The 56,548-nt window shown below is 72.3% G+C and carries 53 protein-coding genes and 2 pseudogenes (2 of these 55 only partly in view); 19 read left to right on the top strand and 36 right to left on the bottom strand.

All coding sequences use genetic code 11. The features are described from left to right. From IF89_RS0110290 to IF89_RS0110240, 12 genes and pseudogenes are all read right to left on the bottom strand, one after another. Positions 1–306, bottom strand: partial view of a Uma2 family endonuclease gene (locus IF89_RS0110290; protein ID WP_030764378.1) — the 5' portion only. It extends 288 nt beyond the left edge of the window; only the first 306 of its 594 coding nucleotides appear in the window; it begins with the start codon at positions 304–306; the stop codon falls past the left edge of the window. Between the two features lie 96 nt (positions 307–402). Further along, positions 403–1,680, bottom strand: a complete 1,278-nt coding sequence (locus tag IF89_RS0110285; protein ID WP_030764377.1) for a thymidine phosphorylase — start codon at positions 1,678–1,680, stop codon at positions 403–405. A gap of 100 nt (positions 1,681–1,780) precedes the next feature. Further along, complete coding sequence (locus IF89_RS0110280; protein ID WP_030764376.1) at positions 1,781–2,179, bottom strand: cytidine deaminase; 399 nt, start codon at positions 2,177–2,179, stop codon at positions 1,781–1,783. Continuing rightward, positions 2,176–3,438, bottom strand: a complete 1,263-nt coding sequence (locus tag IF89_RS0110275) for an ABC transporter permease (protein ID WP_030764375.1) — start codon at positions 3,436–3,438, stop codon at positions 2,176–2,178. The genes IF89_RS0110280 and IF89_RS0110275 overlap by 4 nt, the downstream gene beginning before the upstream one ends. After that, positions 3,435–4,550, bottom strand: a complete 1,116-nt coding sequence (locus IF89_RS0110270) for an ABC transporter permease (protein ID WP_030764373.1) — start codon at positions 4,548–4,550, stop codon at positions 3,435–3,437. Before IF89_RS0110270 ends, IF89_RS0110275 begins: the two co-directional genes overlap by 4 nt. Beyond that, positions 4,547–6,226: an ABC transporter ATP-binding protein gene (locus tag IF89_RS0110265; protein ID WP_051806941.1), complete on the bottom strand. Its 1,680-nt coding sequence runs from the start codon at positions 6,224–6,226 to the stop codon at positions 4,547–4,549. Before IF89_RS0110265 ends, IF89_RS0110270 begins: the two co-directional genes overlap by 4 nt. Before the next feature lie 210 nt (positions 6,227–6,436). Then, positions 6,437–7,495 carry a BMP family lipoprotein gene (locus IF89_RS0110260; protein ID WP_030764369.1) on the bottom strand — a complete coding sequence of 353 codons (1,059 nt, stop codon included), beginning with the start codon at positions 7,493–7,495 and terminating at the stop codon, positions 6,437–6,439. A gap of 229 nt (positions 7,496–7,724) precedes the next feature. Beyond that, on the bottom strand, positions 7,725–8,969 hold the full coding sequence (locus IF89_RS0110255; protein WP_030764368.1) for an amidohydrolase: 1,245 nt from the start codon (positions 8,967–8,969) through the stop codon (positions 7,725–7,727). A 137-nt stretch (positions 8,970–9,106) separates the two neighbouring features. After that, the gene (locus tag IF89_RS0110250; RefSeq protein WP_030764367.1) at positions 9,107–10,282 is read right to left on the bottom strand and encodes a hypothetical protein; all 1,176 of its coding nucleotides are present in this window, start codon (positions 10,280–10,282) and stop codon (positions 9,107–9,109) included. Positions 10,283–10,329: 47 nt separating this feature from the next. After that, positions 10,330–11,238 (bottom strand): N-acetylneuraminate synthase family protein, encoded by a 909-nt coding sequence (locus tag IF89_RS47570; RefSeq protein WP_030764365.1) that lies wholly within the window; start codon positions 11,236–11,238, stop codon positions 10,330–10,332. A 414-nt stretch (positions 11,239–11,652) separates the two neighbouring features. After that, positions 11,653–12,012, bottom strand: a pseudogene (locus tag IF89_RS47565) (cytidylyltransferase domain-containing protein); the annotation flags it as partial. Beyond that, a complete protein-coding gene (locus IF89_RS0110240) occupies positions 12,009–13,403 on the bottom strand; it encodes a DUF6716 putative glycosyltransferase (protein WP_030764363.1) in 1,395 nt (464 codons plus the stop codon). The pseudogene IF89_RS47565 and the gene IF89_RS0110240, both read right to left, overlap by 4 nt. Positions 13,404–13,579: 176 nt before the next feature. Here IF89_RS0110240 and IF89_RS0110235 point away from each other — a divergent pair, with 176 nt between their 5' ends. Further along, positions 13,580–14,566: a glycosyltransferase family 2 protein gene (locus tag IF89_RS0110235; protein WP_030764360.1), complete on the top strand. Its 987-nt coding sequence runs from the start codon at positions 13,580–13,582 to the stop codon at positions 14,564–14,566. Next, the gene (locus tag IF89_RS0110230; protein WP_030764358.1) at positions 14,566–15,921 is read left to right on the top strand and encodes a polysialyltransferase family glycosyltransferase; all 1,356 of its coding nucleotides are present in this window, start codon (positions 14,566–14,568) and stop codon (positions 15,919–15,921) included. The genes IF89_RS0110235 and IF89_RS0110230 overlap by 1 nt, the downstream gene beginning before the upstream one ends. Positions 15,922–15,931: 10 nt before the next feature. Here IF89_RS0110230 and leuE read toward each other — a convergent pair whose 3' ends face one another. Next, complete coding sequence (gene leuE, locus IF89_RS0110225; RefSeq protein ID WP_030764352.1) at positions 15,932–16,582, bottom strand: leucine efflux protein LeuE; 651 nt, start codon at positions 16,580–16,582, stop codon at positions 15,932–15,934. Between the two features lie 45 nt (positions 16,583–16,627). After that, on the bottom strand, positions 16,628–18,208 hold the full coding sequence (locus IF89_RS0110220) for an acyl-CoA mutase large subunit family protein (RefSeq protein ID WP_030764350.1): 1,581 nt from the start codon (positions 18,206–18,208) through the stop codon (positions 16,628–16,630). Between the two features lie 179 nt (positions 18,209–18,387). Here IF89_RS0110220 and IF89_RS0110210 point away from each other — a divergent pair, with 179 nt between their 5' ends. Beyond that, positions 18,388–19,260: a L,D-transpeptidase family protein gene (locus tag IF89_RS0110210; protein WP_078628203.1), complete on the top strand. Its 873-nt coding sequence runs from the start codon at positions 18,388–18,390 to the stop codon at positions 19,258–19,260. 382 nt (positions 19,261–19,642) lie between these two features. Here IF89_RS0110210 and IF89_RS0110205 read toward each other — a convergent pair whose 3' ends face one another. Both IF89_RS0110205 and IF89_RS0110200 read right to left on the bottom strand, forming a co-directional pair. Then, on the bottom strand, positions 19,643–20,668 hold the full coding sequence (locus IF89_RS0110205) for a hypothetical protein (RefSeq protein WP_030764345.1): 1,026 nt from the start codon (positions 20,666–20,668) through the stop codon (positions 19,643–19,645). Beyond that, positions 20,668–21,420 carry an RNA polymerase sigma factor gene (locus IF89_RS0110200; protein ID WP_030764343.1) on the bottom strand — a complete coding sequence of 251 codons (753 nt, stop codon included), beginning with the start codon at positions 21,418–21,420 and terminating at the stop codon, positions 20,668–20,670. The genes IF89_RS0110205 and IF89_RS0110200 overlap by 1 nt, the downstream gene beginning before the upstream one ends. Before the next feature lie 207 nt (positions 21,421–21,627). Here IF89_RS0110200 and IF89_RS0110195 point away from each other — a divergent pair, with 207 nt between their 5' ends. The 9 genes from IF89_RS0110195 to IF89_RS0110155 all read left to right on the top strand — a co-directional run bounded on the left by IF89_RS0110195 (position 21,628) and on the right by IF89_RS0110155 (position 28,421). Further along, positions 21,628–22,365, top strand: a complete 738-nt coding sequence (locus tag IF89_RS0110195; protein WP_420706901.1) for a 2-oxo-4-hydroxy-4-carboxy-5-ureidoimidazoline decarboxylase — start codon at positions 21,628–21,630, stop codon at positions 22,363–22,365. 152 nt (positions 22,366–22,517) lie between these two features. After that, positions 22,518–22,898, top strand: coding sequence for a succinate dehydrogenase, cytochrome b556 subunit (gene sdhC, locus IF89_RS0110190; protein WP_078628202.1), 381 nt, complete (start codon positions 22,518–22,520; stop codon positions 22,896–22,898). Between the two features lie 5 nt (positions 22,899–22,903). After that, positions 22,904–23,386: a succinate dehydrogenase hydrophobic membrane anchor subunit gene (locus tag IF89_RS0110185; protein WP_030027687.1), complete on the top strand. Its 483-nt coding sequence runs from the start codon at positions 22,904–22,906 to the stop codon at positions 23,384–23,386. Positions 23,387–23,409: 23 nt separating this feature from the next. Then, positions 23,410–25,164 (top strand): succinate dehydrogenase flavoprotein subunit, encoded by a 1,755-nt coding sequence (gene sdhA / locus IF89_RS0110180; protein WP_030764338.1) that lies wholly within the window; start codon positions 23,410–23,412, stop codon positions 25,162–25,164. Continuing rightward, positions 25,164–25,922: a succinate dehydrogenase iron-sulfur subunit gene (locus tag IF89_RS0110175; RefSeq protein WP_030764336.1), complete on the top strand. Its 759-nt coding sequence runs from the start codon at positions 25,164–25,166 to the stop codon at positions 25,920–25,922. The genes sdhA and IF89_RS0110175 overlap by 1 nt, the downstream gene beginning before the upstream one ends. A gap of 197 nt (positions 25,923–26,119) precedes the next feature. Beyond that, complete coding sequence (locus IF89_RS0110170) at positions 26,120–26,668, top strand: hypothetical protein (RefSeq protein ID WP_030764334.1); 549 nt, start codon at positions 26,120–26,122, stop codon at positions 26,666–26,668. A gap of 158 nt (positions 26,669–26,826) precedes the next feature. Then, complete coding sequence (locus tag IF89_RS0110165) at positions 26,827–27,231, top strand: hypothetical protein (protein WP_030764332.1); 405 nt, start codon at positions 26,827–26,829, stop codon at positions 27,229–27,231. Between the two features lie 3 nt (positions 27,232–27,234). Beyond that, on the top strand, positions 27,235–27,660 hold the full coding sequence (locus IF89_RS0110160) for a thiol-disulfide oxidoreductase DCC family protein (RefSeq protein WP_030764330.1): 426 nt from the start codon (positions 27,235–27,237) through the stop codon (positions 27,658–27,660). Positions 27,661–27,671: 11 nt separating this feature from the next. Continuing rightward, positions 27,672–28,421, top strand: a complete 750-nt coding sequence (locus IF89_RS0110155) for a TetR/AcrR family transcriptional regulator (protein WP_030764328.1) — start codon at positions 27,672–27,674, stop codon at positions 28,419–28,421. Positions 28,422–28,484: 63 nt separating this feature from the next. Here IF89_RS0110155 and IF89_RS0110150 read toward each other — a convergent pair whose 3' ends face one another. Further along, on the bottom strand, positions 28,485–29,819 hold the full coding sequence (locus IF89_RS0110150; RefSeq protein WP_030764326.1) for a metallophosphoesterase: 1,335 nt from the start codon (positions 29,817–29,819) through the stop codon (positions 28,485–28,487). Further along, entirely contained in the window at positions 29,816–30,085 is a 270-nt protein-coding gene (locus IF89_RS0110145; RefSeq protein WP_030764324.1) for an SCO4848 family membrane protein, read from the bottom strand. The genes IF89_RS0110150 and IF89_RS0110145 overlap by 4 nt, the downstream gene beginning before the upstream one ends. 121 nt (positions 30,086–30,206) lie before the next feature. On the opposite strand from IF89_RS0110145, the gene IF89_RS0110140 reads away from it, so the two are divergent. Continuing rightward, positions 30,207–31,454 carry a D-alanyl-D-alanine carboxypeptidase family protein gene (locus tag IF89_RS0110140; protein ID WP_030764322.1) on the top strand — a complete coding sequence of 416 codons (1,248 nt, stop codon included), beginning with the start codon at positions 30,207–30,209 and terminating at the stop codon, positions 31,452–31,454. A gap of 30 nt (positions 31,455–31,484) precedes the next feature. On the opposite strand, the gene IF89_RS0110135 is transcribed toward IF89_RS0110140, so the two are convergent. The 4 genes from IF89_RS0110135 to glyA all read right to left on the bottom strand — a co-directional run bounded on the left by IF89_RS0110135 (position 31,485) and on the right by glyA (position 35,784). Further along, a complete protein-coding gene (locus tag IF89_RS0110135; protein WP_043193590.1) occupies positions 31,485–32,396 on the bottom strand; it encodes a YihY/virulence factor BrkB family protein in 912 nt (303 codons plus the stop codon). Between the two features lie 178 nt (positions 32,397–32,574). Continuing rightward, a complete protein-coding gene (locus tag IF89_RS0110130) occupies positions 32,575–33,180 on the bottom strand; it encodes a 2'-5' RNA ligase family protein (RefSeq protein WP_030764318.1) in 606 nt (201 codons plus the stop codon). Between the two features lie 101 nt (positions 33,181–33,281). Next, entirely contained in the window at positions 33,282–34,295 is a 1,014-nt protein-coding gene (gene trpS / locus IF89_RS0110125) for a tryptophan--tRNA ligase (RefSeq protein ID WP_030764316.1), read from the bottom strand. 220 nt (positions 34,296–34,515) lie between these two features. Next, positions 34,516–35,784 carry a serine hydroxymethyltransferase gene (gene glyA, locus IF89_RS0110120; RefSeq protein ID WP_030764314.1) on the bottom strand — a complete coding sequence of 423 codons (1,269 nt, stop codon included), beginning with the start codon at positions 35,782–35,784 and terminating at the stop codon, positions 34,516–34,518. Positions 35,785–36,026: 242 nt separating this feature from the next. Here glyA and rocD point away from each other — a divergent pair, with 242 nt between their 5' ends. Continuing rightward, positions 36,027–37,232, top strand: a complete 1,206-nt coding sequence (gene rocD / locus IF89_RS0110115; protein ID WP_030764312.1) for an ornithine--oxo-acid transaminase — start codon at positions 36,027–36,029, stop codon at positions 37,230–37,232. 18 nt (positions 37,233–37,250) lie between these two features. Here the strand turns inward: rocD and IF89_RS0110110 are convergent, their stop codons facing one another. Together IF89_RS0110110 and IF89_RS0110105 are read right to left on the bottom strand one after the other, a co-directional pair. Continuing rightward, positions 37,251–38,453, bottom strand: a complete 1,203-nt coding sequence (locus IF89_RS0110110) for a glutathionylspermidine synthase family protein (protein WP_030764310.1) — start codon at positions 38,451–38,453, stop codon at positions 37,251–37,253. Positions 38,454–38,460: 7 nt separating this feature from the next. Further along, a complete protein-coding gene (locus IF89_RS0110105; RefSeq protein WP_030764308.1) occupies positions 38,461–38,757 on the bottom strand; it encodes a hypothetical protein in 297 nt (98 codons plus the stop codon). Positions 38,758–38,861: 104 nt separating this feature from the next. Here IF89_RS0110105 and IF89_RS0110100 point away from each other — a divergent pair, with 104 nt between their 5' ends. Beyond that, positions 38,862–39,710 (top strand): hypothetical protein, encoded by an 849-nt coding sequence (locus tag IF89_RS0110100; protein WP_234327715.1) that lies wholly within the window; start codon positions 38,862–38,864, stop codon positions 39,708–39,710. A gap of 157 nt (positions 39,711–39,867) precedes the next feature. Here IF89_RS0110100 and IF89_RS37855 read toward each other — a convergent pair. Continuing rightward, a pseudogene (locus IF89_RS37855) lies at positions 39,868–41,264 on the bottom strand (PLP-dependent aminotransferase family protein). A 47-nt stretch (positions 41,265–41,311) separates the two neighbouring features. On the opposite strand from IF89_RS37855, the gene IF89_RS0110090 reads away from it, so the two are divergent. Further along, the gene (locus tag IF89_RS0110090; RefSeq protein ID WP_030764304.1) at positions 41,312–41,836 is read left to right on the top strand and encodes a carboxymuconolactone decarboxylase family protein; all 525 of its coding nucleotides are present in this window, start codon (positions 41,312–41,314) and stop codon (positions 41,834–41,836) included. Between the two features lie 56 nt (positions 41,837–41,892). On the opposite strand, the gene IF89_RS45900 is transcribed toward IF89_RS0110090, so the two are convergent. The 6 genes from IF89_RS45900 to IF89_RS0110060 form a co-directional block, all read right to left on the bottom strand. Next, positions 41,893–42,807 (bottom strand): hypothetical protein, encoded by a 915-nt coding sequence (locus tag IF89_RS45900; protein ID WP_051806939.1) that lies wholly within the window; start codon positions 42,805–42,807, stop codon positions 41,893–41,895. Between the two features lie 3 nt (positions 42,808–42,810). Then, on the bottom strand, positions 42,811–43,158 hold the full coding sequence (locus IF89_RS0110080) for a hypothetical protein (protein ID WP_051806938.1): 348 nt from the start codon (positions 43,156–43,158) through the stop codon (positions 42,811–42,813). A gap of 22 nt (positions 43,159–43,180) precedes the next feature. Continuing rightward, positions 43,181–44,902: a hypothetical protein gene (locus IF89_RS0110075; protein ID WP_043193578.1), complete on the bottom strand. Its 1,722-nt coding sequence runs from the start codon at positions 44,900–44,902 to the stop codon at positions 43,181–43,183. A 143-nt stretch (positions 44,903–45,045) separates the two neighbouring features. Then, positions 45,046–46,035 carry a malate dehydrogenase gene (locus tag IF89_RS0110070; RefSeq protein WP_030764296.1) on the bottom strand — a complete coding sequence of 330 codons (990 nt, stop codon included), beginning with the start codon at positions 46,033–46,035 and terminating at the stop codon, positions 45,046–45,048. A 325-nt stretch (positions 46,036–46,360) separates the two neighbouring features. Beyond that, positions 46,361–46,792: a DUF3017 domain-containing protein gene (locus IF89_RS0110065; RefSeq protein ID WP_051806937.1), complete on the bottom strand. Its 432-nt coding sequence runs from the start codon at positions 46,790–46,792 to the stop codon at positions 46,361–46,363. Continuing rightward, entirely contained in the window at positions 46,782–47,642 is an 861-nt protein-coding gene (locus IF89_RS0110060) for a bifunctional methylenetetrahydrofolate dehydrogenase/methenyltetrahydrofolate cyclohydrolase (protein WP_030764291.1), read from the bottom strand. Before IF89_RS0110060 ends, IF89_RS0110065 begins: the two co-directional genes overlap by 11 nt. A gap of 247 nt (positions 47,643–47,889) precedes the next feature. On the opposite strand from IF89_RS0110060, the gene IF89_RS0110055 reads away from it, so the two are divergent. After that, positions 47,890–48,558 carry a hypothetical protein gene (locus IF89_RS0110055; protein ID WP_030764289.1) on the top strand — a complete coding sequence of 223 codons (669 nt, stop codon included), beginning with the start codon at positions 47,890–47,892 and terminating at the stop codon, positions 48,556–48,558. Positions 48,559–48,633: 75 nt separating this feature from the next. Here IF89_RS0110055 and purH read toward each other — a convergent pair whose 3' ends face one another. Next, on the bottom strand, positions 48,634–50,229 hold the full coding sequence (purH, locus tag IF89_RS0110050) for a bifunctional phosphoribosylaminoimidazolecarboxamide formyltransferase/IMP cyclohydrolase (protein ID WP_030764287.1): 1,596 nt from the start codon (positions 50,227–50,229) through the stop codon (positions 48,634–48,636). After that, on the bottom strand, positions 50,226–50,849 hold the full coding sequence (gene purN, locus IF89_RS0110045) for a phosphoribosylglycinamide formyltransferase (protein ID WP_030764285.1): 624 nt from the start codon (positions 50,847–50,849) through the stop codon (positions 50,226–50,228). The genes purH and purN overlap by 4 nt, the downstream gene beginning before the upstream one ends. A gap of 244 nt (positions 50,850–51,093) precedes the next feature. Between purN and IF89_RS0110040 the strand changes: the two genes are divergently transcribed. After that, positions 51,094–51,678 carry a hypothetical protein gene (locus tag IF89_RS0110040; protein ID WP_030764282.1) on the top strand — a complete coding sequence of 195 codons (585 nt, stop codon included), beginning with the start codon at positions 51,094–51,096 and terminating at the stop codon, positions 51,676–51,678. Positions 51,679–51,856: 178 nt separating this feature from the next. Here the strand turns inward: IF89_RS0110040 and IF89_RS0110035 are convergent, their stop codons facing one another. Beyond that, positions 51,857–53,530, bottom strand: coding sequence for a DUF6350 family protein (locus IF89_RS0110035; protein ID WP_158717834.1), 1,674 nt, complete (start codon positions 53,528–53,530; stop codon positions 51,857–51,859). 119 nt (positions 53,531–53,649) lie between these two features. Between IF89_RS0110035 and IF89_RS49015 the strand changes: the two genes are divergently transcribed. After that, positions 53,650–55,050: a helix-turn-helix domain-containing protein gene (locus IF89_RS49015; RefSeq protein ID WP_030764279.1), complete on the top strand. Its 1,401-nt coding sequence runs from the start codon at positions 53,650–53,652 to the stop codon at positions 55,048–55,050. Positions 55,051–55,126: 76 nt separating this feature from the next. Here the strand turns inward: IF89_RS49015 and sucD are convergent, their stop codons facing one another. Next, on the bottom strand, positions 55,127–56,017 hold the full coding sequence (gene sucD / locus IF89_RS0110025) for a succinate--CoA ligase subunit alpha (protein ID WP_030764277.1): 891 nt from the start codon (positions 56,015–56,017) through the stop codon (positions 55,127–55,129). Positions 56,018–56,038: 21 nt separating this feature from the next. Then, positions 56,039–56,548 carry the final stretch of an ADP-forming succinate--CoA ligase subunit beta gene (sucC, locus tag IF89_RS0110020; protein ID WP_030764275.1) on the bottom strand. The gene runs 669 nt beyond the window's last position, so the window shows 510 of its 1,179 coding nt (coding positions 670–1,179); its start codon lies off the right edge, out of view; its stop codon occupies positions 56,039–56,041.

The raw sequence follows: 56,548 nt of genomic DNA, 5'->3' as shown, positions 1-56,548 counted from the left end.
CTCCAGGACCACGTCGTCGGGGGCGACGACGAGGTCCGGGACGAACAGCCCGCTACGAGAGGGGACGGCGACGTTCAGGGTCTGGTAGATCCCGAAATCGTCCTGAACGACGGCCAACAGTGCACGATGCACCTGGTGGGCAATGTAGTTGTGGTGGTTCACGGGCGGTGGTGCCACGGTGATGATCCCGTCGATGATCTCCACCTTGCAGCCCTCGGGCCAGTCCGTCTCCTCCCAGAGGCGGACGAGGCCCTCCCAGCTGTCGCCGCCCTGCGGCGGCTCCTGCTGGACGGTGAGTGCGCTCATGGTGTGCTCCTCAATCGGTTCGTCACCGGTCCCAGCATGCCGAACGGGACCGGCGGGGGTCCACCGGTCCCGTTCACCCGAAGGGGAAGCCGCAGGTCAGGCGATGCGGTCCAGGACGATCGGCGTGGCGGTGAAGGACGTGCCCGCCGCGGCGATGTCGAAGGAGCCGTCCAGCGCCGCCAGGGCGTAGTCGAACTTCTCCGGGGTGTCCGTGTGCAGCGTCATCAGCGGCTGGCCGGCCGTGACGGTGTCGCCCGGCTTCGCGTGCAGCTCGATGCCCGCGCCCGCCTGCACCGGGTCCTCCTTGCGGGCCCGGCCCGCGCCGAGGCGCCAGGCGCCGACGCCGACGCCGTACGCGTCCAGGCGGGTCAGGACGCCCGACTCGGGGGCGGTGACGACGTGCTGCTCGCGGGCCACCGGCAGGGCCGCGTCCGGGTCGCCGCCCTGGGCCGCGATCATCCGGCGCCAGTGGTCCATGGCGGAGCCGTCCGCGAGGGCCTTCGCCGGGTCGGCGTCCTTGATGCCCGCCGCGTCCAGCATCTCCTTGGCCAGCGCGATGGTCAGCTCGACGACGTCGGCCGGGCCGCCGCCGGCGAGGACCTCGACCGACTCGCGGACTTCGAGGGCGTTGCCGGCCGTCAGGCCGAGCGGGGTGGACATGTCGGTGAGCAGCGCGACGGTCTTGACTCCCGAGTCGGTGCCGAGGCCGACCATGGTGCGGGCCAGCTCGCGGGCGTCTTCGATGTTCTTCATGAAGGCGCCGGAGCCGACCTTGACGTCCAGGACGAGCGAGCCGGTGCCCTCGGCGATCTTCTTCGACATGATCGAGGAGGCGATGAGCGGGATCGCCTCGACCGTGCCCGTGACGTCACGCAGCGCGTAGAGCTTCTTGTCGGCCGGGGCCAGTCCGTCGCCGGCCGCGCAGATGACCGCGCCGGTGGTGTCGAGGACGTGCATCATCTCCTCGTTGGAGAGCAGCGCGCGCCAGCCGGGGATGGACTCCAGCTTGTCGAGGGTGCCGCCGGTGTGGCCGAGGCCGCGGCCCGACAGTTGCGGCACGGCCGCGCCGCACGCGGCGACGAGCGGGGCCAGCGGCAGGGTGATCTTGTCCCCGACGCCGCCGGTGGAGTGCTTGTCCGCGGTCGGGCGGGACAGCGCGTCGAAGTTCATGCGCTCGCCGGAGGCGATCATCGCCGCGGTCCAACGGGCGATCTCGGTCCGGTTCATGCCGTTGAGCAGGATGGCCATGGCCAGCGCGGACATCTGCTCGTCGGCCACGACACCGCGGGTGTAGGCGTCGATGACCCAGTCGATCTGCTCGGGGCTCAGCTCACCGCGGTCCCGCTTGGTCCGGATGACGGAGATGACGTCCATGAGGTGCTTCCTTCTACGCGCATAGAGAGAGGAGAGAGGGGTTCGGGGAAAGGAAGTGCGACGGCCCTCCGCCCGGCAGGGCGAAGGGCCGTCGGCACGGCTATCTCAGGTGGTCGGGCCCGAAGGCCTGCGGCAGCATCGCCGCGAGCGGCAGGACCCCGTCCGGGGTCTCCACCAGCAGCTCGTCGCCGCCGAACTCGTACAGCAGCTGGCGGCAGCGTCCGCACGGGACGAGGATCTCGCCCTTGCCGTCCACGCACGTGAAGTGCGTGAGGCGGCCGCCGCCCGTGGCCTGGAGGGAGGAGACCAGGCCGCACTCGGCGCACAGGCCCAGCCCGTAGCTCGCGTTCTCGACGTTGCAGCCGGTCACGATGCGGCCGTCGTCCACGAGGGCGGCGACCCCGACCGGGAAGCCCGAGTACGGGGCGTACGCCCGGGTCATCGCGTCCCGGGCGTGCGTCCGCAGGACGTCCCAGTCCACCGCGGGCTCCGCGGTCACTTGCCCTGGCCCTTGCGGTACGGCATGCCGTCCGCCTTCGGCATCCGCAGGCGCTGCGCCGACAGGGCGAGCACGAGCAGCGTGGTCAGGTACGGGGCCGCGTCGACGAACTGGCTCGGCACCGCGTCGGTCACGGTGTACCAGACGAAGAGCAGGGCCGCGAAGGCCGCGGAGATGCCGGCCTGGATGTACTTCTTCTTGTAGAGCTGCCAGACGCAGACGATGACCAGCAGGATCGCGATCAGCAGCAGCATCGCGTGGACGTTCTCGGCGCCGCCGCGCAGCTTGAGGCTGTCGATGAAGCCGAACAGGCCCGCGCCCAGCGCCATGCCGCCCGGCATCCAGTTGCCGAAGATCATCGCGGCGAGGCCGATGTAGCCGCGGCCGCCGGTCTGGCCCTCCTGGTAGATGGGGCTGGCGACCTCGGACAGGTACACGCCGCCGAGGCCCGCGAGGGCACCGGAGACGATCACGGCGATGTACTTGTACTTGTAGACGTTGACGCCGAGGGACTCGGCGGCGATCGGGTTCTCACCGCAGGAGCGCAGGCGCAGGCCGAAGGAGGTCCGCCACAGCACCCACCAGGTGGCGGGGATCAGCAGCAGGGCCACGATGGTGAGCAGCGAGATCTCGGTGATCAGGCCGCCGATGACGCCGGCGAGGTCCGAGACGAAGAACCAGTGCTTGCCCTGGAGGTCGGCCATCCAGTCCGAGAGGCCCGGAATGGTGATCTTGGTGATGGGCTCGACCTGCGGCGACTGCTTGGAGGAGCCGCCCGGCGCCTCGGCGAACGTGAAGTTCGACAGGTACTGGGTGAAGCCCAGGGCGAGGATGTTGATGGCCACACCGGAGACGATGTGGTTGACGTTGAAGGTGACCGTGATGATCGCGTGCAGCAGGCCGCCGACGGCGCCGCCGGCGATGCCGACGAGCACACCCGACCACGGGCCCCACTGGTAGCCGGCCCAGGCACCGAACCAGGTGCCGAGGATCATCATGCCTTCGAGGCCGATGTTGACGACGCCCGCGCGCTCGGCCCACAGACCGCCGAGGCCGGCGAGGCCGATCGGCACGGCGAGGGAGAGGGCTCCGGAGACCTGGCCGACGGAGGTCAGGTCGTCGGCGCCGGAGATCAGGCGGACGAGCGAGACCAGCGCGAGGCCACCCGCGATGATCAGCAGGATCCAGGGCAGGGTGAGCTTCTTGCGGCTGCCCGGGGCGGGCGCCGCCTTCTTCGTGGAAACGGTGCTGGCGCTCACGCCGCGACCTCCTTCTCGGTCTTCATGGCGTGGCCCGCGGCCAGTTCCTCGCCGACCTTCTGCTGCTGGCGGCGGATGCCGTAGCGGCGGATGAGCTCGTAGGAGACGACCACCGCGATCACGATCAGGCCCTTCATGATCGTGCCGATCTCCTTGGCGTAGCCGGCCGTGTCGAGGCCGGCGGACGCCTTGTCGATGAAGGCCATCAGGAGGGCGGCGAAGAAGATGCCCACGGGGCTGTTGCGGCCGAGCAGGGCGATGGTGATGCCGGTGAAGCCGACGCCCACGGGGAAGACGAGGGTGTACGTGTGGCTCTCGCCGAGCAGCACGGGCATGCCGGACAGGCCGGCGACAGCGCCGGAGATGAGCATCGCGGTGATGATCATCTTCTTGGAGTCGACACCGGAGGCCGCGGCGGCGGACTCGCTCGCACCGCTGGCGCGCAGGTCGAAGCCGAAGCGGGTGCGGTTGAGTACGAACCAGTAGACGACGCCGAGGGCGAAGGCGATGAAGGTGAAGCCGTAGATCTCGCCCGAGTCGCCGAGGGAGAGGGCCGGGAACCAGCCGGACTCGGCGATCTCGCCGGTGGTGAGGTCGTTGGAGCCCTCCACCTGCACGCCGAGGTTCTTCGGCAGGATCAGCCAGGCGATCAGGCTGGTCGCGATGGCGTTCAGCATGATCGTCGATACGACCTCGCTCACGCCGCGCTTGGCCTTGAGGACACCGGCGATGCCGGCCCAGAAGGCGCCGGTCAGCATCGCGACGACGACGATCAGGAGGATGTGCAGCGGACCGGGCAGCGCGATGGCGCCACCGACCACGGCGGAGATCATCGCGGCGAGGCGGTACTGGCCGTCGACGCCGATGTTGAAGAGGTTCATCCGGAAGCCGATGGCGACGGCCAGGGCTGCCAGGTAGTACGTGCCGGCCTGGTTGACGATGAGGACCTGGATGTCCTCGTAGCCGCCGTTCTCCACCATGATGCGCAGGGGCTCGATCGGGTTGATGCCCGTCGCCGCCAGCACGATCATGGTCAGTACGAACGCGCTGACCAGCGCGAGCAGGGGCCCGGCGATGGCGAGCATCAGCCGGTCCTTGTCGAATGTCTTCATCGGGCCTCGTCCTCCGTCGTGTCACCGTCGGCAGCGGCGGAGTGGTTGTCGGTTGCTTCCAGGTGCCCCGAGGCGGCGCCCGTCATGGCGGTGCCCAGCTCCTCGGGGGTGACGGTCGCCGGGTCGGCGTCCGCGACCAGGCGGCCGCGGTAGATCACGCGCAGGGTGTCGGACAGGCCGATGAGCTCGTCCAGGTCGGCGGAGATCAGCAGCACGGCCAGGCCCTCGCGGCGGGCCTCGCGGATCGCGTCCCAGATCTGCGCCTGCGCGCCGACGTCCACACCGCGGGTGGGGTGGGCGGCGATGAGGAACTTGGGGTTGTGGCTCATCTCGCGGCCGACGATCAGCTTCTGCTGGTTGCCGCCGGAGAGCGAGGCCGCGGTGACGTCGATGCCGGGCGTGCGGACGTCGTACTCGCGCACGATCCGCTCGGTGTCCTTGCGGGCCGCCTTCGGGTCGAGGATGCCCTTCTTGGAGTTGGGCGCCTCGGTGACGTGGCCGAGGATGCGGTTCTCCCAGAGCGGGGACTCCAGCAGCAGGCCGTGGCGGTGGCGGTCCTCGGGGATGTAGCCGATGCCGCCCTCGCGGCGCTTGCGCACCGACATCCCGGTGATGTCCGCGCCGTCCAGGGTGATGACGCCCGCGTCGGGGGCCATCATGCCCATGAGGGCCTCGATCAGCTCCGTCTGGCCGTTGCCCTCGACACCGGCGATGCCGAGGATCTCGCCCTTGTGGATGGTGAGGTTGATGTCGTCCAGCAGCAGGCGGCCGACCTCGGCCTTCTCCTGGGTCGAGGAGTCCGGGGCGCCCGCGGGGACCAGGACCTCCGGCTCGGCGACGACGGCGCCGCCCGCGGCGACGGTCAGACCCGCCACCTGGAGCATCGGGGTCGTGGTCACCGTCGACTCGCGGGTCTCCGGCGAGGGCAGCTCCGCACCGACCATCAGCTCGGCGAGCTGCTTGGGGGTGGCGGTCTTCGGGTCGGCGGTGCCGACCGTGGTGCCGCGCCGGATGACGGTGATGTCGTCGGCGACCTTCAGGACCTCGCCCAGCTTGTGCGAGATGAAGATGACGGTCAGGCCCTCGGACTTGAGCTCGCGCAGGTTGTCGAAGAGTGCGTCCACCTCCTGCGGCACGAGCACGGCGGTCGGCTCGTCGAGGATGAGGATCTTGGCGCCGCGGTAGAGGACCTTGAGGATCTCCACGCGCTGGCGGTCGGCGACGCCGAGGTCCTCGACGAGGACGTCGGGGCGCACGCCCAGGCCGTACGCGTCCGAGATCTCCATGATCTTCTTGCGCGCCTTGGCGCCGATGCCGTACAGCTTCTCGCCGCCGAGAACGACGTTCTCCAGGACGGTGAGGTTGTCGGCGAGCATGAAGTGCTGGTGCACCATGCCGATGCCGCGGGCGATGGCGTCGCCGGGCGTGCTGAAGGCGACCTGCTCCCCGTCGATGGCGATGGTGCCCTCGTCCGGCTTCTGCATGCCGTAGAGGATCTTCATCAGGGTCGACTTGCCGGCGCCGTTCTCACCGATGAGGGCATGGACCGTGCCCTTGCGAACGGTGATCGCGATGTCCTTGTTGGCGACGACGCCGGGGAAGCGCTTGGTGATGCCGTGCAGTTCTACGGCGGGGGGCGGGCTGGACGCGTTGATGACGCACTCTCCTTGGCGCAAAAGGAGCGGAAGGCAGGGAGGACAGGGCGGGGAGTGAAAGTATCGCGTCCACGATGCTTCTACGCGCGTAGCACTGTCGGAAGTGAAAACTCGCGGCCACGAAGGCTGCTTGGTCACAGAGTAGTGATCACAGAACGAGGCTCGGGGCCCGGGAGCGATGACGACCGCTTCCCGGACCCCGGAGACCAGGACTACACGTCCGAGACTGCCTTACGGGGCGGTCTTGACGGTGATCTTCTTGGCGATGATGTCGGCCTTGGCCTTCTCCACCGCGGCGATGAGGTCGGTCATCTCCTTGTACTTCGGGTTGGAGTCGGCCAGGCCGACGCCGTCCTTGTCCAGGCCGTAGCGGATCTCACCGGTGGTGGGCTTGCCGTCCTCGACCGACTTGATCAGGTTGAAGACGGAGTCCGAGACGTCCTTGGTGACCGAGGTCAGGATGGAGTCCTTGTACTTCGCCAGACCGGCCTGGTTGTACTGGTCGGAGTCGACGCCGATGGCCCACTTGCCCTTGGCGGAAGCGGCCTCGATGGCGCCGGAGCCGGCGAGGCCGGCGGCGGCGTAGATCACGTCGGCGCCCGCGTCGAGCTGGCCCTGCGCGGCGGCCTTGCCCAGGTCGGGCTTGGCGAAACCGTCGAAGTTCGGCGGCTGGGTCAGGTACGCGGAGAGCACCTTGGCGTTCGGGTTGGTGTCCTTGACGCCCTGGGTGAAGCCCGCCTCGAACTTCTTGATCAGCGGGACCTCGACACCGCCGATGAAGCCGACCGTGCCGCTCTTGGACGCCTTGGCGGCGGCGACGCCGGCCAGGTAGGAGCCCTGCTCCTCGTTGAAGACCATGTTGGCGACGTTCGGGCCGGTCACCGAGGTGTCGTCGATGATGCCGAACGTGGTGTTCGGGAACTTCGGCGCGACCTTCTTGATGGCCGGGGCGTAGGCGAAGCCGACGCCGATGACCGGGTTGTTGCCCTTGCGGGCGAGCTCGGTGAGGCGCTGGACCTTGTCGGCCTCGCCCTCGCCGTCGGTGGGCTCGGCCTCGGAGCCCTTGATCTTGAGGTCCGTCTCGGCCTTCTTCAGGCCGGCGTAGGCGGCGTCGTTGAACGACTGGTCGCCGCGGCCACCGATGTCGTACGCGATGGCTGCGGACTTCTGACCCGACTCCGAGGGGGAGGAGGAGGCGTCAGAGGACTTCTTACCGCCACAGGCGGTGGCCGAGAGGGCCAGCGCCGCGGACGCGATGCCCACGGTGGCGATCCTGGTGATCCGGCGCAAGGGGAGGCTCCTTCAAAACCTGACCGAAGCGCCACGACCGGCGCTGGTTTCGCGGCGATCGTAACGCGCGTAGATGTCAGTTAAAGGCCCGTTCATGAGTCGTTATCGGATCGTCGCGAACCGGACAGTGACCGATCGGTAACTGCCACCGTGTCCAGCCCTTGTGTACCAAGGGCTGGACACGTCCGCCGGGAGACCCGCCGATGCGGTACGGGAACCGGTCGGAGCGCTACCGGGACGGCGGAGTACGGCGCCCGTCGATCAGGGCGGCGGCGGTGAAGAACTCCACACCGACGGCGATCGCGTCCTCGTCCACGTCGAAGTCCCCGCGGTGCAGGTCGCGCTTGGCCGTGTCACCCGGTGTGCGGACGCCGAGGCGCGCCATGGCGCCCGGCACGTGCTCCAGGTACCAGGAGAAGTCCTCCCCGCCCAGGCTCTGCTCGGTGTCCTCGACCGAGGCGGCGCCGAAGCGGGCTCCCATCGCCTCGCGCAGCAGTTCGGTGATCACCGGGTCGTTGACGACCGGCGGCACCCCGCGCACGTGGTTGATCTCGAACTTGGCCCCGTGCATGGTCGCGATCTCGTCGATCGCCGCGTGGATCATGTCCGGCGCCTCGTGCCAGGCGGCCAGGTCCAGGCACCGTACGGTCCCGGACAGCTCGGCGTGCATGGGGATCACGTTGCAGGCGTGCCCGGACTCGATCCGGCCCCAGGTCACCGACATGCCGGCTCGGGCGTCCATCCGGCGGGCGAGCAGCGCGGGGGCGTCGAGGGCCACCCGGGCGGCGGCCGTCACCAGGTCCGTGGTCAGGTGCGGCCGGGCGGTGTGCCCGCCCGACCCGGTGAGGCTGACCTCCAGCCGGTCGCAGGCGGAGGTGATGGGGCCGGGCCGCAGTCCGATCCGGCCGGCGTCGACCCGGGGGTCGCAGTGCACGGCGACGATCCGGCCCACGCCGTCGAGCACACCGGACTCGATGGCATCGGTGGCGCCGCCCGGCAGCACCTCCTCGGCGGGCTGGAAGAGCAGCCGCACCGGCCGGGGCAGGAGCCCCTGCCGGTCGAGCTCGGCCAGGACGAGGCCGGCGCCGAGGACGACGGCCGTGTGCACGTCGTGCCCGCAGGCGTGGGCGCGGTCCGGGGAGGTCGAGCGGTACGGGACGTGCGTCTTGGTGTCGGGGATGGGCAGGGCGTCGATGTCCGCGCGCAGGGCCAGCATCGGCCGGCCCCCGTCCCAGGTGCCTACGTCACAGATCAGGCCGGTGCCGGACTTCAGGACCCGTGGTCGCAGGCCGGCCTGTTCGAGCCTGGCCTTGATCGCCGCGGTGGTGCGGAATTCCTGGTGTCCGAGCTCCGGGTGCATGTGCAGGTCCCGGCGGAAGGCGATCAGTTCGGTGCGCAGGTGGTCCGGAAGTTTGCCGGGCAGCTCGGGCCGGTCGGACGCGACGGGCTGGAGGGTCTGGGACTCGCGGGACATCAACTGGTTCACCCGTTGAAGGGTAGGCGCACGGATGGGTCAACCGACCGGGGATCACGAAAAGTTCATGCCGTTAGGGGAAAGAAACACTGCCTCTGGACGCATGACCGGGTGGACCCGGGGGTAAACTCGCGCGCTCATCCGGCCGCAGGCGTCGCCCGGGCGGGCAGTCTGCGCACATCACGAGCGGTGTCCGTGACCCCCGCCAGGAAGCCGCGGGCACGCGGGGAGGCGGAGCCGGTGAGCCAGGCCGGGTCCACCTCGCATACGGCGACGGTCACACCGGTACCGGTCAGGGCGTACGGCAGCGTGTGGACGACCGTGGACGGAAAGCTGAGGACCGTCCGGCCGACGGGACCGCGCCGCGCGATCAGCTCCAGCGGCAGGTCGGGGCGCACGATCTCCAGCCCGGTCGTCCGGCTCAGCGCGCGCAGCTTCTCCGGGGACTCGCGGCGGTGCGCGAAGTAGCGGGTGGCGCCGTGCTCCAGGGCGAGGGAGCGGACCGCGTCCAGGTAGCGGTCCGGGTCCACGACGCCGGTCTCGACGAGCGAGGTGCCGACGAGGTCGGTGCCCCTGGTGAGGCGGGGCGGGCCGAAGCGGGCGCGGGTCCAGGCGAAGTCGTTGGTCCGCAGCGTCATCCCGGCGTGCGGGGTGACGGGCATCGAGGTGAACACCTCGACGCGGCGCGCCGACCCTGCCGCCGGGACGAAGCGGCGCCGCGCCGCCGCGGAGACGGGCGCGTACGCCAGCTCGCGGACCCGGCCGGGCAGCCCGCCGCCGCCGACCCGGTGCCAGCGCACCAGGCGCTCGCCGCGGGCGGTCTGCGCGACGAACTCCATGGTGGCGGTGCCGTCGTCGACCACGACGAGTTCCTCGGCGCGCACCAGGGTGAGCAGGAGCTGGACGTAGCGGGAGAAGGGGTCGCCGACGAGGACGGTACGCGCCGCGCGGACGTCGCGTGCCAGAGCGGCGAGCGCCTTCAGCGGGGCGACCCGGCTGCCGCGCGCCTCCTGCCACAGCACCTCGTACCCCTCGTCCCGGGCCAGGGCCGCCATCCGGCGCAGCTGGCCGCGGGACATGGGGTCGGTGGGCGGCAGCACGACGATCCGCAACGGTGCGAGCGCCTCCGCCCGGCGCGGGCCGGGATCCGGCTGCGCCTGCGCCGGCTCCCGGCCGGCGCGGCGGGCGCGCTGGCTCGGGACGGCGTCCAGCGGTCTGCCGGCCGCGGTGCCGCGCGCGTACGCCCACTCCAGCACGTTGAGGAGTTGGACCGGGCTCTCGACGAACGCCAGGGTGGAGGCGGAGGTGCTCACACGTACTCCTTGTCGGGGGCGGGACCGGTGCGCGCCGGAGCCGTTCCTCAGACGGATGCCAGCTCGCCGCGGACGCGGCGGAGCTTCTTCATGGGGCCGAGCTCGGACGCGTAGACGCGCTTGACCCCGTCGCCGAGGGCGGTCTCGATGGTGCGGATGTCGCGGACCAGGCGGGTGAGGCCGCCGGGCTCGACGGAGGCGGCCTGGTCGGAGCCCCACATCGCGCGGTCGAGGGTGATGTGCCGCTCGACGAAGGTGGCGCCGAGGGCGACGGCGGCGAGGGTGGTCTGCAGGCCCGTCTCGTGGCCCGAATAGCCGATCGGGACGTTGGGGTACTCCTCGCGCAGGGTGTTGATGACGCGCAGGTTGAGCTCCTCGGCCTTGGCCGGGTACGTCGAAGTGGCGTGGCAGAGGAGGATGTTCGCGCTGCCGAGCACCTCGACGGCGTGGCGGATCTGCTGCGGGGTGGACATGCCGGTGGAGAGGACGACGGTGCGGCCGGTGGCGCGCAGGGCGCGCAGCAGTTCGTCGTCGGTGAGGCAGGCGGAGGCCACCTTGTGGGCGGGGACGTCGAACTTCTCCAGGAAGGCGACGGCCTCGGTGTCCCACGGGGAGGCGAACCAGTCGATGCCGCGCTGCGCGCAGTGCTCGTCGATGGCGCGGTAGTCCTCCTCGCCGAATTCGACGCGGTGGCGGTAGTCGATGTAGGTCATCCGGCCCCAGGGGGTGTCGCGTTCGATGTCCCACTGGTCGCGCGGGGTGCAGATCTCCGGGGTGCGCTTCTGGAACTTCACGGCGTCGCAGCCGGCTTCGGCGGCGGCGTCGATGAGGGCGAAGGCGTTGCCGAGGTCGCCGTTGTGGTTGATGCCGATCTCGCCGACGACGTAGACGGGGCGGCCGGGGCCGGCGGTGCGCGCGCCGAAGGTGCGCAGGCGCGGGTCGGGGAGGGAGGTCATGGCAGAGGGCGTCCTTCGGTGCGGGGGCGTACGGGGTGCGGGCTGCGGGTCGGGGTCCGGATCGGGGTGCGGGGAGGGTGCCGTGGCGGGGCGCGGGTCGAGCAGGGGGGCGAGCAGCCGGGCGCGGTCCAGGTCGTGCGGGTCGTCGATCTCCAGGACCCGGGCGGGATCGGTGGCGACGGGGACGGTGCGCCCGAAGAAGCGGTGGCGGGCGGCGCGGAAGCCGGCGGCGTCCATGGCGTAGGCGGCGCCGGTCTCCAGCAGGTCCTGCGGCCGGTCCTGGCGGCGCGGCCGGTGGGCGGGGTCGTGGTTGACCCCGGTCCCGGAGCCGTCCGGCCCGCCCCGCCAGAGGAAGCCGTGGAACGGCGCAACGGCCAGGGCCGAGTCGGCCGCCCCGGAGGCGACGGCCACGGCGACCGACTCGACGTCGGAGGTCGCGAGGAAGGGGCTGGTGCACTGGACGAGGAGGACCACGTCCACGGTGAGCGAGTGCAGTTCCTCGAAGGCGCACAGCGCGTGCAGGACGGCGGCCTCGCTGCTCGCGGTGTCGCCGGAGAGGGCGGCGGGGCGGGCGATCACGTCGGCGCCGGCGGCGCGGGCGGCTGCGGCGACGGCCCCGGAGTCGGTGGAGACGACCACGTCGGTGACGGTCGGCGCGGCCCGGCAGGCGAGCACGGCGCGGGCGACGAGCGGGGTGCCGGCGACCTCGGCGAGGTTCTTGCCCGGGACCCCTTTGGAGCCGCCGCGGGCGGGAATGACGGCGAGGACCCTCACAGCTCCCCCAGCCTTCGGATCACCGGGGCGACGCGCTGCACCCCGTGCCGGTACGCCCCCCGGGCGGCTTCGCGCAGGTGGGCGCGCAGCCGGCGGCGCAGCCGGGACTCCCCCGCCCCGCTGCGTACGGCGCCCGGCAGCGGGGTGCCGTCGGGGGCGAGGCGGTGCCGGGCCAGGATGCCCGGCAGGTAGCCGGGAGCGGTGGTGAGCGTGTAGTAGGGGGCGGGTGAGGGCAGCCGGGCCGCGGTGAGCAGTCCGGCGACCTTGGCCCGGGCGAGGGCGTAGGGGTCGGCCTCTGCGGCGGTACCGGGCGCGGCCGTTGCGTGCGCGGCGTTCCCGGGCGCGGCCGCGGCGGCCGCACCGCCGTGGGGGCCCCGGCCGGTGCCGGTCGCCCGGACCCCGTGGGCGGCCAGCCAGACCGGGTCGCCCTCGGGCAGCAGCCCGGAGTCGAGCTGGTCCCAGGAGGCCAGGCAGCCGGAGCCGAGGAAGTGGTGGTTGCCGAGCGCCTCGCGGATGCCGAGGTCGGTGAGGACCGCCGTCGGGATGCCGCGGTGCAGGGATTCCAGGGCGGCCGTGGAGGAGACGGTGACCAGCAGGTCGGTGCCGTCCAGCACCTCGCCCATGTTCCCGTGGACCAGCCGGCAGTTGGCGGGCAAGCCGCCGGGGAGGCGCTGCGCGAGCCGCTGGTAGGGCTGCTCCTCCAGGTGCGTGGTGTGCTCCCCGGGCTTGCTGCGCAGCTTGACCAGCACCTCGCGGTCGGGGTGCAGCCGGGCGTGGCGGGCCGCGCGCTCCAGCAGGTAGGCGCGGTCGGCGCGGTCGTCGGGAACGGAGGGCTGCACGGCGAAGACCACCGTGCGGGTCCGGCTCCCGGCCGGTTCGTACGGCGTTCCGCCCAGGAAGGGCAGCGCGGTCTCGGTGACCGCGCCCGCGTCGGCGCCGACCCCGTCGTACACGGCGCGGAAGCGCTCGGCGTCGTGGCGGGAGTTGGCGAGGACGAGGTCGGCCCCGTGCCGCAGGAGCAGCCCGTCGGCGAGCTTCTCGTAGACGACCCCGACGTAGCCGGTGACGAGCACGGGGCGCCGGGCGGGGGCCGGCCACAGGGCGCGGGCCCCGTGCAGGACGGCCTGGACGGCCCCGCCGACGAGGGCGAGGACCACCACGTCGTAGGGCTCGCGTTCGATCTCGGCGAGGAACTCGGTGCAGGTCACCTCGGCCAGCCGGTCGGCCGGTACCCCCACCTCACCGAGCTGGCGCGCGGTGGGCGTGGCACGGCCGCGCAGCAGGAAGCCGGTGAGCTGGTGGTCGGGCACGAGGCGGCGGGCGGTGTTCGCGCCCCATTTCCATCTCGTGTCGGAATCGGCGAGTACGGCGACGCGTTTGCGTTCTGGCACGCGGCAGAAGCTATTCCGCGTTTTCGGTGATCGGCCCAACGAGCGCACAACAGCGGGTTAACAACGCGTCGACCGGACGCGAAAGCGGGCGGGTTAACCCGTCCGCCCCGCGCCGTTCACGTGCATTCCGCGTCCGGGCCACAGTGAATGCCGGGCCGCGCCCTAGTGTCTCGCGGGTGCCCAAGCTTTCTGTTGTCGTGCCGTTCTACAACGTGCAGACGTACGCACCGGACGCCCTGAAGAGTCTCGAACTGAACGCCCGGGAGGATTTCGAGTTCCTGCTCGTCGACGACTGCTCGACGGACGGGACGCCCGAGCTGCTGGAACGGGCGGCGCGCGAGCTGCCGGGGGCGGTGCTCCTGCGACAAGGCCGCAACGGCGGCCTGGCCACGGCGCGGAACACCGGGCTGGACGCGGCCCGCGGCGAGTACCTGGCCTTCCTGGACGGCGACGACTGGCTGGCGCCCGGCCACCTGGCCCGGATGCTGGCCGCCATCGAGGCTCTGGGCTGCGATTTCATCCGTACCGACCATGTGCGGTGCACGGGTCGGACACGGAGCGTGCAGCGCGTGCCCTACGGCCCACAGTCCGTCGTCGCCGATCCGCGCAGCGCGATCCTGCCGGCCGACCGGGCGACTTCGGTGGACTATCCGTACGCCTGGGCCGGCATGTACCACCGGCGGCTGCTGGACCGCGGCCTGCTGCACTTCACCGACGGGCTGCGCACGGCGGAGGACCGGCCGTGGATCTGGCGGTTGCACCGGGAGGCGGAGTCCTTCGCGGCGGTGGGACTGCCCGGGGTCTTCTACCGGCGGGGCGTTTCCACCTCGCTCACGCAGATCAAGGACGAACGGCAGCTCGATTTCATTCGGGCATTCGACCAGGTCCTCGCCGACGTCGGCACCGACCGGGAATCCGATCTGCTGCTGCCCAAATCCGTCCGAACGTATTGCGCGATCATCGCGCACCATTTCGGATCCATCGAAAGGTACGAACCGGCCGCGGCCAGGAAACTCCGGCTCATGTCCGCGGCCGCGCTCGGCCGCATGCCCCAGGACGTGCTGGACCGGGTGCTGGACGCGATGGACGTCGAACGCGCCACGGTCCTGCGCCGCCTGCGCGGCGGACGCCGCACGGCGACCCGGTCGGGGGCGACCGTCTGATGCTCACGCAGATCTTCCTGGCCTCCACCCTCTACGGCGCGGCCACGCTCGCGGCGGCCATCGACGCGGGATGCTTCCCGCCCGCCGGCCGGCGGATCCTGCTGACCAGCAACCACGCCGTCACCGCAGAGGTGTCCCCGGGCCTGGCGGGCATGCCCGGCTTCGCCGCCCTGCGCACCCGCTTCGACGAGGTGCTCGACTGGAACACCGTGATCGAGCCGCAGCACCCGAGCACTTGGGCCCCGCGTGCCGAGGACGTCCCGCTGTGGGAGCGGCAGCTGCGGACGCTGTGGGGGCTCGGCGAGGACCGGGTCGAGCTGGTCGTGGAGTCGCTCCAGGTGCCGCCGGCCCAGTCCCTGTGCCGGCTCTTCCCGGGCGCGGCGGTCGACGTCTACGCCGACGGCCTGATGAGCTACGGACCCACCCGCTTCCGCCTCGACCCGCAGCTGGGCATGCGCGTGCGGCGGGTGCTCCACCTGGATCTGGTGCCGGGCCTGGAGCCGCTGCTGCTGACGGAGTTCGGCGCGCGGCAGGAGGTGGTGCCCGCCGCGTCCTTCCTGAAGGTCCTCGACGAGCTTCCCCCGCCCGGTCCGGACCTCGACGGCGTGGGCGCGTGCCCGGCCCTGCTGCTGGGCCAGTACCTGTCGGCACTCGACCTGATGACCGCGGACGAGGAGGAGGAACTGCACGCCTCGATGGTCCGGGGCGCCTTCGCGCTCGGACACCGCGAGCTGGTCTTCAAACCCCACCCGAGCGCGCCGGCCGCCCACGCCCGCCGGGCCGCGGCGGAGGCCGAACGGCTCGGTGCCCGGCTCACCGTGACGAGCAGCCCGGTGCTGGCGGAGACCCTCTACCGGCGGATGCGCCCGGCGCTGGTCGTCGGCTGCTTCTCCACCGGGCTGCTGACCGCCGCGACGCTGTACGGTCTGCCCGTCGCCCGCACCGGCACCGCAGCCGTGCTGGCCCGGCTGGCTCCGTACCAGAACAGCAACCGGGTGCCGTTGGCGCTGGTGGACTCCCTCCTGCCGGACCTGGCGGACCGGGAGGCGGTCCGCGCCTGGACTCCCGAGTCCGTGGGCCGGACGGGAGCCGAGCGGGCCGGGCTCCTGACGGCCGTGGGGTTCACCATGCAGCCGCAGATCCTGGCGGCGCGCCGGGCCGCGGCCGAGGCGTACCTGGCCGCGCACCTGACGCCCGCCACCTGGCGGTACTTCACGCGCCGCCGGCTGACGGCACTGGGCCTGCCCGGCGGTATCCCGGCCCAGCTGTCCTTCCTGCCGCGCAGCCGGACCGTGCGGCGGGTGGCGCGGACGCTGCGCCGCGTCCGCGACCGGCGGTCGGCGGCAGGTCCCTGATGTACGGGTGTCAGCCGGTGGCGAGTTTGGCCGCGAAGCCCAGGAAGAGCACGCCCGCCGCCGAGGTCGCCCCGGCCGACAGCCGCTTGCGCCGGCGGAAGGCCTCCGCCAGGCGGGTGCCGCCGAAGATCAGCAGCGTCAGGTAGAGGAAGCTGCCGGTCTGCAGCAGACCGCCGAGGACGAGGAACGACAGCGCCGGATAGGCGTAGGACGGGTCCACGAACTGCACGAAGAAGGACATCAGGAAGAGGATGGCCTTGGGGTTGAGGAGGCTGATCAGCAGCGCCCGCCGGTAGGGCCGCTCGTTCTCGGCCGGGTCGGCGCCGGCCGCGTCCCCCGCGTCGTCGCGCTCCCGGCGCGTGCGCCACAGGGCCCAGGCGCCCCGCATCATGCCCACGGCCAGCCAGGCCAGGTACCCGGCTCCGAGGAACTTCACCACGGTGAAGACCAGCGGGCTCGCCCGGAGGAGCGCCCCGGCGCCCACGGCGGTGAGCGCCATCAGCACGGCGTCGCCGGTGAACACCCCGGCGGCGGCCTTGTAGCCCGTGCGCACACCGCGGCGGGCGGCGACGGACAGCACGTAGAGCGAGTTCGGTCCCGGCAGGAGAATGATCAGGACGAGGCCGGCGAGGTACGTCGGCAGATCGGTGACACCCAGCATGGGCAGGAGTGTCCCATGAGGACGCACCTGACGGTCCAGCCGGTTTCACCATGTGGAACCGGTGGGTTCGTACGCCCCCCACACCTCCCGCAGCGCCCCGCACACCTCGCCCACGGTGGCCCGTGCTCGCAGCGCCTCCTTCATCGGGTACAGCACGTTCGCGGTGCCTCCGGCCGCCTCCCGCAGCGCCCCGAGCGCAGCCGACACCGCCGCCCCGTCGCGCTCCGCCCGCAGCCGGGCCAGTGCCGCGCACTGCCGCTCCTCGATGGCCGGGTCCACGCGCAGCGGTGCGTACGGTTCCTCGCGCTCCAGGGCGAAACGGTTGACGCCGACCACCACCCGCTCCCCGCTCTCGGTCTCCCGTGCGATGCGGTAGGCGTTCCGTTCGATCTCGGCCTTCTGGAAGCCGGCCTCGATCGCCGCCACCGCCCCGCCCTGCTCCTCGACCCGCCGCATCAGGTCCAGGGCCGCCGCCTCCAGGTCGTCCGTCATCCGCTCCACCGCGTAGGAGCCGGCGAAGGGGTCGACGGTGTGCGGTACGTCGGTCTCGTGCGCCAGGACCTGCTGGGTGCGCAGCGCGAGGCGGGCCGACTTCTCCGTGGGCAGCGCGATGGCCTCGTCGAAGGAGTTGGTGTGCAGTGACTGGGTTCCGCCGAGGACGGCGGCCAGGGCCTGCACGGCGACCCGTACGAGGTTGAGCTCGGGCTGCTGCGCCGTGAGCTGGACGCCCGCTGTCTGGGTGTGGAAGCGCAGCATCATCGACTTCGGGTCGCGGGCCCCGAAGTCCTCGCGCATGACGCGGGCCCAGATCCGCCGGGCGGCCCGGAACTTCGCGACCTCCTCCAGCAGCGTGGTGCGGGCGACGAAGAAGAAGGAGAGCCGGGGCGCGAACTCGTCGACCGCCATCCCCGCCGCGAGGGCCGTACGGACGTAGGCGATGCCGTCGGCGAGGGTGAAGGCGACCTCCTGTGCGGGCGAGGCCCCCGCTTCGGCCATGTGGTAGCCGGAGATGGAGATGGTGTTCCACCGGGGGATCTCGGAGCGGCAGTAGCGGAAGGTGTCGGCGGTCAGCCGCAGCGAGGGGCCGGGCGGGAAGATGTACGTCCCCCGGGCGATGTACTCCTTCAGGACGTCGTTCTGGATCGTCCCCGTCAGCTGCGTGCCGGAGATGCCCTGTTCCTCCGCGACGAGCTGGTACAGCAGTAGGAGCAGCGCGGCGGGCGCGTTGATCGTCATGGAGGTGGAGACCCGGTCGAGGGGGATCCCGTCGAACAGCGCCCGCATGTCGTCGAGCGAGTCGACGGCGACGCCGACCTTGCCGACCTCGCCGGCGGCGAGCGGCGCGTCGGAGTCGTGGCCCATCTGGGTGGGCAGGTCGAAGGCGACGGACAGGCCGGTGCCGCCGCCCGCGATGAGCTGCCGGTAGCGGGCGTTGGACTCGGTGGCCGTACCGAAGCCCGCGTACTGCCGCATCGTCCAGGGACGACCGGTGTACATGGTCGGATAAATCCCCCGTGTGTAGGGGAAGTCCCCCGGTGCACCCAATTGGGCCCCCGGGTCCCATTCCGTCAGATCGCCCGGCCCGTAGACGGGTTCGATCGGAATTCCGCTCTCCGTACGTGCCATGTGACGAAGTCCTCCGTGGAGCAACCGTGCCCGGGGCTGGTAGAACCTTGCCCGCGCGTCGCTTCGTAAGGCCCTGGACGGTTGCTGGTCACAATGGCGCAACATCCCGGAACCCTGTGCAACTCTCCGCGCGCGCCAGGCATCACCTAGATACACGACGTAGAAACCGGGGGACTGCAATGCAGCGCCAGAGAGTCATAATCCGCACGATCGGGGTGGCCACCGCCGTCGCGCTCGCCGCGACCGCCTGCGGTCCGCAGAAGACGGAGTCCGCGGGCTCCTCCTCCGCGGCACCGTCCTCGCCCACGGCGGGCGCCACCCCCGAAACCTCTCCGACCGCAGACGACAAGCCCGGTGCGGCCTCACCGTCGGCCTCGCCGTCCGCCTCCGCCTCCCCGTCGGCCTCCCCTTCGCCCTCGGTGAAGCAGATCATGGCCAACGGCGACGAGAGCGAGCAGGTGCGCGAGCTCCAGGCCCGCCTGAAGCAGCTCAAGCTGATGACGGTCGCGCCGACCGGTTTCTACGGTTCGAAGACGACGGCCGCCGTGAAGTCCTTCCAGGCGAAGAACGGCCTGGACGCGACCGGCGGGGTCGACGAGAAGACCTGGAAGAAGATCCAGAGCTCCAGCAAGAAGCCCACCGCCGACGAGCTGCGCCCGCCGACCGTCAACGAGGTCGACGCGCCGGACCCGCGCTGCATGACCGGCCGTGTGATGTGCATCAGCAAGGAGAGCCGCACCCTCGCCTGGATGATCGACGGCAAGGTCGTCTCGACGATGGACGTCCGCTTCGGCTCCGAGAACACCCCGACCCGCGAGGGCGTGTTCAACGTGGGGTGGAAGGCCAAGGACTGGACGTCGACGATCTACCACACGCCCATGCCGTACGCGATGTTCTTCAGCGGCGGCCAGGCGGTGCACTACTCCGCCGACTTCGCGGCCCGCGGCTACGCCGGCGCCTCGCACGGCTGCGTGAACGTCCGGGACAAGGGCAAGCTGTCGAAGCTCTTCGACGAGGTGCAGGTCGGTGACAAGGTCGTCGTCTACTGGTGAGCCCGCAGTGGGTGGTACCGGGGGCCCGGGATCCGGGCCCCGACCGCGCGACCGGACCCGACCGCAGCGCGCATCCGGCCGGGGGCCGGGAAGAATCTCAGGCCGTCTCCTTCGGAACATGCCGGTCCGGCATGTCACGCAGGAGGCGGCCTCTCCCGTGTGCCGGGCTGTCCCGCCGACCGGGCTCTCCCGTCGACCGGGTGGAGTAAAGGGCGCGGGCAGGGCCGGGGGAACGTGCCCCGCCCGCGCCGGTTGCGCAGAGCCCAGGGGTACGGGGGGAACCCCGGCTCATGCGCGGCCGATGACCAGTCGGCTCGCTACGTACTGCGTCACCGGTTCGAAAAGTGTTACAGGCCGGTCGGCGCTCGGGTCGGCGCAGGTGTCAGCGGCCGACGCGCAGGGGCGTCGAGCCCTCCGGGACAGCGGGCGACAGGCTCGGCGCCCGGAGCGTCCCGCCCCCCAGCGGGGCGTCGCGGCGCCCGGTGTCGTCGGACTCCCCGTCCAGCACGGCGGCGCAGTAGGCGGGGATCCGCAGGAGTCCGTCGGCCAGCCGCGAGAGGCGCTCGCGGCGGTCGTCGTCGAGCCGGCCCTTGCGGTACTCCTGGCAGAGGTCCGCCTTGAGCCGACTGTCCTGCTCGCGCTGGCGGTCCCTGCCGAGTTCTCCGGCGCCCAGGCCGTCCCGGCCGCTCTCCCGGTCGCCCGGGCCGCTCCGGTCGTCCTGGAGGTCCTTGCCCGAGGCGCCACCGGTCGTGGACGCGCCGGCGGAGGCGTCCGGGCCCGCCGACGCGCCGGGCGTCATGCGCCCCTCCGCGCCCGGCGAGGGCACCACGGGGGCGAACGCCGGGTTCGAGGCGTCCGGCAGCGGGGTGGGCAGCAGGTTGGGGGTGAGGGTCGGGGCACTGGTGCCGACGCCCGGTACCGGGCTCTCGCCGGCGCTGACGGACATCGCCGGCCCGGGCCCCGCGGTGGCGTGCCGGCCCCGGTCCAGCAGCCCGGCGCCCGCCGCGGCGGCCAGCCCGCCGGCGGCGACGCTCGCCAGGGCCGCGGCCAGGCCGAAGCTCACGGTCCGTGCGCGTCGGCGGGCGGGGGCGGGCGGGGAGGCAGGGACGATGCGGCCCAGGTCGACCAGGGGCTCGGCGGACCCGCCGGGTGCGGCCGACACGACGTGGGGACGCGCGGCGCCGCGCGCCGCGCGGTAGGCGTCCACCGCCCGGCCCTCGCCGGGCAGTTCCGTGCCCGCGGGCGCCGGCGCCGCCACCGCGGCGAGGGCGTCCAGGGCGGCCCGTAGCCGGTCCGCCTCCCTCGCGGCGCGCGCGTCGACGGCGGGCCGCCCAGGTTCCGTCGGTCCGCCGCTGAGGAATGCTTCCGCCGCGGCCTCGTCCAGCCACCTGTCGCGCTCGTCGGCCATCACATGTCCTTCTGCGTCCGCCAACGTGAATGCGTCACACCGGTTTGTTCTGCGTAGCTGCCGCTGCGGCCACGCTGTGCGGGGACGGCGTCGAGATCCCTCCCGCCTCCGCCGTCCCACGCAGGGCCATCGGCATTATGGCCGACCGTGACGCCCGCCCTGGCGCCGGTGCCCGCTGCCGCCTCGAAGCCGCTGTCCGGGCCCTGGGCGGCGAGCAGTTCCGCCAGCTTCTTCAGGCCCCGGTGCGCGGCGGTGCGTACGGCGCCCGGCCGCTTGCCCAGGGTTTCGGCCGCGCTCTTGGCGTCCAGTCCGACCACCACCCGCAGCACGACCGCCTCGGCCTGGTCCTGGGGCAGCTGGGCTATGAGCGCCATCGTGCGCCCGGTGTCGAGGGACTCCATCGCCGCGCCGGCCGTGTCGCACTCGGCCGCCCAGCCCGTCAGCTCGGTGTCGTCGCCGCCGATGGCCGGCCGCCTGCCGCGCATGCGGATGTGGTCGAGGGCCCGGTTGCGGGCGATGCGGGCGGCCCAGCCGCGGAAGCGGTCGGCGTCGCCCGTGAAGGAGTCGAGGTCGCGGGCTATCTGCAGCCAGGCCTCGGACGTCACGTCCTCGGCGTCCGTGTCCCCGACGAGCGTGCGTACGTAACCGAGCAGGCGTGGGTGCACGGCGCGGTACACAGCACGGAACGCGTTCTCGTCGCCGTCCTGTGCCGCGAGCACCGCGGCGGTCAGCTCCGCGTCGTCCCCCAGCAAAGTCCCCAACCCGTTCACTGTCCTGTACGTGTGGCGCAAATCAGCACGTTACGGCCTTCCAGCACCTCTCGTCCACGAGTGATACAACGTGCAACCAATCCTGCGCGGAGCGAGGTGTGACACAAAACGCACCCCTGACGCTGACAGGGATACGGGCTTGTCGCACGAGCCCGTGACGGATGGCGGCCGGGGCCTCTCCTGTGGGGGGTGGCGGCCTCGGTCGCCCTCCCCTTCCGGGCATCCCACCATGCCCGTCCGTGGCGCCCACGTCATCCTTTCGGCTCACTTCCGAGTGAAATCCCCGCACGGGTACGACACACCCCGCCCGGCGTCGATAGCGTTGCGGCACACCCGAGCCACGCCCCGAGGAGCCCCCCGCTGTCCAGCCCCCTTCCGGCACAGGCCCGCGGCTGCTCCGACCCCGCCCACGGCTCCGGACTGGCACGGTTCAACGCCCTGGCCCCCGAGGCCGCCCGGACCGCCCTCCTCCAGTGCTGCGGCAGCCGCCGCTGGGCGCACCGCGTGGCGGCGCACCGCCCCTACCCCGACGCCGACGCCCTGCTCGCCGCCGCGGACGAGGCCTCCTACGACCTCTCGCAGGACGACCTGTCCGATGCGCTGGCCGCGGAGCACTCGGCCGAGCTGGGCCACGGGGCGTCGTACGCCGCGCTGCTGGCGCTCGACGCCGCCCGCGCGGAGTACGAACGGAAGTTCGGGCACGCCTTCGTGATCTGCCTCGACGGGCACCCGCCGGAGGAGCGGGCCGACCAGCTGCTGGGGGCGATCCGGCGGCGGATGGGGCACGAGGTGGACGAGGAGCGCTCGATCTCCGCGGACGAGCTGCGGCGTGTCGCACAGTCCCGCCTGCTGGACCTGGCGCGCCGACTGGCCCGCCCCGACGGCGCACCTACGGTCGAAATCGGGCTATTCGCCCCTGTGGGATAGCCCGTCCGTGCCTGTTTGATCACACAGCCGGACCCCGCGCGAGGGAACCGACAAGTCGTCGCTACGATGTCCGGGGCCGGTGGACCGTACCCGGCCGGGCCCGACCGACAAAGAAGCCGGCTGGCCCCCGCCCCGCTTCCGGAGGGTTTTCCGTGCCGGCTGGAACGTTGTACCGCGGCCGGGAAGGAATGTGGTCCTGGGTGGCTCATCGAGTCACCGGCGTCCTCATCTTCTTCTTCCTGTTCGTACACGTCCTCGACACCGCTCTCGTCCGCGTCTCCCCCGAGGCGTACGACGATGTCGTGGCTACCTATAAGACTCCGATCGTCGCGCTGCTGGAGTACGGCCTCGTGGCCGCCATCCTCTTCCACGCGCTCAACGGTCTCCGTGTCATCGCCGTGGACTTCTGGTCCAAGGGCCCGCGCCACCAGAAGACGATGCTCTGGTGGGTCGTGGGGATCTGGGTCGTGCTGATGGTCGGGGCCCTCTACCCCGTGCTCGGCCACGCAGCCGCTGAACTGTTCGGGAAGTGACGCGCATGTCCTCTGACACTTCTTCCGCCAAGGCGATCGGCGACGTGGAGGGTGTTTCCCTCTACGACGTGGACAACCCCGCGCCGTACATCGAGGCGCCGCGCAAGCGCACGGGCAAGACGCCCCGCTCGACCCGCGGCAACTTCGAGATGGCCGCCTGGCTCTTCATGCGCCTCTCGGGCATCGTGCTCGTCGTCCTCGTCATCGGCCACCTGCTGATCCAGCTGGTGCTCGACGGCGGCGTCTCCAAGATCGGCTTCGCCTTCGTGGCCGGCCGCTGGGCGTCCCCGTTCTGGCAGGTCTGGGACCTGCTGATGCTGTGGCTGGCCATGCTGCACGGCGCGAACGGCCTGCGTACCGTCATCAACGACTACGCGGAGCGCGCCAACACGCGGCTGTGGCTGAAGGGCCTGCTCTACACCGCCACGGTGTTCACCATCCTTCTGGGCACGCTGGTGATCTTCACCTTCGACCCGAACATCCGCTAGGCAACGGGGCTGAGGCGAAACCAATGAAGATCCACAAGTACGACACCGTCATCGTCGGCGCCGGTGGCGCGGGCATGCGCGCCGCCATCGAGGCGACGAAGCGCAGCCGCACCGCCGTCCTGACGAAGCTGTACCCCACCCGCTCCCACACGGGCGCCGCGCAGGGCGGCATGGCCGCCGCGCTGGCCAACGTGGAGGAGGACAACTGGGAGTGGCACACCTTCGACACGGTCAAGGGCGGTGACTACCTGGTCGACCAGGACGCCGCCGAGATCCTGGCGAAGGAGGCCATCGACGCGGTCCTCGACCTGGAGAAGATGGGCCTGCCGTTCAACCGCACCCCGGACGGCACCATCGACCAGCGCCGCTTCGGCGGCCACTCCCGCAACCACGGCGAGGCGCCGGTCCGCCGGTCCTGCTACGCCGCGGACCGCACCGGTCACATGATCCTCCAGACGCTGTACCAGAACTGCGTCAAGGAGGGCGTGGAGTTCTTCAACGAGTTCTACGTCCTGGACCAGCTCCTGGTCGAGGAGGACGGCGTCAAGAAGTCGGCCGGTGTGGTCGCGTACGAGCTCGCCACCGGCGAGATCCACGTGTTCCAGGCCAAGGCCGTCATCTACGCCTCCGGCGGTACCGGCAAGTTCTTCAAGGTGACCTCCAACGCGCACACCCTGACGGGTGACGGCCAGGCGGCCTGCTACCGCCGCGGCCTGCCGCTGGAGGACATGGAGTTCTTCCAGTTCCACCCGACGGGCATCTGGCGCATGGGCATCCTGCTGACGGAGGGCGCCCGTGGTGAGGGCGGCATCCTGCGCAACAAGGACGGCGAGCGCTTCATGGAGAAGTACGCGCCGGTCATGAAGGACCTCGCGTCCCGTGACGTCGTCTCGCGCTCCATCTACACCGAGATCCGCGAGGGCCGCGGCTGCGGTCCCGCCGGCGACCACGTGTACCTGGACCTGACCCACCTGCCGCCGGAGCAGCTGGACGCCAAGCTCCCGGACATCACCGAGTTCGCGCGCACCTACCTGGGCATCGAGCCGTACACGGACCCGATCCCGATCCAGCCCACCGCGCACTACGCCATGGGCGGCATCCCGACCAACGTCGAGGGTGAGGTCCTGGCGGACAACACCACCGTCGTCCCGGGCCTGTACGCGGCCGGCGAGGTCGCGTGCGTGTCGGTGCACGGCGCGAACCGCCTGGGCACCAACTCGCTGCTGGACATCAACGTCTTCGGCAAGCGCTCCGGCATCGCCGCCGCCCGGTACGCGGCCGAGAACGACTTCGTCGAACTCCCCGAGAACCCGGCGCAGCTGGTGGCAGACCTCGTCGAGCACCTGCGCAACTCCACGGGCAAGGAGCGGGTCGCCGACCTGCGCCTGGAGCTCCAGGAGACGATGGACGCGAACGTGATGGTGTTCCGCACGGAGCAGACCATCAAGACCGCGGTCGAGAAGATCGCGGAGCTGCGCGAGCGCTACAAGAACGTGTCCGTCCAGGACAAGGGCAAGCGCTTCAACACGGACCTGCTGGAGGCCATCGAGCTGGGCAACCTGCTCGACCTGGCCGAGGTCATGGCCGTGTCCGCCCTGGCGCGCAAGGAGTCCCGCGGTGGTCACTACCGCGAGGACTACCCCAACCGCGACGACGTCAACTTCATGCGCCACACCATGGCGTACCGCGAGGTCGGAGCCGACGGCTCGGACTCGGTCCGGCTCGACTACAAGCCGGTCGTCACGACCCGCTACCAGCCGATGGAGCGTAAGTACTGATGGCTACCCCCACCCTGGACAAGATGGAAGAGGCGGCCGCGGCCTCCCCGTACATCACGGTCACCTTCCGCATCCGCCGCTTCAACCCCGAGATCTCGGACGAAGCGCAGTGGCAGGACTTCCAGATCGAGATCGACCCGAAGGAGCGCGTGCTCGACGGTCTCCACAAGATCAAGTGGGACCTGGACGGCACGCTGACCTTCCGCCGCTCGTGCGCGCACGGCATCTGCGGCTCGGACGCGATGCGGATCAACGGCAAGAACAGGCTCGCCTGCAAGACGCTGATCAAGGACATCAACCCCGAGAAGCCGATCACCGTCGAGGCCATAAAGGGCCTCACGGTGATGAAGGACCTCGTGGTCGACATGGAGCCCTTCTTCCAGGCGTACCGGGACGTCATGCCGTTCCTGGTCACCAAGGGCAACGAGCCGACGCGCGAGCGCCTGCAGTCCGCCGAGGACCGCGAGCGCTTCGACGACACCACCAAGTGCATCCTGTGCGCCGCCTGCACGTCCTCGTGCCCGGTGTTCTGGAACGACGGCCAGTACTTCGGCCCGGCGGCGATCGTCAACGCGCACCGCTTCATCTTCGACTCGCGTGACGAGGCCGGCGAGCAGCGGCTGGAGATCCTGAACGACAAGGACGGCGTGTGGCGCTGCCGCACGACCTTCAACTGCACCGACGCGTGCCCGCGCGGCATCGAGGTCACCAAGGCGATCCAGGAAGTCAAGCGCGCGCTGATCACGCGCCGCTTCTGACCTCCCGGTCCCTGCGCGTACGAGGGCCCCGACCCCGGTTCGTCCGGGGGCGGGGCCCTCGTGCTTCCGGGCGGCGCTCGGGGACCTGGGGCGGTGCGGACCTGCACCGGACGGCTGCGGGGGCGGGCCCTGCGGTCGGCGGGGTGCAGGTGCGGGAGCGGGGTACAGGGCGGGGGTGCCTGTGGAAGGATCGGCGTATGAGCGAGCAGCAGCCGAACCCGTACGCGAGCGACCCCTCCGGGCAGGGCGGCCGGCCCGGCACGCCCGGTCAGGACGACTACAAGTGGGGGCCCGGAGAGGCCAGTTACGGATACCCCCAGCCCTATCCGGCGGCGCCGGCCTACCAGCCGACCATCGGCGCGGGGATGTCGGTCCCCGGCGGTTATGCGGCCGCCCCGGTCGGCGGCGCCGGGTTCGCCCTCGGCGACATCACCGTGGCGGGCGACCAGATCATCACGCCGTCGGGCGCCATGCCGCTCAGGGGCGCGATGTGGAACGCGACGGACTTCTCGCGCACCGAGGAGAAGATCCCGCCCCACGCGATCGTGCTGGCGATCGTCTTCTTCCTGTTCTGCCTGCTCGGCCTGCTCTTCCTCCTGATGAAGGAGAAGACCACCACCGGCTACATCCAGGTGACGGTGACCAGCGGCGGCCGCCACCACTCCACGATGATCCCGGCGGTGGACGCGAACACCTACCACTGGGTGATGTCGCAGCTCAATCACGCGCGTGCGCTGAGCATGTGAGGATCCGGCACGACGCGGGCGGGCCCCGGCCGAACGGCCGGGGCCCGCGTGCGTCCTACGGGGCGCCAGGTGCGCGGGAACACTCGCTTGAACTTGTTCAAAAAACGCTCTAGAGTCATCGACGTCAGCATTTGAACACGTTCAAGGGGGCTGGGGCTATGGACCTCACCGTGGTCACGTACGTCATCTACCTGCTCATCAGCATCGCCCTCACCGTCTGGGTGGCCCGCACGCTCAGCCGCAACGGCCGGGTCTTCATCGGCGACGTCCTCCACGGCAACGAGAAGCTCGCGGACGCCGTCAACCAACTCCTGGTGGTCGGCTTCTACCTCGTCAACATCGGGTTCGTGACCCTCTACCTGCGCTCGAACGAGGAGATCGCCACCGCCCGCGCGCTCTTCGAGGCGCTCTCGGTCAAGCTCGGTGTCGTCCTGCTGGTCCTGGGCGTCATGCACCTCGGCAACGTGTGGGTGCTGAACAAGATGCGCCGCCGCGGGATCATGGAGCGCCAGCAGACCCCGCCCGTCCCCCCGCAGGGGTGGACCGCGCCGGTCGGAGCCTGAGCCGTGGCGCGCACCGGGGCCGTGCACCGGCTGACCGTCCTCTACGACGCCGACTGCCCGCTCTGCGTGCACATCCGGCACTGGCTGATCGCGCAGCGGTGCCTGGTACCGCTCGACCTGGTGCCCGCCGCGTCCTGGGAGGCGCGGCGGCGGTTCCCGCAGCTGGACCACGCCTCGACGCTCCGGGAGATCACCGTCGTCGGGGACTCCGGGCAGGTGTGGACCGGTACCGACGCCTTCATCGTGTGCCTGTGGGCACTGGTCGAACACCGGCCGAAGGCGAACTGGCTGGCGACGCCGGCCGGCCGCCCCTTCGCCCGGGCCGCCCTGTTCACGGCCTCCGCCTGGCGGCAGGCCGTACGCGCCGAAGGGCAGCCCGGGGCCGTCGAGGGACCGGCCTGTGACGACCAGTGCCCGGCCCCCCGATAGGCTCATACACCGTGACTGATCAGAAGGCTCCCAAGAGCGAGCAGACCCGCACGCTCATCCTCGAAACCGCGCTCCGGCTCTTCCAGGAGCGCGGCTTCGACAAGACGACCATGCGGGGCATCGCGAAGGAAGCCGGTGTCTCGGTCGGCAACGCCTACTACTACTTCGAGTCCAAGGAACACCTGGTCCAGGGCTTCTACGACCGGATCAGCGCCGCCCACCAGGCGGCCGTCCGGCCCATCCTGGACAACGAGACCGACCTGCAGAAGCGACTCTCGGGCGTACTGACCAGCTGGCTGGACATCGGCGCCCCGTACCACGAGTTCGCCTCGCAGTTCTTCAAGAACGCGGCGGACCCGGAGAGCCCGCTCAGCCCCTTCTCCCCGGAGTCGGAACCGGCGCGCAAGGCCGCGATCGACATCCACCGCGAGGTGCTGGCGGGTGCGAAGACCAAGGTGCCGGCCGAGCTGGCCGACGTGCTGCCGGAGCTGATGTGGCTCTCGCAGATGGGCCTGGTCCTGTACTGGGTCTTCGACCGCTCCCCCGACAGCGAGAAGTCGCGGCGGCTCGCCGAGCGCGGCGCGCAGCTCACGACGCGGGGCATCGTGCTGGCCCGCTTCCGCGTGCTGCGGCCGCTGGTGCGCGAGGTCCACGAGCTGTTCGCGGACTTCCTGCCGGGCATGGCCCAGACGGCCGCGGGCCGGCGCAAGGCGTCGGACCCGCACCCGCAGGAGCAGGACGCCCCCCTCGACGCCCGATAGAGCACGGCAGCTGGGGCCCGGCGATGCCCGCCGGCACCGGGACCCGGAGGGGGCCGGCGGGGATCAGGCCTGGTAGGAGGCGAGTTCGACGACGGTGATGTCGGACGGCGCGCCGACCCGGACCGGCGGCCCCCAGGCACCTGCCCCGCGGGAGACGTAGAGCTGCGTGTCGCCGTAGCGCTCCAGCCCGGCGACGGTGGGGTTGGCGAGTTCGGCGAGGTACTCGCCGGGCCAGAGCTGCCCGCCGTGGGTGTGGCCGGAGAGCTGGAGGTCGACGCCGTGCTGGACGGCGTCGTGGATGACGACAGGCTGGTGGGCGAGGAGTACGGCGGCCCGCGAGCGGTCGCGGTCGCCGAGGGCGGCCCGGAAGTCGGGGCCGCTGCCCTCCCGCTCGCCCTGGATGTCGTTGACGCCGGCGAGGTCGAAGTGCGGCAGGGCGCGCCGGGCGTTCTCCAGCGGGGTCAGACCGAGCTCACGGACGTGCTCGACCCACTGCTCGGCACCGGAGAAGTACTCGTGGTTGCCGGTGACGAAGAAGGAGCCGTGGCGGGCGGTCAGCCCGCGCAGCGGTTCCGCGGCCGGCCCGAGATCGGGGACGCTGCCGTCGACGAGGTCGCCGACGATGGCGATGAGGTCGGGCTGGGTGCGGTTGACCGTGTCGACGATGCGCTGGGCGTGGGCGCGGCCCAGCACCGGGCCGAGGTGGACGTCGCTGACGACGGCGATCCGGAAGCCGTGGGCCGCGCGCGGCAGTTTGGCCAGCGGGACCTGGACGCGCCGCACGCCGGGCCCGCGCAGCACCCCGTACGCGCCGTTGCCGACGGTGCCCAGCGCGACGGCGGCGGCCGTCGCGCCGACCGCGCGCGCGACGAAGGTGCGCCGGCTGAGCCCGCCGCCCGGCGCTGCCGGGTCCGGTTCCCGCGGTGCGTCGGCCGCGGCGAGCACCGCGCCGGGCTCCGCCCCGGTGGCGGCCGGCGGGGACGGCTCGGTGGCCGTGGCCGGCCCGGCCTCGCAGGTCCCGGCCGCGGGCGCGGAGGGCGCCGCGGGACGGGCCGCTACCGCCCCGGAGGGGTCGCGGTGGGCCAGACGGCGGAGCAACAGCGCGCGGATCGGCTCCGCGACCAGCATCGTCAGGGTCAGGTACAGGAGCACCGCGAGCCACAGGTACCCCGGCCAGGACACCGTCTGCTGAAACCAGAAGGGCGCCCCGGCCCGGCCCGCGGTCAGGGCGGCCACGGAGAGGAGGGGCAGGACGATGGCCAGTGCGGTACCCACCCGGCGGGGCAGGCCACCGGGGGCGGTGGTGTCGCGGACCAGGCGGACCCACAGCCAGCGGTGGACCCCGGCCAGCAGGGCGCAGACCGCGAGGGCGACCAGCGCGGCGAGCAGGACCGTCATGCCGCACCGTCCCCTGCGCCGGAACGTGATCCGCGCCGCAGGGCCAGGACCCCGCGCAACCCGATCACACCGACCGCCGTCCCCAGGAGAAAGGACGTCACGGCGAGCGTCAGGTGGACCCAGAAGTAGGCAGTGGGGTCACCCGCCGTGTCGAAGGCCAGGCCACTGCCGTTCTTCCACAGGTTCCGGACGAAAGACACCCAGATGAACCAGGTCCACACGCCGAAGGCGAGCAGGAACCAGGAGGCGGCACGGCTGAGTTTCATGTCCCCAGTATCGGTTTCGTCCCCGGGACGGACGCGCCGGGGTGGGCTGTCCCGGGGGTGGTTGCCGCGAAATGGCCGCTCCGCGCAGCCATCCAGCTCATCGGGATGTACTTTCACCTGCGTGTCTGCCAAGACGACCGCTCTGACGGTCCTCACCGCCGCGTTGCTGGTACCCACCGTGCTGGTGGCGCCCGTGCACGCCGCACCGAACCCGCCGGCCGACGGCAAGGGCCGGCCCGCCAAGGCCCGGGCGGCGGCCGCACCGCCCGCGTCGATGTCCACGGTGGGGGGTTCGCTGCTGGGCCAGCCCGGCACGCAGGTGAACCTGCTGCCCGGAGCGCCCGCCCTGCCGACGAACCTCAGCGGCCGGTCGTGGATCGTGGCGGACGCCGAGTCCGGCGAGGTCCTGGCGGCGTACAACGCGCACTGGCGGCTGCCCCCCGCCTCCACGATGAAGATGCTCTTCGCGGACACCCTGCTGCCGAGCCTGCCGAAGGAGCAGGTCCGCAAGGTCACCGCCGAGGACATGGAGGGCGTGGGCCCGGGCAGCAGCCTGGTCGGGGTCAAGGAGGACCACGAGTACTCCGTCCACGACCTGTGGCTCGGGGTGTTCCTGCGGTCGGGCAACGACGCCGTGCACGTGCTCGCGGCGATGAACGGCGGCGTGGAGAAGACCGTCAAGGACATGCAGGCGCACGCGGAGGAGCTCCAGGCGCTCGACACGCACGTGGTGTCACCCGACGGGTACGACGCCCCGGAGCAGGTGTCGAGCGCGTACGACCTCACCCTGATCGCCCGCTCCGGACTGCAGAAGCAGGACTTCCGGGAGTACTGCGGCACGGCGAGTGCGAAGTTCCCCGGACTGCAGGTACCCGGGAAGCCGCGGGACTACTTCGAGATCACGAACACCAACCGGCTCATGACGGGCGCGGGCGGGCTCGCCCCGTACAAGGGCATCGCCGGGGTGAAGAACGGCAACACGACCATGGCCGGCTCCACCTTCACCGGTGCGGCGCAGCAGGGCGACAGGAAGCTGCTGGTCACCGTGATGAACCCGGGCACGGGCGGAGCGAACTCGGTGTACGAGGAGACCGCCGCGCTCTTCGACTGGGGCTTCGCCGCGGCCGGCAAGGTCAAGCCGGTGGGTGAGCTGGTGCCGCCGAAGAGCGCGGACACCTCCCCCCACGGCTCGCCGGCCCAGTCGCACGAGAACGACGCGTCGGGGGGCGGTGGCCCGGCCGGCGGTGTGGGCACCGCCCTCGGTGTCGCGGGCGGTGCCCTCGTGGTCCTGGTGGGCGGTGCCTACGTGGTCAACCGCCGCTGGCCCCGCGGCCACCGCAGCCGGGGCGCGGACGAGGAACTCGTCTGAGGGACTGCCCGACGCACGGCCGGGGCCCCTTCACCGGCCGGCGGCGGGCTCCTGGCCCGCCTCCGAGGGGTCTTCGGGGGCGGGTCCGTGGCCGTCCTCGCGGGTTGCCGTCCAGGCGGAGACGTACAGCAGGAGCTTCGCCATGAAGTTGATCCAGAGCAGCAGGGCGATCGGCACGCCGAAAGCCCCGTACATGCTCTTCGCGGCGACCCCCCGCATATAGCCGCTGAGCAGCATCTTCAGCAGCTCGAAGCCTGCCGCGCCGATCAGCGCCCCCTCGACCAGGCGGCGCCTGGGCGGTTCGACGCCGGGGAGCAGCGTCAGCAGGTAGAGCAGCATCAAGAACGCGGCCACCACCCCGACGAGGAAGGCGAAGGAGCGCAGCAGCGCCCCGCCGGGGCCCTCGCGCGGGATGCCCAGCAGGTCGGCGGTCCTGCCGACCGCGCTGGAGCCGAGGATCGAGGCCGCGGCGGAGAGCAGGCCCACGCCGCCGAGGCCGAGCAGGACGAGTGCGTCCTTGCCCTTGCGGACGATGGGGTTGCCCTCGTCCTCGTCGTCCTTCTCCCACACCGCGCGCAGGCAGTCCCGCATGGAGCCGACCCAGCCGATGCCGGTGAAGAGGAGGAGGGCGCCGGCGACGAGGCCGATCGTGGCGGCGTTCGCGACCAGCCCCTCGATGTCCAGCTGGTCGGAGATGCCGGGGACCTGTTCGGCGAGGGTGTCCTGCAACTGCTCCAGCTGCTGCGGGCTCAGCAGCGCTGCCCCGACCGCCGCGGCCACGGTGATCAGCGGGAAGAGCGCGAGGAAGCTGATGAAAGTGATCGCGGCGGCGAGCCGGGTCCAGTGCACGCGGTCGAGGCGTTCGTAGGAGCGCCACGCGTGCGTCCGCATCAGACGGCCCGCCAGCGGCCCGACCACCGGGAGTTTCGTCAGCCAGTCCATGGGGTCACCGTAAATGAGGCGCCGGAAATAGCCGGGATTGTCGCTTCCAGGGACTACGGTCGTCGATTGTGACTTTTCGCCCAGCGCCCTCGACGGGGCGTCCGTTCCACACCCTTGTCCTGCGGAGGCTGAGGTTCCGCGCCCGGCGCACCGCCCGGCTGACCCTGCGCCCGCTCCGTCAGGAAGGCCGTACGCGCGTCCCGGCCGCCTCGGCGGCCTGGTCGGCGGGGGACCCCGGCTGCGCCGGAACACCTATGGGCCCACTCCCGAAGGGGTACTCGCGCAGCTTGCGCCAGACCCCGTCGGAACCCTGCTCGTAAAGGGCGAACCCGGCGCACACCCATGCGGCGGCGTACTCGGCCAGCGACGTGAACGCCAGGTCCATCGCCTCCTCGGAGATGCCGTGGGCGACGGTGACGTGCGGGTGGTACGGGAAGGCCAGCTCGCGGCTGAGCGGACCGGACGGGTCGCGCACCTCGCCCTGGAGCCGGGTGCAGCCGGCGGCGCCCTCGGCGACCCGCACGAAGACGACCGGTGAGACGGGCCGGAAGGTGCCCGTCCCCTCCAGTCGCATCGGGAAGGCGCGGAAGGCGGCCGCGACCTCGGCCAGGTGGGCCCGGATCGCCGGGAGCCGCTCCGCCTCCACCTCGGTCGGCGGTACCAGGGTGACGTGCGTGGGGATGCCGTGCGCGGCGGCGTCCCCGAAGCCCGCGCGCAGCTCCTGGAGCCGGCTGCCGTACGGCTCCGGGACCGCGATCGAAACGCCGAGCGTTACGGTCCCCACGTGTCTCTCCTCCGCTTGTCCCATGGTGGACTCCTGCCGCCCCAGTGTGCGGCCAGGACCCCTCTTCGTGCCAGAGCCGTCTTCGCCCGCGCGTGCGTCCGTCAGTGCTTGGCGGGCAGCAGACCCAGCCGGTCGTACGCCTGCGCCAGGGTCTCCGCGGCAACGGCGCGGGCCTTCTCCGCGCCCTTGGCCAGGAGGGAGTCCAGCGTCTCCGGGTCGTCCAGGTACTCATGGGTGCGCTGCTGGAACGGTGTGACGAAGTCGACCATCACGCCGGCCAGGTCCGTCTTCAGCGCGCCGTAGCCCTTGCCCGCGTACTTCTCCTCCAGCGCGGCGATCGACTCCCCCGTGAGGGTGGAGTAGATCGTGAGCAGGTTGCTGACGCCGGGCTTCTTCTCGGTGTCGAAGCGGATCTCGGCCTCGGTGTCGGTGACCGCGCTCTTGATCTTCTTCTCGGTGACCTTGGCCGGGTCGAGCAGGTTGATCAGGCCCTTGGGGGACGACGCCGACTTCGACATCTTGATCGCCGGGTCCTGGAGGTCGTAGATCTTCGCGACCTCCTTGACGATGTGCGCCGCCGGGAGGGTGAAGGTCGGGCCGAAGCGGCCGTTGAAGCGCTCCGCAAGGTCGCGGGTCAGCTCGATGTGCTGGCGCTGGTCCTCGCCGACCGGGACGGCGTCGGCCTGGTAGAGCAGGATGTCGGCGACCTGCAGGATCGGGTACGTGAAGAGCCCGACGCTGGCGCTGTTGACACCGCCCTTGGCGGACTTGTCCTTGAACTGGGTCATCCGGCTGGCTTCACCGAAGCCGGTGATGCAGTTCATCACCCAGCCGAGCTGCGCGTGCTCGGGGACGTGGCTCTGGACGAAGAGGGTGCAGCGCTCCGGGTCCAGGCCGGCGGCCAGCAGCTGCGCCGCGGAGAGGCGGGTGTTCGCGCGCAGGTCCTTCGGGTCCTGGGGCATGGTGATCGCGTGCAGGTCGACGACCATGTAGAACGCGTCGTGCGTCTCCTGGAGGGCGACGTACTGGCGGATGGCTCCGAGGTAGTTCCCGAGGTGGAACGAACCGGAGGTGGGCTGGATGCCGGAGAGCGCGCGAGGACGATCAGAAGCCATGGCCCCATTCTCTCAGGTGCGGAGCGGGCTCACGCCCGCCCTCGACCGGTTCCTTCCGCCGCGCGGCGGACGTGGGCGCTGCCCGCATCCTCCGCCTCGACCGCCGGCGGGGCTGCGAGCGCAGCCCCGCCGGCGCCGGGGCGGGGGAGACGGGGCGGAGCCCCGGTGGTGCCGACTCGTCGGCGTTCGAGGCGTCGGGGGCCGGGGGCGGCACCGCAGGTCAGGACAGCGGGAGGCCCGGGGCCGGGAAGGCGGCCATCAGGTCCTGCACCTCCGCACGGATCACGGCGAGGGCCTGCTCGTCGCCCTTGGCCGCGGCATCGACCGCGCGGGCGATCCAGTCCGCCACCACCGGCATGTGCTCCGTGGACAGCCCGCGGGACGTCAGCGACGGCGTGCCGATCCGCACGCCCGACGGGTCGAACGGCTTGCGCGGGTCGAACGGCACCGTGTTGTAGTTCACGACGATCCCGGCCCGGTCCATGGCCTTGGCCACGACCTTTCCGGGGACTTCCTTGCGCGTCAGGTCGATCAGGATCAGGTGGTTGTCCGTGCCGCCCGACACCAGGTCGAAGCCCCGCTCCAGCAGCGCCGCCGCCAGTGCCTTCGCGTTGGCGACGACCGCGTGGGCGTACCGCACGAAGGCCGGCTGGGCCGCCTCGTGCAGCGCCACCGCGATCCCCGCCGTCGTCTGGTTGTGCGGACCGCCCTGCAGGCCGGGGAAGACCGCCTTGTCGATCGCCCTCGCGTGCTCCTCGCGGCACATCAGCATCGCGCCGCGCGGACCGCGCAGGGTCTTGTGGGTGGTGGTGGAGATGACGTCGACGTGGTCCGCCGGGGACGGGTGCGCGCCGCCCGCGATGAGGCCGGCGATGTGGGCGACGTCCGCGACCAGGACCGAGCCCGCCTCGCGCGCGATCTCGGCGAAGGCGGCGAAGTCGATGGTCCTCGGCAGGGCGGTGCCACCGCAGAAGATCACCTTCGGTCGTTCGGCCAGGGCCAGCTCGCGCACGGCGTCGTAGTCGATGAGGCCCGTGTCGGCGCGGACGCCGTACTGCACGCCGCGGAACCACGTGCCGGTCGCCGAGACGCCCCAGCCGTGCGTCAGGTGGCCGCCCATCGGCAGGGCCATGCCCATGACCGTGTCGCCGGGCTTCGCGAAGGCCAGGTAGACGGCCAAGTTGGCCGGGGAGCCGGAGTACGGCTGCACGTTGGCGTGGTCCACACCGAACAGGCCCTTGGCCCGCTCGATCGCCAGGGCCTCCACGCGGTCGATGTTCTGCTGGCCCTCGTAGTAGCGGCGGCCCGGGTAGCCCTCGCTGTACTTGTTCTGCAGCACGGTGCCGGAGGCTTCGAGGACGGCCGCGGACACGTAGTTCTCGCTGGGGATCAGGCGCAGCGTCTGCGCCTGGAGGACTTCCTCCGCGGCGACGCAGGCCGCCAGTTCGGGGTCGGTCGCGGACAGGGCGGGATGGCGGCTCGCGGACACGGCGGGCTCCTCCGGGGTCGATGTGATCGGTACCCCGCGAGGCCCAGGCGAGCGGCCCTGTGTGCGGTAGAGCGCGCACGACTCCCCCGGAGTTGGTTCCCCGTACGCCAGTCGCCGTGCGTACGAACACCTTAGCGGGCTCGCCACGGAAGAGGTTTCTGCGTCCGCGATACGAGCGACGATAAGAAGGTGACGCCACCCTCGTCACCGCTTCACCGGCCAGACGGACGATCGGAGACCCCGTGTCGACAACAGCTGATGCCATCCGCTCCGCCGACGCGCACAGCGCACACAACTACCACCCGCTGCCCGTCGTCGTCGCGTCCGCGGAAGGCGCGTGGATGACCGATGTGGAAGGCCGCAGATACCTCGACATGCTCGCGGGATACTCCGCGCTCAACTTCGGGCACGGCAACCGCCGTCTGATCGACGCGGCGCGCGCCCAGCTGGAGCGGGTCACGCTCACGTCGCGCGCCTTCCACCACGACCGGTTCGCCGATTTCTGCGCCCAACTCGCCGCGCTGTGCGGCAAGGAGATGGTGCTCCCCATGAACACGGGGGCGGAGGCGGTGGAGACGGCGGTGAAGACCGCCCGCAAGTGGGGCTACGAGGTCAAGGGCGTGCCGGACGGCCACGCCAAGATCGTGGTGGCCGCCGACAACTTCCACGGGCGCACCACGACCGTCGTCTCCTTCTCCACCGACCACGACGCCCGCGACCACTTCGGCCCCTACACGCCCGGCTTCGAGATCGTCCCGTACGGGGACCTCACGGCACTGTCCCACGCCGTCACGGAGAACACCGTGGCCGTGCTGCTGGAGCCGATCCAGGGCGAGGCGGGCGTACTGGTGCCGCCGGCCGGATACCTGAGCGGCGTACGGGAGCTGACCCGCGAGCGGAACGTGCTCTTCATGGCCGACGAGATCCAGTCGGGGCTGGGCAGGACCGGGAAGACCTTCGCCTGTGAGCACGAGGGGGTCGTCCCCGACGTCTACATCCTGGGCAAGGCGCTCGGCGGCGGTGTCGTGCCGGTGTCTGCGGTCGTCGCGGACCGGGACGTGCTCGGGGTGTTCGGGCCCGGCCAGCACGGGTCCACCTTCGGCGGGAACCCGCTCGCGTGCGCCGTCGCGCTGGAGGTGATCGCGATGCTGCGGACCGGCGAGTACCAGCAGCGGGCCACCGAACTGGGCGACCACCTCCACCGCGAGCTGGGCATGCTCGTCGGCGGCGGCGCCGTGACCGCCGTGCGCGGCCGCGGCCTGTGGGCGGGCGTGGACATCGCCCCCTCCCGCGGTACGGGCCGGGAGGTCTCCGAGAAGATGATGGAGCGGGGCGTGCTCGTGAAGGACACCCACGGGGCGACGATCCGGATCGCCCCGCCGCTGGTGATCACCAAGGAGGACCTGGACTGGGGGCTGGAGCAGCTCCGGTCGGTGCTGTCGGCGTAGCGGGCCCCCGGCGGATCCTCAGAGGATGACGTGGGGCAGGAAGCGGGCGTACTCGTCCGTGACCGGCCCCGCCGATTCGCGGATCCCGAGCCCCGCGGCCTCGTCCTCGACGACCCATGCTCCGAGCACCACCCGGTTGCCGTCGAAGTCGGGCAGCGGGGCCAGCGCCTGGAAGCAGTACCGCTCCCCCGGCTCCGGTACGAACGGCTCGCCGTCCGGGCCCGGCTCGTGCAGGGTGACGCCCTTGCCCTCGCGGCCGAGGAGCGGCTTGGCGACATAGCCGGCCGACCCGGGATCGGCCAGCTCACGCGGCCCGTCGAGGTAGGCCGGCAGCAGGTTCGGGTGCTCCGGGAAGAGCTCCCACAGGATCGCGAGCAGCGCCTTGTTGGAGAGCAGCATCTTCCACATCGGCTCGATCCAGCACGTGGTGCCGGAACCGCCGCCGTGGTCGTAGGTGCCGAGGACCTGCGGGCCGAACGCGTCCGTGGCCAGCCACTCCCACGGGTACAGCTTGAAGCAGCTGCGGATGAAGCGGAGCCTGTCGTCCACGAACCGGCCGGACAGGCTGTCCCAGCCGATCTGCTCGACGGACAGCGCGTGGGTCTCCAGGCCGGCCTGGTCGGCGGTCTCCTGGAGGTAGGCGACCGTCATCAGGTCCTCGCCGAGCTCGTCGGTCTCGGAGTGCGCGAAGTGCAGCGGGCCGGACGGGAGCAGCTCCGCCTGGCGGCGCCAGGCGTCGACGAGGCGCTCGTGCAGGGAGTTCCACTGGTCGGCGCCCGGGAAGCGCTCCTCCATCCAGAACCACTGCGGGCTGGCCGCCTCCACCAGGGAGGTCGGGGTGTCCGCGTTGTACTCCAGCATCTTGGCCGGGCTGCCGCTGCCGTCGTAGCGCAGGTCGAAACGCCCGTAGAGGGAGGGCTGTTCCGCGCGGCGGCGCCAGGACTCGGCGATCAGCCGGGCGAGCCCGGGATCGGTGATGCCGAGGTCGGCGAAGCGGTCCTGCTCGACGATGTGCGCGGCGGCGGCCAGGCACATGGCGTGCAGTTCCTCGACGACGTTCTCCAGGGCCTCGATCTCCGGGAGGGAGAAGGAGTAGTAGGCGCTCTCGTCCCAGTAGGGGCGCAGCGAGTCGTCGGGGTAGCGGGTGAGGGGGTAGATCAGCCCCTGCTCCTCGACGGTCTTCTGCCAGCCGGGGCGGGGCTCGATGGTGTGCCGCTGCATCGTGTGGTCAGCCGCCGCTGGAGCTGGAGTGGCCGCCGATGCCGCCGCGGGTGACGGCGGACTTGTCGAAGCTGCCGCCGGTGACCTTGCCGTTGCTGACGTGGCCGCCGTAGTAGTAGGCGCCGGTGCCGCCCGTCTTGCACTCCTTGCTGTTCAGGTGGTCCAGCGTGGAGCGGGACGCGCAACGGCGGTCCGGTTCGTCGTTGCTGCCGCAGGCCACGAGGGTGGCCGCGAGCAGGCCCATGCCTCCGAGGGCGACGGCGCCGGAGCGCATGCGGCGCTGGTTGGTGCTGCTGATGTCCATGTCTGCTGCTCCCCCTGGGACCTGGCGTGCTCCCGACAGACTAGAACGGGGTCCCCGGCCGATGGAATCCGGCCGCCGTGAGATCCGTGACTTAGAGTCAGTTCGTGTTGATTGGGATGATTTGCGCGCTGGGTGCGGCGGTCTGCTTCGGTACGGCGTCCGTCCTGCAGGCGGTCGCGACGCGGGCGGTGGAGCCGGGCAGCGGGTCCGGGGTGGACGCGGCGCTGTTCCTGCGGGCGGCCCGGCAGTGGCGCTATCTGCTGGGCCTCGCACTGGACGGGGCCGGATTCGTGCTGCAGATCATCGCGCTGCGGCACGTGCCGATCTACGTGGTGGGGGCGGCGCTGGCGGCCAGTCTGGCGGTGACGGCCGTGGTCGCGTCGCGGCTGATGGCGGTGCGGTTGTCCCCGGCGGAGTGGTGCGCGGTGGGCGTGGTGTGCGCGGGTCTGCTGCTGCTGGGGCTCTCCTCGGGCGCGGAGGGCACCGAGTCCGCTTCGCTCGCGCTGAAGCTGGGACTGCTGGGGGCGGCGGTGCTGGTGCTGCTGGTCGGCGTCGCTGCGGGCGGGCTGCCGGACGGTCCGCGGGCCCTGGTCCTGGGGCTGGGGTCGGGCACGGGCTTCGGCGTGGTCGAGGTCTCGGTGCGTGTCATCGACTCCGTGGGGGACCTCGCCGACCCCGCCCTGTACGCGCTCCTGGTGGGCGGGGCGGCGGGATTCCTGCTCCTCACCTCGGCGCTGGCCCGCGGATCGGTGACCGTCGCGACGGCCGGCCTGGTGCTCGGCGAGACCGTCGGCCCGGCGGTGGTGGGCGTGGTCTGGCTCGGCGACCGCACCCGCGAGGGCCTGACCTGGCTGGCGGTGGCCGGTTTCGCCGTGGCGGTGGCCGGCTCCCTGGCACTGTCCCGCTTCGGCGAACCAACACCGCCCCCGGCCCCCGCACCACCGGCGGCGTAACCCCCGCACCCCCGCAGGCCGAGCGGCGGAGCCCCGCCGTTCCAGCCCGTCCGGCGCTTGAGGACCGGGCCCGGGCAGAGCCCGGCTCCCCCGGCCCGCCGGTGATCCGGACACGGGGACTTCGGCTCCCGCAGCGGACGCGCCGGGCACCGCAGGGTCACGGCAGGGAGGCCACCAGCGCCGCCAGCGTCGGCGACCACGCGCTGTCCGACGGCGTCCCGTAGCCCACGACCAACGCGTCCCGCGGCGCCGGCTCGGCCTGCGGATGACGGAAGGCGGACAGGCCGTGCAGGGCCAGGTCGTGCCAGGCCGCCGACTGCAGCACCGACCGCTCCGTGCCCGCCGGCAGGTCCAGCACCGCGTGCAGGCCCGCGGCGATCCCCGAGACCCCGGTCACCCGGCCGGCCACCGCCGCCACCAGCTCGTCCCGCCGCCGCCGGTAGCGCAGCCGCATCCCGCGCACGTGCCGGTCGTACGCCCCCGACTCGATGAACTCCGCCAGCGTGAGCTGGTCCGGCGCGCTGGACGTCCAGTCCGTGTACCCCTTCGCGGCGGTGACCTCCTCCACCAGCCCCGCCGGGACGACCATCCAGCCGATGCGCAGCCCGGGAGCGAGGGACTTGCTGGCCGTGCCGAGGTACACCACCCGCTCGGGGTCGAGGCCCTGCAGGGCCCCCACCGGCTGCCGGTCGTAGCGGAACTCCCCGTCGTAGTCGTCCTCCAGAATCAGCCCGCCACTGGTCCGGGCCCAGTCGACCGCCGCCGCCCGCCGCTGCGGGGTCAGGGCCGCCCCCGTCGGGAACTGGTGGGCGGGGGTCAGCAGGACGGCGCCCGCCGCCCCGGTCAGCTCCCCCGTACGGGCCCTTCGCCGTCCACGCCGAGCGGCCTGGTCCGCAGCCCGGCCCCCGCCAGCACCTCCCGGTGGAAGTCCAGGCCGTACCCCTCCACGGCCACCTCCCGCACCCGGCGGGCCCGCAGCACCGCCGCGAGCAGGTGCAGCCCGTGCAAGAACCCCGCGCACAGCACGATCCGGTCCGGCTCCGCGTACACGCCGCGCGCCCGTGCCAGGTAGCCGGCCAGCGCCCGGCGCAGCTCGACGCGGCCGCGCCGGTCGGCCGCGTAGCCGAAGGCCTCGTTCGGGGCGGCGGTCAGCGCCCGCCGGGCCGCCGAGAGCCAGGCCGCGCGCGGGAAGCCGCCGAGGTCGGGGGTGCCGGGGACCAGGCTGTACGCCGGCCCGCTCCGTGCGGGGCGCCGTACGGGTGCGGCGGTCGCGGACCGGCGCGGCCGGGCCCGCTCGGCGACCCGGGTGCCGGAGCCCTGCCGGGCGGTGAGCCAGCCCTCGGCGACGAGCTCGGCGTACGCCTCGGCCACCGTGTTCCGCGCGATGCCGAGATCGGCCGCGAGGGTGCGGGAGGAGGGCAGCCGGGTGCCGGGCGCCAGCCGCCCACTGCGCGCGGCCTCGCGCAGCGCTTCGGTGAGCCCGGCCCGCAGACCGCGCCCGGCCGAGAGGTCCAGATGCAGGTCGGCACCGAAAGTGGCCCAAGTATCCGTCATGGATATGGACCATAGCGGTGGGCCGCCTCGCTCCTACCGTGGAGCACATGACGACCACCGCAGAGAACCGGCAGAGCCACCCGCACACCCACGACCACGCCCCGGAGCACACGCCGCGCATGCACATGGCGAAGCTCGCCCCGGAGGTCTACAAGGCCGTCCTGGCCCTGGAGCTCGCGGCCCGCAAGGGCCTGGAGCCCTCCCTCGTCGAGCTCGTCAAGATCCGGGCCTCCCAGGTCAACCACTGCGCCTTCTGCCTGGACATGCACACCAAGGACGCGCTCGCCGCCGGTGAGAGCGTCGAGCGGATCGTGCAGCTGGGCGCCTGGGAGGAGTCGCGGCACTTCTACACCGAGAAGGAGCTGGCCGCGATCGAGTTCACCGAGGCCGTCACCGTCCTGACGGACGGCTTCGTGCCCGACGAGGTGTGGGCGAAGGCCGCCGCGCACTTCGAGGAGCGCGAGCTGGCCCAGCTGATCGCCGTCATCGCGACGATCAACGTGTGGAACCGCATCGGGGTCACCACCCGCATGGTGCCGGGCCACTACACGCCGGGCATGTACAAGGTCTGACGCCGGCCGGGCCCGGACCGGCCCGGGCACGCGCCCGGGCGGCTCCGGCCGGCCGGTCAGCCCGCCGGCCGGAACGCCGCCAGCGCCGCCGCGTGGTGGTCCTGCGTGAGCTGCCACTCGGCGACCGGGCCCGCGGTCAGCAGCGCCCACTTCGTGCCGTCCGCCGCGAGGAAGACCCGTTCGACACCGCGGCGCACGCCGCGCGACTCCTCGCTGTCGTACTGGTAGACGAGCTCCGCGGCGCCGGAGCTGCCGGACACCGGGCCGACGCTGATCTCCTGGTATCCCCGCGTGCCGCTCCGCAGGTAGGTGGAGGCCTGCTTGACCGCCTGGAGCGGGCTGAGCTCCGGCTCCGACACGCGGAACACCTGGATCAGCGCGCTCCGGTCGGGCGAGCGGTAGAAGACCCCCGCCTCGGCCTCCTCCCGCAGCCAGCCCGCCGGGACGGCGATGGTGAAGCCCGCCGCGTCCTGCTTGGTCTCGTGGGCTCCCGGGCCCGCTCCGGTGCCGGTCGGCCCCGGAGTGGGCGTCCGCGTCGGGCCCGCGGTGGGCGGGGAGCCGCTGCCCGTGACGGGGCCGTCGCCGGAGCCCGTCGGCGCGGCCGAGGTCACCGTCCCGTGCTTGTCCTGCGCCTGGTCCGCATCGCCCGTGTCCCGGGCCGCGAACCACACGACGGCCGCTCCGATCGCGACGGAGGCGACCGCGATGCCCGCCGTCGCCGGGGTCAGCCACCGGCCGCCCCGCCGGCCCGCGCCGGGCCCACCGGGCGACGGCGGGCCGGGCGGAACCTCGTACGGGGGCGGGGGAGGCGACGGGAACGGGTGCGGCGGCGCGGCCGGCGGCTGCGACGGGAGCGGCGGCAGACCCGGGCCGTCCCCCGGCGGCGGCCCGGCCGGGGCCTGGTCGACGACCCAGCGCTGTGCCTGCGCGTCCCAGCGGCGCGGGCCGGACGGCGGCTGCGGCGGAGCCACGGATCAGCCTCCCAGGGTGCCGAGCAGACTGCCCAGGGCCGCTGCCGCGCTCACCGACTCCACCAGCGGGGCCCACCGCTGCAGCGCCTCGCGCAGCCGGGCCACCAGGCCGGGGCGGATCGCCTCGGCGCCCTCCAACTGCTCCGCGACCTGGTCCAGTTCGCTGTCGAGCGCGGTCCGGTCGGCGCCGCGCGGCGCCTCCCGTACGAGGGCCTCGCGCAAGGCGAGCACCGCCTCCAGCAGCTCCGCGGCGCCGGGTGCGGCGGCAGCCGTACCGCTGTGGTGGACGGTGTTGGTGTGGTCCGAGCCGCCGATGCTGAACGCGCTGCCGTGGATGCTGCCGATCCGCACGCCGGGCTCCTGTGCGCCCCCGTCACTTGTTGCCATGGCTCCCCCTGTGTGTGCTGTTGTGGTTGCCGCTGCCGCCGAAGCTGGCCGCGCTGTCGTGCATCGACCCGATGTAGGTCCCGCCCGCCCCGACGTACACGTCGGCGCGCCGGGCGAACGCCTCGGTGTGCCAGCCGGCCTCGTCCAGGACGACGGTGATGCCGGCGACGATCCGATCCTGAATGGTCTTCAGGTACCGGTCGAGGTCCATGAGGTGGAACAGCGAGCCGTTGTCCTGCGCGGCGAGTTCGCGCACGGACGCCCGCGGCCCCTCCGGGCGGGCCCCGCCGTGGCCACCGGTGGCGATCCGCCACCAGCTCGCGGCGCCGCGGCCCAGGGTGAGGACGGAGGCCGCGAAGGAGCCCGGCGTGTGGCGCAGCGCCCAGACGGCCTTTCCGAAGCGGCTGTTGTTCAGGTAGCGGTGCGCGTCGGCGTCCGCGTTGTGGAAGGCGACGTGGACGGGCAGCAGCACGTGGGGCGCCACCTCGACCATCATCATCCCGCCCTGCGTGTGGACCCGGACGAACACGGTGACGACCAGGTTCTCGTCCCAGCCGCCGACCCGGACGCGCAGGAAGCAGCGGCGCCGTTCGCCGCCCTCCTCGACGGAGGCGGCGCGGTGCGCCTCGAAGTCGGCCCGTACGTGGGCGCCTTCGTCCCGGTGGCCCAACCCGCCGCCCGGCAGGAACACGCAGCTGTCGACGACGAGTTCGCGCAGCCGGTCCAGTACCGCGGCCTCGGCCTGCGGGGACCCGTGCGGCGACGGCACCCGCAGCCGCTCCAGCAGCGGCACGATCCGCTCGACGATGCGGGCGTTGCTGAGGGGTTGCGGCTCACGGCCGGCTTCGAGGTCCTCGCGGGGGCGCAGCTCGAAGGACACCTGCCAGGGGTGGTAGGCCTCACCGGCGCCGACGAACGGGTCGTTGATGTCGTACATGACCATCGGTGAGTGCTGCTCGTTCAGGATGCGCTGCCGTACGCGGGCGAACCGTGCGCCCTGATCCGCCTCCGCGGGGTCGGCGGAGCGGTGGGCGTAGCGCTCCCGGTTGAGGTCGGTGGCGATGGTCCGCGCGACGTGGCCGCGCTGCAGTCCGACGACGGTGACGAGCGCGGCGAAGACCACGGGCACCCAGCCGAGGACGAATCCGGCCGCCGGGCCGCCGATGCCACCGGTGAGGAGCAGCGCGCCGAGGCCCACGGGGCCGTCGTCCTCGTCCCCGAAGGCGCCGAGCAGGGCCAGCCAGATCCCGAGGACGAGAATGCCGATGACGGCCAGGTTCCACCAGGCGTAGATCCGTACCGTGAGGGCCAGCAGGCGCGGCAGCAGCCCGGCGCGGGCCCGGAGCCAGCCGGCGAGGCTCAGCAGCAGGAACGGCAGGAGGAGCACCGCGAGGGCGCCGCCGGTGAGCAGCGATCCTGCGAACCAGGCGCCGAGTATGCCGGCCGCCCAGCCCATTTCGGCGCGGCGGGCGCGCAGGGCGTGGGCGAGGACGCGCGAGGCGTCGAAGCCGTAGGAGGGGGCGACGATCCGCTCCTCGTGGACGTACAGCTCCTCGATGACCCGGTCGCGGTAGCCGGCGTCGAGATAGGTGCCCGCGCACAGGAAGCGGCCGGCTTCGCTGACCGCGGGATCGACGGGCGGACGTCCGCTCCGGGAGGCGTCGTGCGGGTCGCCGGGGTACTGCCGGGGGATGGGGCTCTCGGTCACCGACCGACTTTAGATTTCTCTTACAGGATCCGACAGGCGGAATCACGCCAAAGCGCCCCGGCCTGGTGGGGCCGGGGCGCTGCGGTGCTGGGTCCCCGCCGAGGTGGCGGAGGTGTCCGGGCTCCTCGATGAGGAGCGACGGATCAGATCAGGCCGAGCTCGCGGACCGCGTCGCGCTCCTCGGCGAGCTCCTTGACGGAGGCGTCGATGCGGGCGCGGGAGAACTCGTTGACGTCCAGGCCCTGGACGATCTCGTACGTGCCGTTCTTGCAGGTGACGGGGAAGGAGGAGATCAGGCCCTCGGGGACGCCGTAGGAGCCGTCCGACGGGATGCCCATGGAGGTCCAGTCGCCCTCGGCCGTGCCGTTGACCCAGGTGTGCACGTGGTCGATGGCGGCGTTGGCGGCCGAGGCGGCCGAGGAGGCGCCGCGGGCGTCGATGATCGCCGCGCCGCGCTTGGCGACGGTCGGGATGAAGGTGTCGGCGAGCCACGCCTGGTCGTTCACGACCTCGGCGGCGTTCTTGCCGGCGATCTCCGCGTGGAAGATGTCCGGGTACTGGGTCGCCGAGTGGTTGCCCCAGATCGTCAGGCGCTTGATGTCGGAGACGGCGGCACCGGTCTTGGCGGCCAGCTGCGAGATGGCGCGGTTGTGGTCCAGGCGGGTCATCGCGGTGAAGCGCTCGGCCGGTACGTCCGGGGCGGCGGCCTGCGCGATGAGCGCGTTGGTGTTGGCCGGGTTCCCCACGACCAGGACCTTGATGTCGTCCGCGGCGTGCGCGTTGATGGCCTGGCCCTGCGGCTTGAAGATGCCGCCGTTGGCGGCGAGCAGGTCGCCGCGCTCCATGCCCGCGGTGCGCGGACGGGCGCCCACGAGCAGCGCGACGTTGGCGCCCTCGAAGCCCTTGTTCGGGTCGTCGAAGATGTCGATGCCGGCGAGCAGCGGGAAGGCGCAGTCGTCGAGCTCCATGGCGGTGCCCTCGGCGGCCTTCATGCCCTGGGGGATCTCCAGGAGGCGGAGCTTGACCGGCACGTCGGCGCCGAGCAGGTGACCGGACGCGATACGGAAGAGCAGCGCGTAGCCGATCTGGCCGGCGGCGCCGGTGACGGTGACATTCACAGGAGTGCGGGTCATGGCCTTCTCCGTTAGACAGCTGGCGGTGGGGCGTCCCTGCCCCGTGTGCTGGAGGACGCCGCTCCCCTGTAAATCTTGACGTGAAGAGACATCCGCGGTCAGGCTATCCGACCCGGACGCGGCCCAACCCCCGGGTCCCTGTGGTGCGTGGCACACGGGTCCCGACGTTTCGAAGGCCGTACCGGTTCCCGGACTTCCGTTCGACCGGGAAGGCCTGCCCCGTCCGGGTGGCCCTCGCCCACGGCACTCGGCGCACCGAAGGCCTTCGTGCCCGTGGCGGCTCGCGCGCCCGACGCTCCGCGTGCGCCTGACGCGCCCGACCCGCTCAGCGGACGGTGAAGCGGACCGCGCTCTCCAGGAACGGGATCTCCAGCCACGGCCGGGGCTCCATCACCAGCGCGAGCAGTGTGATCGCCAGGCCCAGCACCCCGTAGGTGATCATGTCGGTGAAGCGGGAGCGCACCGCGAGCATGCCGACCGAGGGCAGCAGGCGCCGCATCGCCGACGCCGCGATCAGGGCCACGCCGATCACCAGGCAGCCGACGCGGGCCTGCCCGAGGGCCGTGAGCAGCAGCCCCACCGCGGTCGCGGCGAGCACGCTGAGCATCGGCCACTGGCGGGCGGGCGTGGACACGGCCCCCGGGACGGCGCGGCCGCTGCCCTCGGGGCGGGCCGTGTCCCGCGTGACGGAGGGGAAGCGCCGGGACTTCGCCGCGCCGCTCCCGTTCACCCGCTCGGCGCCCGGTTCAGCCCGCACGGCCGACCCGCTCCGCCGCCTCGACCACGTTGACGAGCAGCTGGGCGCGGGTCATCGGGCCGACGCCGCCCGGGTTCGGCGAGATCCACGCGGCCACCTCGGCGACGCCGGGGTGCACGTCGCCGACGATCCTGCCGGCCTCGTCGCGGCTGACGCCCACGTCGAGCACGGCCGCGCCCGGCTTGACGTCCTCGGGCTTGACCAGGTGCGGGACGCCGGCCGCGGCGACGACGATGTCCGCCTGGCGCAGCAGTCCGGACAGGTCGCGCGTACCGGTGTGGCACAGCGTCACGGTGGCGTTCTCGGACTTGCGGGTCAGCAGCAGGCCGATGGAGCGCCCGACGGTGATGCCGCGGCCGAGGACGACGACGTGCGCCCCGTCGATCTCGACGTCGTGGTGGCGCAGCAGTTCGACGATCCCGTACGGCGTGCACGGCAGCGGGCCCGGCTCGTTCAGCACGAGCCGCCCCAGGGAGGTCGGGTGCAGGCCGTCGGCGTCCTTGAGCGGGTCCATCAGCTCCAGGACCCGGTTGGTGTCGATGCCCTTGGGGAGCGGGAGTTGGACGATGTAGCCCGTGCACGCGGGGTTTGCGTTCAGTTCGCGCACGACCTCCTCGATGTCCTCCTGGGAGGCGGTCGCGGGCAGTTCGCGCTGGATGGAGGCGATGCCGACCTCGGCGCAGTCCTTGTGCTTGCCGTTGACGTACCAGCGGCTGCCCGGATCGTCGCCGACCAGCAGGGTGCCGAGGCCGGGCGTGATGCCCCGGGCCTTCAGGGCCGCCACACGGGCGGTCAGTTCGGACTTGATCGCGGCCGCGGTGGCCTTGCCATCGAGAATCTGGGCGGTCATGGAACCCATCCTCCCGGATGAGGCGGCCCTCGTTCCAGTCAAGGCACTCGTGGGACCTCAGGGTTCATTGCACTTGCACAACAAGTGACCGGCTGTATGCCAACCGGCTGGACAAGGCCTCGCCGGTCGGACCACGATGAAAGGACTGAGTGCCGCGGGCAGTGCCGGGGGGCGGACCGCACCGTGCAGGAATTCCTCCGCGCTCATTGCCGTGCGTCCCCGCACTTCCACGGAGGAACACCCCAAGATGAGTTTCGGCGACCCGCACAATCCGTACGGACAGCAGCCGGCGCAGGGCCAGCCCGGTTACGGCTACCCGCAGCAGGCCCCGCAGGGCATCCCGCCGCAGGGCGGCTACGCCTACCCGCAGCAGGCGCCGCAGGCCTACCCCGGCGGCCCCGCCGGATACCCGGGCGGTCCGGGCGGCTACCCCGGCCCGCACATGGAAATGCCCGGCGGCGCGAAGGCGGCCCGGGTCGTCCTCTTCGTCGTCGGCGCCCTGCAGGTGCTCAGCGGCCTGTTCTTCATCATCGGCGGCGCCGTCTTCGCCGCCGCGTTCTCGGGTTCCGGCTCCTCCGCCGAGGACGCCGGCGCCGTCGCCGGGACCGCGGGCGTCGTCGTGGGCATCCTCTTCATCGGCTTCGCCCTGTGGCCCATCCTGACCGCCGCCAAGCTGGCCAAGGGCCGCAGCGGCGTGCGCGTCTCCGGCATCATCTACGGATCGCTGCAGACCCTCTTCGCCGTGCTCGGCGTACTGGTCAACCTGGTCGCGCTCGGCGCGAGCGAACACAGCACGGGCTCGGGCGGCCTCACCGCCATCTCCGTGCTGCCGTCCGTGATCTCCCTCGCCCTGGGCCTGACGATCATCATCGGCCTCGCCAAGGCCGGCGACTACTTCCGGCGCCCCCAGTACTGAACCGCCGCCGTCCGAGCACGGCGAAGGCCGCGACCCGCTGCTGCGGGTCGCGGCCTTCGCCGTGCCGGGCCGGACTCAGTGGAAGAAGTGCCGGGTCCCGGTGAAGTACATCGTCACGCCCGCCTTCCGCGCGGCCTCGACGACCTGCTCGTCGCGGACCGAACCACCGGGCTGGACCACGGCCTTGATGCCCGCGGCCGTCAGGATCTCCAGTCCGTCGGGGAAGGGGAAGAAGGCGTCGGACGCGGCGTACGAGCCCTGCGCGCGCTCGGCGCCGGCCCGCTCGACGGCGAGCTTCGCCGAGTCGACGCGGTTGACCTGCCCCATGCCGACGCCGACCGAGGCGCCGTCCTTGGCGAGCAGGATCGCGTTGGACTTGACGGCCCGGCAGGCCCGCCAGGCGAAGGCCAGCTCGGCGAGTTCGGCCGGGGACAGGGCGTCGCCGGTGGCCAGGGTCCAGTTGGCCGGGTCGTCGCCCTCGGCCTGGAAGAGGTCCGACTGCTGGAGCAGTGCGCCGCCGGAGACCGGCTTGAGGTCACCCGGCTGGTGCGGCGTGCCGTCGACCTTGAGCACGCGGATGTTCTTCTTCCTGGCCAGGATCTCGACCGCGCCGTCCTCGTAGTCGGGGGCGGCGATGACCTCGGTGAAGATCTCCGCGACCTGCTCGGCGAGCTCGACCGTCACGGGACGGTTGACGGCGATGACGCCGCCGAACGCCGACAGCGGGTCGCAGGCGTGCGCCTTGCGGTGCGCGGCGGCGACGTCCGCGTCGACGGCGATGCCGCACGGGTTGGCGTGCTTGATGATCGCGACGCAGGGCTCTTCGTGGTCGTAGGCGGCGCGGCGCGCGGCCTCGGTGTCCACGTAGTTGTTGAAGGACATCTCCTTGCCGTGCAGCTGCTCGGCGTTGGCGATCCCGCCCGGCTGCCCGTCCGTGTACAGGGCGGCGGCCTGGTGCGGGTTCTCGCCGTAGCGCAGGGTGGACTTGCGCTCCCAGGCGCCCGCGAGGAACTCGGGCAGCGCGCCCTCCCCGCCCTCCGGGGCGTACGCGTTCGTGAACCAGGAGGCGACGGCCACGTCGTAGGCGGCGGTGTGCTGGAAGGCCTCGGCCGCGAGCCGCTTGCGCGCCGTGAGGTCGAAGCCGCCGCCCTGGGCCGCGGCGATGACGTCGGCGTACCGCGCGGGGCTGGTGACCACCGACACCGACGGGTGGTTCTTGGCGGCGGCGCGGACCATCGACGGCCCGCCGATGTCGATCTGCTCGACGCACTCGTCCGGCGTGGCACCCGACCGGACGGTCGCCTGGAAGGGGTACAGGTTGACGACGACGAGGTCGAAGGGCTCCACGCCCAGCTCGGCGAGCTGATTGCGGTGGTCCTCCAGGCGCAGGTCGGCGAGGATGCCGGCGTGCACGCGCGGGTGCAGGGTCTTGACGCGGCCGTCCAGGCACTCGGGGAAGCCGGTCAGCTCCTCCACCTTGGTGACGGGCACCCCGGCGGCGGCGATCTTCGAGGCGGTGGAGCCGGTGGAGACGAGCGCGACGCCCGCCTCGTGCAGTCCGCGGGCCAGCTCTTCCAGTCCGGTCTTGTCGTAGACGCTGATGAGCGCGCGCCGGATCGGCCGCCGGGTCGTGGTCGGGTCGTTGCTCGCTGCGGTGTCTGCGGCGGTCACTGGATTGTTACCTTTCGTCCCTCAATGCGGTAGCCGTGCCGGGCCAGGCGCCCCACGACATCGACGAGCAGCTGGCGCTCGACTTCCTTGATGCGCTCGTGCAGAGCGGCTTCGTCGTCCTCGTCCCGGACCTCGACCACACCCTGGGCGATGATCGGACCGGTGTCCACGCCGCTGTCCACGAAGTGGACCGTGCAGCCGGTGACCCTCGCGCCGTACGCGAGCGCGTCCCGTACGCCGTGGGCGCCGGGGAAGGCGGGGAGGAGGGCGGGGTGGGTGTTGATGAACCGGCCGCCGAAGCGGTCGATGAACTCCTTGCCCACGATCTTCATGAAACCGGCCGACACGACGAGGTCGGGTGCGTGCGCGTCGGTCGCCGCCGTGAGGGCGGCATCCCACTCGGCGCGGCTGGCGTAGTCCTTCACCTGGCACACGAAGGTGGGGATCCCCGCCTTCTCGGCCCGCTCCAGACCGGCGATGTTCGCCCGGTCGGCTCCCACGGCGACGACTTCGGCACCGAAGCCCTCGGCTCCGCCGGGGTGGGCGTCGATGGCGTCGAGCAGGGCCTGGAGGTTGGTGCCGGACCCTGAGACCAGCACGACCAGGCGGGAGGCGGCCATGGGAGGCCCTTTCTCGCGGAATTGCGGTGTTCGTCTTCGTGTGGTCCTACGAAACTCCGGGGTACCGATATACGGGGAACCCTACGAAGCCGCCGACCGCCTGCAACGATACCGGCACACCGGACGGCCCCCGAGGGACGGGGGGACGGGCGGGCGGTAGCGTCTGGCCTACAAGCCGCAATCTGGCCGCACCTCGCCTCGATGTCCTCGCGACGTCCACGACACAGGGGAAGTAACACACCCGATGCCGGACCGCCGTCAGCCCGACTCCCCCACCGACGACAACCCCTTCGCCGCCCCGCCGGAAGGCCGGCCCGACCAGCCCTGGCAGCCCCGCCGCGGCGGCGACGGCGGCAACGGCGACGGGAGCGGCCTGGGGGACTCCGGCGGGCAGCGCGGCCCGGCGCGCTGGGACCCGACGGACCCGATCCAGCGCCGTGCCCGCTACGCGCTGCTGGCGGGCATGTGGGGCTTCTTCTTCGGGATCTTCGGCATCCCGTCGGTCGGCCTGCTGCTGGGCGCGCTCGCCCTGTACTGGGGGATCAGCGCGCTGCGCGGCAAGCCGGCCGCGGCCACCGGTGAGCCGGGCGCCCCGAAGGGTCTCGACGCCCTGGGGCCTGCGGCCCGCCCCCAGCGCACCGCGGCCGTGAGCGGCCTGGTCACCGCCTCGCTGGCGATCCTGCTGGCGATGAGCTCATACGGCCTGCAGCTGGCGTACAAGGACTTCTACGTGTGCCGCGACGACGCCCTCACCAAGTCGGCGGAACTCCGGTGCAACACCCTCCTGCCGGACAACGTGGTGGGCGAGGTCCTGAAGGTCCGCCGTTAACCCGTACGCCCCACCGCCACCCCCTTCAGCCCCGCCGGCGTTTGAGGCGCGGGGCCCGGGGCGGAGCCCCGATCTGTGAGCCCCGCCGCCCCCTTCGGCCCCGCCACACCCTTCAGCCCCGCCGGCGTTTGAGGCGCGGGGGTGCGGGGGCAGCGCCCCCGCAACGGCGCCGCACCGGCTACGCGGACGGCTTCCGCCGGACCAGCACCCGCACCCCGGCCCCCGGCACGGGCACGCGCACCGGCACCGGCCCGGCCGGCCCGGACACCACCGGCAGACCGGGCGGAGCCCCCGGACCGAGGTCCGGCCCGGACACCACCGGCGAACCCGGCGGAGCCCCCGGCCCCGGACCGAGGTCCAGCCCGGACACGACGGTCACGGCCCGCCGCCGAGCCCGCACCGCAGGTGCACCGGCAGCCGCCACCGCCACCGGCCGAACCGGCGGAGCCACCGGCTCGGGCAAGATCTCCGGCACCAGCGTCCCTGACGCCTTCCGCATCAGCTCCCACCGCAGCTCCCGCACGCCGCTGTCGTGCCACCCGTCGTCCACCGGGCCGTCCGCGTCCCGGCCTCCCGCCACCAGCCCCGCCACCGGTCCCGCCGCCGGCCGGTAGCGCCACGCGTGCACGCCCACCGCCACCGGCACGGCGAGTACCAGCGTCCACGCGAAGGCCGCCGCACCCGTGGCCCACCACACCGGCCCGAACTCGGCCAGCCGCCGCGACCCCAGCGGCCCGCCCGAGGCCGCCGCGAGCCCGGCCATCGCCAGACCGCACACCAGCGCGCCCAGGGCCGCCGTCAGCGCCGTCTCCCCGTACGAGACCTCCCGTGCCCGGCGTACCGCGAACCAGCCCACCGCCAGCCCCGCGACCACCGGCACCACGGCGGCCGCCCAGGTCAGCGGGGTGCCCGGCCCTGCGGCCGGGAGCGCCTCCAGCAGCGGGAAGCGGGGCAGTGCGGGCCCGCCCGCGGAACCGAGCGGGGTGGCCGTGACCTCCGCGCCGAGGGAGAAGCCGGGCCCGAGGGCGTAGGCCGCCCCCCACACCACGGCGTTCGGGAGGAGCGTGAGCGCGAGCAGCAGCACCGCGAACCGGCCCGACCACACTCCGGTCAGCGCCAGGAACGACGCCTGGACCTGCGCCCCGTGCCAGGCGAGCGAGACACCTACGAGCAGGGCTCCGCCGCCCAGGAGCACCAGGGCCCCGCCCGCGCCCGCTCGCAGCGCCAGCGCGTACCGCGGGCGCACGAGCCCCCTGCGCACGCCCGCCGGCAGCAGGCCCGGCAGCGGTCCCGCCGGACGCCCCCTGGCCCCCCACACACCGCCGGCCGCGGCCAGTACGGCGACCAGCGGAACGTGCCAGGCGGCGCTGATCGGGTCGGCCGGCATCGGGCCGCCGGCGGCGTACACCGTGGCGAGCGCGCCGACGGCGAGGTACCCGCAGAGCACGGCCGAGAACACCGCCGTGGCCGGCAGCACCTCCTCGTCGTCCTCGTCACCGGCGCTGCCGAGCCGGGCGGCCCGCCGCAGGAGCAGGACGGGCAGGGCGACCAGCAGCAGGGGTGTCACCCCGACGGGCGCCGGGACGCCGGAAAGCGTCTCGTACCGCAGGAGTTCGGTCCCGTGGGCCAGCAGCCACAGCCCCGCGGCGAGGTGCAGGGCGCCGCCGGGCCCGCTGTCGGGATAGGGGGAGCTGATCCAGAGGACGATGACGAGCACGGCGAGGAAGCCGAGCCCGAGTCCGGCGGCCACGGCGCCGCCCACCACGCATGCGGCGGCGGCCGGTGAACGCCGCCGCACACCGGCTCGCGGGGCGGCCGGCAACGGGGTCCCGCGTTCGGTCACTTGGGTCACCCCGCCATGGTGCCAACGACACGCGCTATGGGCGGGTAACAGGCGAATGTCCGTGGTGTCGCCCAATATACGTTTATGTACTTTTTCGCTCAGGACTGCCGGGTCGCGGGGAGTGCGGCATGACACGAAGCGTCGAAGGCCTGCCCGCCCCGCACGAGCGCCGAAGACTGCGCGAGGCCGCGGAACTGACGCTCGATGAGGTCGCGGCGGCCGTGGGCGTCACCGCGTCCACGGTCCGTTCCTGGGAGTCGGGGCGCACGACCCCGCGCGGCCGCAAGCACCACGCGTACGTACGCTTCCTCACCGGCCTCGCCGTGCCGCAGGCGGCAGCGGAGGCGGCAGCGGAAGCGACCGGTCCACCGGACCGGCCCGTGCGGACCGCCCCGGCGGCCGCCGGGGCCCCGGAGGCGGCGGGCGCCTCGGGGGCCGTGGCGGAGGCGCCCGACGCGGTTCTGGCGGCGGTCGCGTCCGCAGGCGGGGCCGAGGGCCTCGCGCCGACCGCCGAGGCTCCCGCCGCCATCTCCGGGACCGCCGACACCGGTGGCCCCGCCGCCTCCGCCACCACCGCCGGGACCGGTGAGCCCGCCGCCACCGCCGGGACCGCCGCGACGGTCGACGCCGCCGGGCCGGCCGCGGCGGACGCCACCGCCCCCGCCGTGCTCGACGCCCGGCCCCCGACCGCCTCCCCACTGGACGCACGGCCCGCCCGGGACCCGGCCGAGGCCTTCGACGCCCTCCACGAGCGGGCCGCGCCCGCCCTGGCCCGGCAGACGTACCTGCTCACCGGCAGCCGGGCGCTGGCGCTGGAGGCCGTGGACCGTGCCTTCACCCGGGCCTGGGACCAGTGGCCCGAGGTGGCCACCGACCCCGACCCGGTGGGCTGGGTGCGCGCGATCGCCTACGACTACGCGCTCTCGCCCTGGCACCGGTTCCGCCGCGCCCACCGCCGGCCCGACCGGCCCCCGGCGGATCCCGCCGACCGGATCCTGCTCGACGCCCTGCTCGCGCTGCCCGCGGCCCACCGGCGTACGGTGCTGCTCTACGACGGCGTCGGCCTCGACCTGCCCGACACCGCCGCCGAGTCGGAGGCCACCACGCCCGCCACCGGCAACCGCATCCTGAACGCGCACGCCGAACTCGCCGTCCGGGTCCCCGAACTGGCCGGCGTACCGGTCGAGAAGCAGTCCGCGGCGCTGCGGGAGCGTCTCGTCGCGCTGCGGCCGCCCTTCCCCCTCGACCCGCGCCCGGCCGCGGCGATCCGCGGCAGCGGTGAGCGGCGCACCCGGCACTGGACGCGGGCGACCCTCGGACTGACCGCGATGATCACGGCCGCCACCGCCTACACCGCGGCGACCGCACCGACCCGGTACGACCCGCCGCTGTGGCCCGGCGAGAGCGTGTCCGGGGTGCCGCCGCTCAGCGGCCCCCAGCAGCTCACCGAACAGAGCAGGCAGCTCCACGACAAGCTGCGCGCGGACCCGCTGGCGGGTCCGGCGCGTGTCGTGCCGGGGCTCGACTGACCACGGAGCACGCAAACGGGCGTGGCCCGCACCCCGAGGGGTGCGGGCCACGCCCGTTCAGCCGTACGGCCGCTGCTTACTGAGCGGCGTTCAGGATCGCGCGAGCGAGCTCGGCGGTCTCGGTCGGCGTCTTGCCGACCTTGACGCCGGCGGCCTCAAGGGCCTCCTTCTTGGCCTGCGCGGTGCCGGAGGAGCCGGAGACGATGGCGCCGGCGTGGCCCATGGTCTTGCCCTCGGGCGCGGTGAAGCCCGCGACGTATCCGACGACCGGCTTGGTGACGTTCTTCGCGATGAAGTCCGCCGCACGCTCCTCGGCGTCGCCGCCGATCTCGCCGATCATGACGATCAGCTCGGTCTCCGGGTCGGCCTCGAAGGCCTCCAGGGCGTCGATGTGCGTGGTGCCGATGACCGGGTCGCCACCGATGCCGACGGCGGAGGTGAAGCCGATGTCGCGCAGCTCGTACATCATCTGGTAGGTCAGCGTGCCGGACTTGGACACGAGACCGATCTTGCCGGGCTTGGTGATGTCGCCCGGGATGATGCCGGCGTTGGACTGGCCGGGGGTGATCAGACCCGGGCAGTTCGGGCCGATGATGCGGGTCTTGTTGCCCTTGGCGGTCGCGTACGCCCAGAAGGCGGCGGAGTCGTGCACCGCGATGCCCTCGGTGATGACGACGGCCAGCGGGATCTCGGCGTCGATGGCCTCGACGACGGCGGCCTTGGCGAAGGCCGGCGGGACGAAGAGGACGGAGACGTTGGCGCCCGTCTTCTCCATCGCCTCGGCGACGGAGCCGAAGACCGGGACCTCGGTGCCGTCGAAGTCGACGGTGGTGCCGGCCTTGCGCGGGTTCACGCCGCCGACGATGTTGGTGCCGTCAGCCAGCATCAGCTTGGTGTGCTTCATGCCCGTGGCACCGGTCATGCCCTGGACGATGACCTTGCTGTCCTTGTTGAGGAAGATAGCCATGTGAGTCTGTGACCTCTGCCCTTACTTCGCAGCCGCGAGCTCGGCGGCCTTGTCGGCCGCGCCGTCCATGGTGTCCACGCGCTGCACCAGCGGGTGGTTGGCGTCCGAAAGGATCTTGCGACCCAGCTCGGCGTTGTTGCCGTCGAGACGGACGACGAGCGGCTTGGTGACCGCCTCGCCCTTCTCCTCCAGCAGGGCCAGCGCCTGGACGATGCCGTTGGCGACCTCGTCGCACGCGGTGATGCCACCGAAGACGTTGACGAAGACGGACTTGACGTCCGGGTCCCCGAGGATGATCTCGAGGCCGTTGGCCATGACGGCGGCGGAGGCGCCACCGCCGATGTCCAGGAAGTTGGCGGGCTTGACGCCACCGTGGTTCTCGCCGGCGTAGGCGACGACGTCCAGGGTGCTCATGACGAGACCCGCGCCGTTGCCGATGATGCCGACCTCACCGTCGAGCTTGACGTAGTTGAGGTTCTTCGCCTTGGCGGCGGCCTCGAGCGGGTTCGCGGCGGCGTGGTCCACGAACTC

The organism is Streptomyces sp. NRRL F-2664 (genome assembly GCF_000719345.1).
GTDB lineage: Bacteria > Actinomycetota > Actinomycetes > Streptomycetales > Streptomycetaceae > Streptomyces.
This window is presented reverse-complemented; position numbering and strand designations above follow the sequence as displayed.

Coding starts and splice junctions, on each gene's coding strand:
- IF89_RS0110220 (WP_030764350.1), bottom strand. CDS start 18,208: ATGGCACGTACGGAGAGCGGAATTCCGATCGAACCCGTCTACGGGCCG.
- sucD (WP_030764277.1), bottom strand. CDS start 56,017: ATGGCTATCTTCCTCAACAAGGACAGCAAGGTCATCGTCCAGGGCATG.
- IF89_RS0110185 (WP_030027687.1), top strand. CDS start 22,904: ATGTCCTCTGACACTTCTTCCGCCAAGGCGATCGGCGACGTGGAGGGT.
- IF89_RS0110060 (WP_030764291.1), bottom strand. CDS start 47,642: ATGACCGCCCAGATTCTCGATGGCAAGGCCACCGCGGCCGCGATCAAG.
- trpS (WP_030764316.1), bottom strand. CDS start 34,295: ATGGCTTCTGATCGTCCTCGCGCGCTCTCCGGCATCCAGCCCACCTCC.
- IF89_RS0110255 (WP_030764368.1), bottom strand. CDS start 8,969: ATGTCCCGCGAGTCCCAGACCCTCCAGCCCGTCGCGTCCGACCGGCCC.
- IF89_RS0110285 (WP_030764377.1), bottom strand. CDS start 1,680: ATGGACGTCATCTCCGTCATCCGGACCAAGCGGGACCGCGGTGAGCTG.
- IF89_RS0110150 (WP_030764326.1), bottom strand. CDS start 29,819: ATGACGGTCCTGCTCGCCGCGCTGGTCGCCCTCGCGGTCTGCGCCCTG.
- IF89_RS0110175 (WP_030764336.1), top strand. CDS start 25,164: ATGGCTACCCCCACCCTGGACAAGATGGAAGAGGCGGCCGCGGCCTCC.
- purN (WP_030764285.1), bottom strand. CDS start 50,849: ATGGCCGCCTCCCGCCTGGTCGTGCTGGTCTCAGGGTCCGGCACCAAC.
- IF89_RS0110170 (WP_030764334.1), top strand. CDS start 26,120: ATGAGCGAGCAGCAGCCGAACCCGTACGCGAGCGACCCCTCCGGGCAG.
- IF89_RS0110110 (WP_030764310.1), bottom strand. CDS start 38,453: ATGCAGCGGCACACCATCGAGCCCCGCCCCGGCTGGCAGAAGACCGTC.
- IF89_RS49015 (WP_030764279.1), top strand. CDS start 53,650: ATGACACGAAGCGTCGAAGGCCTGCCCGCCCCGCACGAGCGCCGAAGA.
- IF89_RS0110090 (WP_030764304.1), top strand. CDS start 41,312: ATGACGACCACCGCAGAGAACCGGCAGAGCCACCCGCACACCCACGAC.
- IF89_RS0110070 (WP_030764296.1), bottom strand. CDS start 46,035: ATGACCCGCACTCCTGTGAATGTCACCGTCACCGGCGCCGCCGGCCAG.
- IF89_RS0110230 (WP_030764358.1), top strand. CDS start 14,566: ATGCTCACGCAGATCTTCCTGGCCTCCACCCTCTACGGCGCGGCCACG.
- IF89_RS0110210 (WP_078628203.1), top strand. CDS start 18,388: ATGCAGCGCCAGAGAGTCATAATCCGCACGATCGGGGTGGCCACCGCC.
- IF89_RS0110135 (WP_043193590.1), bottom strand. CDS start 32,396: ATGGACTGGCTGACGAAACTCCCGGTGGTCGGGCCGCTGGCGGGCCGT.
- IF89_RS0110105 (WP_030764308.1), bottom strand. CDS start 38,757: ATGGACATCAGCAGCACCAACCAGCGCCGCATGCGCTCCGGCGCCGTC.
- IF89_RS0110270 (WP_030764373.1), bottom strand. CDS start 4,550: ATGAAGACATTCGACAAGGACCGGCTGATGCTCGCCATCGCCGGGCCC.
- IF89_RS47570 (WP_030764365.1), bottom strand. CDS start 11,238: ATGACCTCCCTCCCCGACCCGCGCCTGCGCACCTTCGGCGCGCGCACC.
- leuE (WP_030764352.1), bottom strand. CDS start 16,582: ATGCTGGGTGTCACCGATCTGCCGACGTACCTCGCCGGCCTCGTCCTG.
- IF89_RS0110165 (WP_030764332.1), top strand. CDS start 26,827: ATGGACCTCACCGTGGTCACGTACGTCATCTACCTGCTCATCAGCATC.
- IF89_RS0110040 (WP_030764282.1), top strand. CDS start 51,094: ATGCCGGACCGCCGTCAGCCCGACTCCCCCACCGACGACAACCCCTTC.
- IF89_RS0110205 (WP_030764345.1), bottom strand. CDS start 20,668: ATGGCCGACGAGCGCGACAGGTGGCTGGACGAGGCCGCGGCGGAAGCA.
- IF89_RS0110055 (WP_030764289.1), top strand. CDS start 47,890: ATGAGTTTCGGCGACCCGCACAATCCGTACGGACAGCAGCCGGCGCAG.
- sdhA (WP_030764338.1), top strand. CDS start 23,410: ATGAAGATCCACAAGTACGACACCGTCATCGTCGGCGCCGGTGGCGCG.
- IF89_RS0110145 (WP_030764324.1), bottom strand. CDS start 30,085: ATGAAACTCAGCCGTGCCGCCTCCTGGTTCCTGCTCGCCTTCGGCGTG.